This is a genomic window from Psychromarinibacter halotolerans (genome assembly GCF_029168315.1).
GTDB classification, from domain to species: domain Bacteria; phylum Pseudomonadota; class Alphaproteobacteria; order Rhodobacterales; family Rhodobacteraceae; genus Psychromarinibacter; species Psychromarinibacter halotolerans.
Genome location: NZ_JARGYD010000012.1, coordinates 57,672 through 101,521 on the forward strand (window position 1 = coordinate 57,672; position 43,850 = coordinate 101,521).

46 protein-coding genes and 1 riboswitch (1 of these 47 only partly in view) are annotated in these 43,850 nt (G+C 67.4%); of the genes, 28 read left to right on the top strand and 18 right to left on the bottom strand.

The features are described 5' to 3' along the window. The 6 genes from cobJ to P1K30_RS21385 form a co-directional block, all read right to left on the bottom strand. Positions 1-199, bottom strand: partial view of a precorrin-3B C(17)-methyltransferase gene (cobJ, locus tag P1K30_RS21360; protein WP_275634819.1) — the 5' end (the start) only. Its footprint begins 1,619 nt before the window's first position; the window shows 199 of its 1,818 coding nt (coding positions 1-199); its start codon is at positions 197-199; the stop codon falls past the left edge of the window. Beyond that, on the bottom strand, positions 190-894 hold the full coding sequence (gene cobI, locus P1K30_RS21365) for a precorrin-2 C(20)-methyltransferase (protein WP_275634820.1): 705 nt from the start codon (positions 892-894) through the stop codon (positions 190-192). The genes cobJ and cobI overlap by 10 nt, the downstream gene beginning before the upstream one ends. 136 nt (positions 895-1,030) lie before the next feature. Next, a complete protein-coding gene (gene cbiE, locus P1K30_RS21370) occupies positions 1,031-2,230 on the bottom strand; it encodes a precorrin-6y C5,15-methyltransferase (decarboxylating) subunit CbiE (protein WP_275634821.1) in 1,200 nt (399 codons plus the stop codon). Beyond that, positions 2,227-2,865 (bottom strand): precorrin-8X methylmutase, encoded by a 639-nt coding sequence (locus tag P1K30_RS21375; RefSeq protein WP_275634822.1) that lies wholly within the window; start codon positions 2,863-2,865, stop codon positions 2,227-2,229. The genes cbiE and P1K30_RS21375 overlap by 4 nt, the downstream gene beginning before the upstream one ends. Before the next feature lie 72 nt (positions 2,866-2,937). Then, the gene (locus P1K30_RS21380; protein WP_275634823.1) at positions 2,938-4,197 is read right to left on the bottom strand and encodes a sirohydrochlorin chelatase; all 1,260 of its coding nucleotides are present in this window, start codon (positions 4,195-4,197) and stop codon (positions 2,938-2,940) included. 5 nt (positions 4,198-4,202) lie between these two features. After that, a complete protein-coding gene (locus P1K30_RS21385; protein WP_275634824.1) occupies positions 4,203-4,454 on the bottom strand; it encodes a DUF6732 family protein in 252 nt (83 codons plus the stop codon). A 321-nt stretch (positions 4,455-4,775) separates the two neighbouring features. Between P1K30_RS21385 and P1K30_RS21390 the strand changes: the two genes are divergently transcribed. After that, on the top strand, positions 4,776-5,774 hold the full coding sequence (locus tag P1K30_RS21390) for a glutathione S-transferase family protein (protein ID WP_275634825.1): 999 nt from the start codon (positions 4,776-4,778) through the stop codon (positions 5,772-5,774). Positions 5,775-5,820: 46 nt separating this feature from the next. On the opposite strand, the gene P1K30_RS21395 is transcribed toward P1K30_RS21390, so the two are convergent. Continuing rightward, a complete protein-coding gene (locus tag P1K30_RS21395) occupies positions 5,821-6,210 on the bottom strand; it encodes a response regulator transcription factor (protein ID WP_275634826.1) in 390 nt (129 codons plus the stop codon). Between the two features lie 184 nt (positions 6,211-6,394). Here P1K30_RS21395 and P1K30_RS21400 point away from each other — a divergent pair, with 184 nt between their 5' ends. The 4 genes from P1K30_RS21400 (at position 6,395) to P1K30_RS21415 (ending at position 9,847) form a co-directional block, all read left to right on the top strand. Then, positions 6,395-6,763, top strand: a complete 369-nt coding sequence (locus P1K30_RS21400; protein ID WP_275634827.1) for a DUF1636 domain-containing protein — start codon at positions 6,395-6,397, stop codon at positions 6,761-6,763. Positions 6,764-6,800: 37 nt separating this feature from the next. Beyond that, complete coding sequence (cbiB, locus tag P1K30_RS21405; protein ID WP_275634828.1) at positions 6,801-7,715, top strand: adenosylcobinamide-phosphate synthase CbiB; 915 nt, start codon at positions 6,801-6,803, stop codon at positions 7,713-7,715. Positions 7,716-7,760: 45 nt separating this feature from the next. Continuing rightward, positions 7,761-8,966: a lytic murein transglycosylase gene (locus P1K30_RS21410; protein ID WP_275634829.1), complete on the top strand. Its 1,206-nt coding sequence runs from the start codon at positions 7,761-7,763 to the stop codon at positions 8,964-8,966. Positions 8,967-9,259: 293 nt separating this feature from the next. Next, a complete protein-coding gene (locus P1K30_RS21415; RefSeq protein ID WP_275634830.1) occupies positions 9,260-9,847 on the top strand; it encodes a hypothetical protein in 588 nt (195 codons plus the stop codon). A 21-nt stretch (positions 9,848-9,868) separates the two neighbouring features. Here the strand turns inward: P1K30_RS21415 and smc are convergent, their stop codons facing one another. Then, on the bottom strand, positions 9,869-13,321 hold the full coding sequence (gene smc, locus P1K30_RS21420; protein WP_275634831.1) for a chromosome segregation protein SMC: 3,453 nt from the start codon (positions 13,319-13,321) through the stop codon (positions 9,869-9,871). Positions 13,322-13,520: 199 nt separating this feature from the next. On the opposite strand from smc, the gene P1K30_RS21425 reads away from it, so the two are divergent. The 11 genes from P1K30_RS21425 (at position 13,521) to P1K30_RS21475 (ending at position 25,241) form a co-directional block, all read left to right on the top strand. After that, positions 13,521-14,504, top strand: a complete 984-nt coding sequence (locus tag P1K30_RS21425) for a Hint domain-containing protein (protein ID WP_275634832.1) — start codon at positions 13,521-13,523, stop codon at positions 14,502-14,504. A 100-nt stretch (positions 14,505-14,604) separates the two neighbouring features. Further along, positions 14,605-14,836: riboswitch (cobalamin riboswitch) on the top strand. Between the two features lie 92 nt (positions 14,837-14,928). Continuing rightward, positions 14,929-15,573 carry a HupE/UreJ family protein gene (locus P1K30_RS21430; RefSeq protein WP_275634833.1) on the top strand — a complete coding sequence of 215 codons (645 nt, stop codon included), beginning with the start codon at positions 14,929-14,931 and terminating at the stop codon, positions 15,571-15,573. A 65-nt stretch (positions 15,574-15,638) separates the two neighbouring features. After that, a complete protein-coding gene (cobW, locus tag P1K30_RS21435; protein WP_275634834.1) occupies positions 15,639-16,724 on the top strand; it encodes a cobalamin biosynthesis protein CobW in 1,086 nt (361 codons plus the stop codon). Further along, positions 16,721-17,173 carry a GNAT family N-acetyltransferase gene (locus P1K30_RS21440; protein ID WP_275634835.1) on the top strand — a complete coding sequence of 151 codons (453 nt, stop codon included), beginning with the start codon at positions 16,721-16,723 and terminating at the stop codon, positions 17,171-17,173. Before cobW ends, P1K30_RS21440 begins: the two co-directional genes overlap by 4 nt. A gap of 82 nt (positions 17,174-17,255) precedes the next feature. Further along, a complete protein-coding gene (gene cobN, locus P1K30_RS21445; protein ID WP_275634836.1) occupies positions 17,256-20,981 on the top strand; it encodes a cobaltochelatase subunit CobN in 3,726 nt (1,241 codons plus the stop codon). Next, the gene (locus P1K30_RS21450) at positions 20,978-21,397 is read left to right on the top strand and encodes a GNAT family N-acetyltransferase (protein ID WP_275634837.1); all 420 of its coding nucleotides are present in this window, start codon (positions 20,978-20,980) and stop codon (positions 21,395-21,397) included. The genes cobN and P1K30_RS21450 overlap by 4 nt, the downstream gene beginning before the upstream one ends. Positions 21,398-21,504: 107 nt before the next feature. Next, complete coding sequence (locus P1K30_RS21455) at positions 21,505-22,719, top strand: TsoY family (seleno)protein (protein ID WP_275634838.1); 1,215 nt, start codon at positions 21,505-21,507, stop codon at positions 22,717-22,719. Between the two features lie 54 nt (positions 22,720-22,773). Next, positions 22,774-23,256 carry a GNAT family N-acetyltransferase gene (locus tag P1K30_RS21460; RefSeq protein WP_275634839.1) on the top strand — a complete coding sequence of 161 codons (483 nt, stop codon included), beginning with the start codon at positions 22,774-22,776 and terminating at the stop codon, positions 23,254-23,256. Further along, complete coding sequence (gene cobO / locus P1K30_RS21465) at positions 23,253-23,888, top strand: cob(I)yrinic acid a,c-diamide adenosyltransferase (RefSeq protein WP_275634840.1); 636 nt, start codon at positions 23,253-23,255, stop codon at positions 23,886-23,888. Before P1K30_RS21460 ends, cobO begins: the two co-directional genes overlap by 4 nt. A 139-nt stretch (positions 23,889-24,027) precedes the next feature. Continuing rightward, on the top strand, positions 24,028-24,633 hold the full coding sequence (locus tag P1K30_RS21470; RefSeq protein WP_275634841.1) for a HupE/UreJ family protein: 606 nt from the start codon (positions 24,028-24,030) through the stop codon (positions 24,631-24,633). Further along, a complete protein-coding gene (locus P1K30_RS21475) occupies positions 24,630-25,241 on the top strand; it encodes a hypothetical protein (RefSeq protein WP_275634842.1) in 612 nt (203 codons plus the stop codon). The genes P1K30_RS21470 and P1K30_RS21475 overlap by 4 nt, the downstream gene beginning before the upstream one ends. A 3-nt stretch (positions 25,242-25,244) precedes the next feature. Here the strand turns inward: P1K30_RS21475 and P1K30_RS21480 are convergent, their stop codons facing one another. Further along, a complete protein-coding gene (locus tag P1K30_RS21480; protein ID WP_275634843.1) occupies positions 25,245-26,903 on the bottom strand; it encodes a thiamine pyrophosphate-binding protein in 1,659 nt (552 codons plus the stop codon). A 123-nt stretch (positions 26,904-27,026) separates the two neighbouring features. Between P1K30_RS21480 and P1K30_RS21485 the strand changes: the two genes are divergently transcribed. After that, positions 27,027-27,590 (top strand): NADPH-dependent FMN reductase, encoded by a 564-nt coding sequence (locus P1K30_RS21485; protein WP_275634844.1) that lies wholly within the window; start codon positions 27,027-27,029, stop codon positions 27,588-27,590. Between the two features lie 67 nt (positions 27,591-27,657). Further along, positions 27,658-27,921: a hypothetical protein gene (locus tag P1K30_RS21490; protein ID WP_275634845.1), complete on the top strand. Its 264-nt coding sequence runs from the start codon at positions 27,658-27,660 to the stop codon at positions 27,919-27,921. Positions 27,922-27,958: 37 nt separating this feature from the next. On the opposite strand, the gene P1K30_RS21495 is transcribed toward P1K30_RS21490, so the two are convergent. Next, entirely contained in the window at positions 27,959-28,336 is a 378-nt protein-coding gene (locus P1K30_RS21495) for a VOC family protein (protein WP_275634846.1), read from the bottom strand. Between the two features lie 54 nt (positions 28,337-28,390). Between P1K30_RS21495 and P1K30_RS21500 the strand changes: the two genes are divergently transcribed. Continuing rightward, on the top strand, positions 28,391-29,239 hold the full coding sequence (locus P1K30_RS21500) for an HTD2 family dehydratase (protein WP_275634847.1): 849 nt from the start codon (positions 28,391-28,393) through the stop codon (positions 29,237-29,239). On the opposite strand, the gene P1K30_RS21505 is transcribed toward P1K30_RS21500, so the two are convergent. Then, positions 29,236-30,282 carry an NAD(P)/FAD-dependent oxidoreductase gene (locus tag P1K30_RS21505; RefSeq protein WP_275634848.1) on the bottom strand — a complete coding sequence of 349 codons (1,047 nt, stop codon included), beginning with the start codon at positions 30,280-30,282 and terminating at the stop codon, positions 29,236-29,238. The two genes, P1K30_RS21500 and P1K30_RS21505, sit on opposite strands and share 4 nt — an antisense overlap. Positions 30,283-30,330: 48 nt before the next feature. Between P1K30_RS21505 and mnmC2 the strand changes: the two genes are divergently transcribed. Both mnmC2 and P1K30_RS21515 read left to right on the top strand, forming a co-directional pair. Then, the gene (mnmC2, locus tag P1K30_RS21510; protein WP_275634849.1) at positions 30,331-31,005 is read left to right on the top strand and encodes a tRNA (5-methylaminomethyl-2-thiouridine)(34)-methyltransferase MnmC2; all 675 of its coding nucleotides are present in this window, start codon (positions 30,331-30,333) and stop codon (positions 31,003-31,005) included. After that, positions 31,002-31,886 (top strand): DMT family transporter, encoded by an 885-nt coding sequence (locus tag P1K30_RS21515; RefSeq protein WP_275634850.1) that lies wholly within the window; start codon positions 31,002-31,004, stop codon positions 31,884-31,886. Before mnmC2 ends, P1K30_RS21515 begins: the two co-directional genes overlap by 4 nt. Positions 31,887-31,993: 107 nt before the next feature. Here P1K30_RS21515 and tyrS read toward each other — a convergent pair whose 3' ends face one another. Next, complete coding sequence (gene tyrS, locus P1K30_RS21520; protein WP_275634851.1) at positions 31,994-33,247, bottom strand: tyrosine--tRNA ligase; 1,254 nt, start codon at positions 33,245-33,247, stop codon at positions 31,994-31,996. Positions 33,248-33,312: 65 nt separating this feature from the next. On the opposite strand from tyrS, the gene P1K30_RS21525 reads away from it, so the two are divergent. Beyond that, positions 33,313-34,413, top strand: coding sequence for an anhydro-N-acetylmuramic acid kinase (locus tag P1K30_RS21525; RefSeq protein WP_275634852.1), 1,101 nt, complete (start codon positions 33,313-33,315; stop codon positions 34,411-34,413). Positions 34,414-34,416: 3 nt separating this feature from the next. Here the strand turns inward: P1K30_RS21525 and P1K30_RS21530 are convergent, their stop codons facing one another. From P1K30_RS21530 to P1K30_RS21540, 3 genes are read right to left on the bottom strand one after another with little or no spacing between them, the layout of a single operon-like run. Next, positions 34,417-35,556 carry a CaiB/BaiF CoA transferase family protein gene (locus P1K30_RS21530; RefSeq protein WP_275634853.1) on the bottom strand — a complete coding sequence of 380 codons (1,140 nt, stop codon included), beginning with the start codon at positions 35,554-35,556 and terminating at the stop codon, positions 34,417-34,419. A 7-nt stretch (positions 35,557-35,563) separates the two neighbouring features. Beyond that, on the bottom strand, positions 35,564-36,271 hold the full coding sequence (locus tag P1K30_RS21535) for a DsbA family protein (RefSeq protein ID WP_275634854.1): 708 nt from the start codon (positions 36,269-36,271) through the stop codon (positions 35,564-35,566). Between the two features lie 12 nt (positions 36,272-36,283). Continuing rightward, positions 36,284-36,805, bottom strand: a complete 522-nt coding sequence (locus P1K30_RS21540; RefSeq protein ID WP_275634855.1) for a DUF721 domain-containing protein — start codon at positions 36,803-36,805, stop codon at positions 36,284-36,286. An 85-nt stretch (positions 36,806-36,890) separates the two neighbouring features. Between P1K30_RS21540 and mutY the strand changes: the two genes are divergently transcribed. After that, positions 36,891-37,943 (top strand): A/G-specific adenine glycosylase, encoded by a 1,053-nt coding sequence (mutY, locus tag P1K30_RS21545; RefSeq protein ID WP_275634856.1) that lies wholly within the window; start codon positions 36,891-36,893, stop codon positions 37,941-37,943. A 153-nt stretch (positions 37,944-38,096) separates the two neighbouring features. Further along, positions 38,097-39,230, top strand: coding sequence for an alkane 1-monooxygenase (locus tag P1K30_RS21550; RefSeq protein ID WP_275634857.1), 1,134 nt, complete (start codon positions 38,097-38,099; stop codon positions 39,228-39,230). A gap of 248 nt (positions 39,231-39,478) precedes the next feature. Here the strand turns inward: P1K30_RS21550 and P1K30_RS21555 are convergent, their stop codons facing one another. The 3 genes from P1K30_RS21555 to P1K30_RS21565 form a co-directional block, all read right to left on the bottom strand. Continuing rightward, positions 39,479-40,576, bottom strand: coding sequence for a site-specific DNA-methyltransferase (locus tag P1K30_RS21555; protein WP_275634858.1), 1,098 nt, complete (start codon positions 40,574-40,576; stop codon positions 39,479-39,481). Positions 40,577-40,670: 94 nt separating this feature from the next. Beyond that, positions 40,671-41,309 (bottom strand): ribonuclease HII, encoded by a 639-nt coding sequence (locus P1K30_RS21560; RefSeq protein WP_275634859.1) that lies wholly within the window; start codon positions 41,307-41,309, stop codon positions 40,671-40,673. A gap of 159 nt (positions 41,310-41,468) precedes the next feature. After that, complete coding sequence (locus P1K30_RS21565; protein ID WP_275634860.1) at positions 41,469-41,837, bottom strand: hypothetical protein; 369 nt, start codon at positions 41,835-41,837, stop codon at positions 41,469-41,471. 208 nt (positions 41,838-42,045) lie between these two features. Here P1K30_RS21565 and P1K30_RS21570 point away from each other — a divergent pair, with 208 nt between their 5' ends. The 4 genes from P1K30_RS21570 to P1K30_RS21585 form a co-directional block, all read left to right on the top strand. After that, positions 42,046-42,279, top strand: a complete 234-nt coding sequence (locus tag P1K30_RS21570; RefSeq protein WP_275634861.1) for a hypothetical protein — start codon at positions 42,046-42,048, stop codon at positions 42,277-42,279. A gap of 9 nt (positions 42,280-42,288) precedes the next feature. Beyond that, a complete protein-coding gene (locus P1K30_RS21575) occupies positions 42,289-43,008 on the top strand; it encodes a hypothetical protein (RefSeq protein ID WP_275634862.1) in 720 nt (239 codons plus the stop codon). A gap of 101 nt (positions 43,009-43,109) precedes the next feature. Further along, the gene (locus tag P1K30_RS21580; protein ID WP_275634863.1) at positions 43,110-43,637 is read left to right on the top strand and encodes a hypothetical protein; all 528 of its coding nucleotides are present in this window, start codon (positions 43,110-43,112) and stop codon (positions 43,635-43,637) included. 118 nt (positions 43,638-43,755) lie between these two features. Continuing rightward, positions 43,756-43,850 (top strand): GTP-binding protein (locus P1K30_RS21585; protein WP_034866829.1); only part of this gene is annotated, 95 nt, incomplete at its 3' end.

Sequence of the window (43,850 nt, forward strand, 5' to 3'; positions counted from 1 at the left end):
CCGAGGCGCAGACGCCGATCACCGGCGTCCCTGCGGCGAACAGGTCGCGGGCGTGGTCCAGCGCGTTGGGGAAAAAGGCGTCGGCGGTCTCGACCCGGCCTTCACGGCCGTGCACGGGCGCGCCCAGCGCCTTTGCCACGCGGTGCGCCGTGGGCTCGCCAGACCGGGACAGGGCAAGAACGACGGGAGTTACAGCCACGGGTCGGCCCCTTTCGTGAGGAGGATCATGGAAAAGTACGGCGCCGCTTCGGGGGCGTCGGCCAGCGGCAGGACGCTTTCGTCTGGCGTCGTCGCACGCTCGACATATACCGCTTGCGCAGTCAGCCCCAGCCTGTCCAGCACCGCACGGATGCGCGGCAGATGGCGGCCGACTTTCAGGATGGCAAGGCTTTCGGCGCCTTCGATCCGCGCGGTCAGTTCGTCGTCGGGTAGTGGTCCCGGAAGGATGGTCACCCGTTCGTTCCGGGCGGCCAGCGGCATCTCTGCCCGCGCAGCGCAGGCCGTAAGCGAGGTGACGCCGGGCACCACCTCGGTCCGGAAGTCCGCCTTCAGCCGGGCGTGGACATACATGAACGAGCCGTAAAAGAACGGATCGCCTTCGCACAGGCAGACCACGTCGCGGCCCGCTTCCAGTTCGGCCCGGATCGCCAAAGCCCCGAGGTCATAGGCGGTCTGCGCCGGGGCGCGGTCGCGGCTCATCGGGACGGACATGACGATCTCGCGCGCGGTGGACGGGATCAGGTCGGCGGCGATGGACCGCGCCAGACTGTCGCCACCGGCAAGCGCCGGGTAGGCGACGACCTTTGCCGTCTCGATCAGGCGGGCGGCCTTGCGGGTGATCAGGTCCGGGTCGCCGGGGCCAAGACCGACACCGTATAGGGTGCCTTTTGTCATTGCTGGCCGCCCTCGGTGACCACTCCCCCCTGCCTGTCCATTCCCCCCTCCCTGACCCTCCCCCCAAGGGGGGAGGGAAGCGTGACGTGCGGGGAGGGAAGCGTGGCGTGTGTAGAGGGGATGGCGTGACGTGACCTCATCGCTTGACGAGGCTCCACTGCGTGACCGGCATCAGCGGGCGCCATCCCGTCAGGCTGCCGACCGGCTCGGCGCGATTGATCTGCAGCTTCACCAACTGGCCGCCGTGAACGCGGTGCAGCGCGATCAGCTCTGCCTCGGACTCCAGCGTGACCGCGTTGGCCACCATGCGGCCCAGCGGCTTCAGCGCGGACCATGCGGCTTCGAACACGTCGGGCGACAGGCCACCGCCGATAAAGATGGCGTCCGGCGCTTCCAGCCCGGCCAAGGCATCGGGTGCTTCACCCGCGATCAGTTCCAGCCGAGGGGCGCCCAGCGCCAGCGCGTTCGCCGCGGCCATTTCGCGCCGGTCGGCGCGCGGTTCGATCCCGATCGCGCGGGCATAGCGCGCCGCCCGCATCCATTCGACCGCGACCGACCCGCAGCCGGTCCCGATGTCCCACAGCAGCGCGCCGCGCATCGGCATCAGCTTGGCCAGCGTCGCCGCGCGGACCTCTTGCTTGGTCATCGTGCCGTCGTGGCGGAACAGGTCGTCGGCCAGTCCCGGCACGCGCGGCAGCAGCGCGGCATCGGGCGCGGCGATGCAGTCGACCGCCAGCGTGTTGAACGCCGGAACCTCGTGCGACCAACTGTCTGCCGTGCCGTCGAACCGCTGTTCGCGGTCGCCGCCCATCGCCGCCAGCACCGTCATCTTCGAGGCTCCGAAGCCCCGTTCGGTCAGGAAGGCCGCGATGCGCGCCGGTGTCTCTGCCCCCGTGGTCAGGATCAGCAGCCGCGCGTCGGGCTGGATGAAGGCGATCATCTGCTCGACCGGGCGGCCATGCACCGTCAGCGTCTCGACATCCGCCAGTGACCAGCCCATCCGGGCGGCGGCCAGCTGGAAAGCCGAAAGCTGCGGGTGATAGGTGATCTCGGACGGATCGATGGCGCGGCCGATGCGCGCGCCGACCGAGAACCACAGCGGATCCCCGGTCACAAGGATCACCGCGCGGCGGCCCTTCAGCTTGCGGATCGTGTCGATCATCGCGTCGAAGGGGCTGGGCCACGCGATGCGCTCGGCCGACACGGCGCCGGACAGGTCGTGGTGGCGGTCGCCGCCGACGATAACCTCGGCAGCCTCGACCACGGCACGGGTGGCGGGGGTCAGGCCCGCCAGCCCGTCTTCTCCGATCCCGACGATATGAAGCCAGGGTGTCATTGGGTTTCCTCCGGCAATCCTGCGGCCAGCGCGTTCACCGCCGCCGAGGCCATCGCGGACCCGCCGCGCCGGCCACGCAGCGCAACAAAGTCGCAGCCGCGCGGGTTGGCGGCAAGCTCCGCCTTCGATTCCGCCGCACCGACAAAGCCAACGGGAAACCCAAGGATCACCGCCGGTTTCGGCCAGCCGTCGTCCAGCCGTTCAAGCAGGTGGAACAGCGCGGTCGGCGCGTTGCCGATCGCCACCACGGCGCCGTCCAGCCGGTCGCGCCACAGCTCGACGGCGGCGGCAGAGCGGGTCGTCCCCAACTCGCGCGCCAGCCCGTGGGTGCGCGGATCGTTCAGCGTGACGACCACCTCGTTGCCCACCGGAAGGGTGCGCCGGATCACGCCCGCGGCGACCATCTCGCAGTCGCACAGCACCGGCGCCCCGGCGCGCAGCGCGGTTTCCCCGGCCTCGAACGCACCGTCGGAAAACGCCAGCCGGTCGGCGACCTCGATCATGCCGCAGGAATGGATCACCCGCGTCGCCAGCCGCGCCATGCCCGGCGGGAACCGGTCGAGCCGCGCCTCGCGCCGGACGGTGGCGAAGCTTTCCGCGTAGATCGCGGCGGGGTCCTTCAGGTAGGGGCGCATCTGGTCCGGTGTCTTTCGTGGCTGCGTCGGATGCCTCCGGCGGGGATATTTAAGGACAGAAGAAGGGCCGGATCAGGTCCGCCGGGTCCGCGCGCTTTCGGGGCCAAGCGGGTGGTCCGCGTGGGGATAGGCCGCGTGGTGGTGGTGCCCGTGGTCATGGTCGTGCCCGTGGTGATGATGATGCCCGTGGCCATGGCCGTGCCCGTGATCGTGCCCGTGATCTTGGTGGTGTCCATGATCGTGGTGATGGTGGTGGCCCGCCATCTCCAGCCGGCACTCGCCCGTGCAGAAGGTGTCGCACAGGGCGCAGTCCGCCACGTTCGAGCCGGGCGCCGACGCCCCCTGCCCTTCGACATGGTGGTGGTGGCTTTCCTGCACCGCGCCGACCTCTGCCTCGAAGCCCAGCACCTGAACCCGGTACTTGCACAGCACGCAAGTGGGCGGCGGCAGGTCGGCGAAGGCGGGGTGCTTGCGGTCCTCGGCCCGGATGTGGCGGTGTTCGCCGTTCTCCAGCGCAAGCACCTGCTCGCGATAGGCACAGACTCCGCAGTTCGGCACCGGCGCACCGCTGGCGATCTCGCGCACGCGTTCGGCGAAGGTCTCCAGTACCTTGGGGTGATCGTTCAGGTAGCCCGCCTTGACGAAACGGATATCGGGATGCGCGGCGGCGACCTTGTCGGTGAACCCATAGATCCGGTCGATCAGGATGCCGGTGAACAGGAAATAGGGGAACACGATGACCCGCTTGTAGCCAAGCCGCGCGACGTGTTCGAGGCAGGGCTCGACCAGCGGGAAGGTCACGCCGGAATAGCCGACCTCGCACCAGCCGAAGCCCATGCCTTCCCACAGCATCCGCGCGATCTTGGCGACGTTGGCGTTCGCGTCCGGGTCCGAGGCACCCCGGCCAATCACCACAAGGCAGGTGTCATGCAGCGGCACGTCGCCGTGGCGGACATTCGCGCGGTCGACCGCTTCCTGCACGCGGGCACCGGCGGCGGCGATCATCTTCGGGTCGACCCCAAGTTCGCGCCCATAGGACACGTCGACGCCGTGCTTTTCCGCGTAGGTGTTCAGAACCGTGGGAATGTCGTTCTTCGCGTGCATCGCCGCGAACAGCATCCCCGGCACCGCAAGGATGCGGTCGCACCCGGCCTCGCGCAGGCGGTCCAGCCCGTCACGGATCACCGGGTTGGCGAACTCAAGATATCCGTAGTCGGTCAGCCAGTCCTCGGGCAGGTAGTCCGGCAGCTTTTGCGCCAGCACCGCGAATTCGTCGACAGCGGCCTGGCTGCGCGAGCCGTGGCCGCAGATCATCACACCGGTCCTCCCCATGCGGATCAGGCCTCCTTCGGAGCGTCGTCTGCGGACACCTCGTCCTCGGCGGCGTCATCCTCGGGCGAGGCGCCCTCGGCGTCCGCGTCCTTGCGCCCCTTCAGGATCGCCCAGCCCGCGACAGCGACGGCGGCGCCCAGCGCGGCAAGCCCAATCCAGTGGTTGTGCCCCGCTGCCTCGACCAGATGGCCGGGATGCGCGACGGCGGCATGGGCGGACAAGGTTAACGTGACTGAGGCGAGGGTGAACTTCATCATGTGTCGCTTTCCCGTTGGTGGCCTGGGTCTGGGCCGGAAAGGGACAGTCCGAGCGTGGAACGCTCCGAGCGACGACGCGAGCCCCGGTCCCCTGCTTGGGTCGACCTCATCCCACACTCCAATCCGACCCGGTGGTCCGGGTTCGTCTGCACCCGGTATAGGCGGCGCCCCCGAACCCTGCAAACGGATTCGCGGCGGCACCAAGCGCGCGGCGGCGCGACCTGTGCGCCCACGCACCGGCGCTGCGCCAGCACGGGCGTTTTCCCAGACGGCAATCGCCTTACGTTGTGCAGCGAACAGGAATGGTAAGGAGACGACCCGATGGGCGAGCTGGTGAACGGCGTCTGGAAGGACAACTGGTACGATACGGAAAAGACGGGCGGCAAGTTCGTCCGGACCACGACCAAGTTCCGCAACTGGATCACCGCGGACGGCAGCGCCGGTCCGTCGGGCGACGACGGCTTCAAGGCCGAGGCGGGGCGGTATCACCTGTACGTCTCTTACGCTTGCCCGTGGGCGCACCGTGCGCTGATCTTCCGCAAGCTGAAGGGGCTTGAGGACATGATCGACGTGTCCGTCGTGCACCCCGACATGCTGGGTGACGGCTGGACCTTCTCGACCGACTTCGACGGCGCCACCGGCGACCAGCAGTTCGGCCTGCCCTTCATGCGCGACGTCTACATCCGCGCCGATCCGCAGGTTTCGGGACGGGTGACCGTGCCCGTGCTGTGGGACAAGCAGCGCGACACGATCGTCAGCAACGAATCCGCCGAGATCATCCGCATGCTGAATTCGGCCTTCAACGACCTGACGGGCAACACCGACGACTATTGGCCCGAAGAATTGCGCGACGACATCGAAGAGGTGAACGCGCGGATCTACGACACCGTGAACAACGGCGTCTACAAGTCGGGCTTCGCCACCTCGCAAGAGGCATATGACGAAGCGGTCCACGCGCTGTTCGATTCGCTCGACTGGCTGGAGGACCGGCTGTCGCGGAACCGCTATCTGATTGGCGACCGCGTGACCGAAGCCGACTGGCGGCTGGTGACCACGCTGTTCCGGTTCGATCCCGTGTATCACACCCACTTCAAGTGCAACCGTAACTTCCTGCGCGATTACCCCAACCTCTGGGGCTTCACGCGCGAGCTGTACCAGTGGGAAACGCCCAATGGCCGCGTCGCCGACACGGTGCATTTCGACCATATCGTGCGGCACTATCACTATAGCCACGACACGGTGAACCCGCACCGGATCCTGCCGATCAACCCGATCCTCGATTGGGAAGCCCCGCACGGCCGCGAGAACGTGGGCGCCTGAACCGGCGGCCCGTCTCAACTGAGGTCCGCCTCAAACAAGGCCGGTCTTAACTGCGGTCGGTCTGGGCAAGCGGCGGCGGGGTGTCGCCGTAATGCCCGACGACCGCGGCAAGATCGGCTGGCGGCGTCGCGCTGGGCAGGAAGGCACAGGCGTTGGGGATGTGGCGAAAGATCGACCCGTCCGAGAAAAACGAGGTGTTGGTGACGAAAACCACCCGCGCTTCGGGTCGGCGATAGCTTGCGAAATCCGCGACTGCGATGGCGCTGCCGCCCTCAAGCACCAGATCCAGAACGATCACGTCCACGTCTTCGTTCTGAAGCACCTGAACCGCGGCATCTTGCGACAGCGCCGTGGTGACGGCGGCCCCTTGCCGCCTGAGATGAGAAGCCCAGACTTCTGCCAGTCCCGGCTCGCTTTCGACGATGAGAACCTGCATTCGCGCCTCCGGATTCCCCGGCACGGCGATGCCTGTCGCATGCGGTCGCCTCTGCCATTGGTAACGAGATTCCTACCAAAAACCTAACAGGTGGTTAACGCCATCAGGCTCTGATCGGCGTCGGCGGCAACTTGCGCAGCCGCGCCGGATCGGTTTCAACTCCGGCGACAACTTCGGAGGACCGATGGCGACTTGGGTGACGATCTGCGAGACCTGCAAGCGCGAGGACTGGGATGAAACCTCGGGGCAGACCGATGGCGACAGGCTGGCGGCGCTGGTCGAGAATTTGCCGGTTCCCGATGGCGTGCGGGTGCGGCGCCATTCCTGCCTGATGGGCTGCGGCAAGGGCTGCAACGTGACGGTGCAGGCGGCAGGCAAGCTTTGCTATACCCTCGGAAATTTCGTTCCGGACGCCGAAAGCGCCGATGCGATCCTGACCTACGCAGGGTTGCATGCCGAAAGCGAGACGGGGCAGGTTCCCTATCGCCAGTGGCCGCAGGGGGTGAAGGGGCATTTCGTGACCCGCCACCCGCCGCTGCCGGACGACGGATGACAGCCGCGGCCGGGATCGGCGCGGGGCGGCGGCCGCGATGACCCACGCTGCCCTTCTGCTTGCCGCGATGGTGCTGGACGCGCTTTTTGGCGAACCTCGGTGGCTGTGGTCGCGCCTGCCGCACCCGGCGGTCCTGATGGGGCGCGCGGTGGGTTGGATCGACCGGCGCTTCAACGTGGGCGACAGCCGCCGCCTTAAGGGCGCCGTGGCCTTTGCCGCGCTTTGCCTTGCCGCTGGCCTGTTGGGCGGCGCGATTGCCGCCCTGCCCCTTGGCCCCCTGTGGGAGGTTCTGGCGGCGGCGATCCTGCTGGCCCAGCGCAGCCTGTGCGACCACGTCGCGGATGTGGCCCGCGACCTGCGCCAGTCGGTCGCCGCCGGACGCCGCGCCGTCGCCCGGATCGTTGGCCGCGACACGGCGACGATGAACGGGCCCGCCATCGCGCGCGGCGCGATCGAAAGCGCGGCCGAGAACCTGTCGGACGGTGTCATCGCGCCCGCTTTCTGGTTCCTAATCGGCGGGCTGCCCGGCCTGATGATCTACAAGATGACCAACACCGCCGACAGCATGATCGGCTACCGCACCCCGCGCCACGAGGCGTTCGGATGGGCCGCCGCCCGGTTCGACGACCTACTGAACCTCGTGCCCGCGCGCCTGACCGCGCTGTTGATCTGGCTGGCGCACGGATGCCCTGCGACATGGCGCGACATGGCGCGCGACGCGCAGCTGCACCGGTCGCCCAACGCGGGCTGGCCCGAAGCCGCGATGGCCTCGGCTCTTGGAACCGCGCTGTCGGGGCCCCGGTCCTATAACGGCGAGACCCGCGATTTTCCCTTCGTGAACCCCGATGGACGCCGCGACCCCGGCCCCGCCGAGATCGAGGCCGCCACCCGCGCCCTGTGGCGCACGTGGGCGTCGGCGCTGATCCTTGTTTTCCTGTTCGCCGTTGCCTGAGGCCCGACGCCTGTTACATTGCCCACAAACAGGTGAGAGGACCCAATGCGTTTCGCAAAAATCGTTTCGATAGCCGCAGCACTTGCGCTGTCGACAGGCACTCTGAAAGCCGAGGAAACCCGCCAGATCTACGTCGAATGCGGCGGCAGCTTCGGCGACTTCGTCAACCGCATGAAGGCCAAGGCGGAAGAGATGTCTTATCCGCCCGAAGTGACAGAGCCGTTCTTCCGGTCGGCAAACTACCTGCAGCGCACGATCAACGCCGACCGCGCGCAGGGGATCTTCAATTCTGACTTCATCGAGTTCTCGCGCCGTTTGATCGCGCAGTACCGGCTCGACAAGGGACGGCAGGAATCCCAGAAGAACGACGCCATCTTCTCGCGCATCGAATCCGAACTGGGCGTGCCGCGCGGCATCCTGTTGTCGTTCTGGGCGTTCGAGACCGATTTCGGCGCGTTCACCGGCGACTTCAACACCATCGACACGCTGATGACGCTGTCGCACGACTGCCGGCGCCCGGAACTGTTCCAGCCGCAGGTGTTCGGCGCGCTGGAACTGTACGCGCGCGGCGACTTCCCGCTGGACACCCAAGGCGCGTGGGCGGGCGAGGTCGGGCAGGTGCAGATGCTGCCGCTCGACATCATGCACCGGGGCTTCGACGGGGACGGCGACGGTCACGTCGACCTTGACCATTCGGTCGCCGACGCGCTGTTTTCCGGCGCGAACATGCTGCGCAGCTTCGGCTGGCGTCCGAACGAACCGTGGATGCAGGAAGTCGTCCTGCCCGCCGACCTGCCGTGGGAAGAGACCGGCGTGCAGCCGCATCACTATCGCCCGGTCAGCGAGTGGGAAGCGTGGGGCGTGACGCCCCGGTCCGGCGCGTGGGAAGGGCCGTCGCTGGACGGCACGCTGATGCTGCCGATGGGCCGCAAGGGCCCGGCCTTCATGATCTACCCGAACTATCAGGCGCTGTTCGAGTGGAACCAAAGCTATGTCTATGTCGCCACCGCCGCCTATTTCGCCACCCGCCTGATGGGGGCCCCGGTCTACGATCCGGGCAATGCCGATCCGCGCCTGTCGGACGGCGAGATGAGGGTGCTGCAGCAGAAGCTGGCTGCGCTGGGGCATGACGTCGGCAAGATCGACGGCATCCTTGGCGCCGGAACGCGCGCCGCCGTTCAGGCCGAACAGCAGCGTCTGGGCCTGCCAGCCGACGCATGGCCCACGCGCGAGCTGCTGAACCGGCTGTAGAGAGACGGGAGGGGTCTTAACCACGAAAGCAGTTAGAATTTTACACGAACTGCGACGATCGGTAGAACGCCCTCAACACACAGACGTTTTCGCTCTCTCCCTCCGAGAACGTACAGAACCCGCGGCGCCAGAAGGTCCCGCGGGTTTTCTTTTTTCGGCCCTACCGCGCGCATCGCGAATGCTCGAACCGCGCCAAAGCCTGAACTACCCCAACGTCATCCAGCGTGCGCACCTTGCCCCTGCGACCGGGTCCGGCAATCATCCCGCCCATTGCAAAGAATGGAGATTTCCCGATGACCAATCCCCGGTTCCGCCGCCTGTCCCGCCTGCTGGTCGCCGCGCTTGCGCTGGCCGGTCCCGCCGCGTCCCACGCTCAAAGCATCGACGCCGACGTCACGCGCGCGTTAGAGACGTTCTATCCGGGGGGCGCCACGGAGCCTGCGGCCTTCATGGCGCTGGACACCGCGCCGATCGATCAGTTCGTCGGGCGTTGGGTGCCGACCAATCTGGTCTTCCGGGACGCGCCCTACGATGCCGACACCGCCGCGGACGTCTGCGGGCAGGTTCCTCTTGTGATCGCGCGCGATGGGGCGTTCGGCTTTACCGTGACACGGACCCGCGGCGGCGCCGCGACGGGGGCCGTCGTCACCTATACGCCCGTGGGCGGCACGACCTTCGCGCGCACGGCGGATCTTGACGGGTTTGCCGCGTTCCTGTTCCCGAACCGCCCGCTTAGCGAGATGCCGCCGCAGGTCATCGCCGGCATCCTGACCGGGCCGGACATGCATGGCTATGCGCTGGTGAACCTGTTCGCGCCGGATGTGCTGGTGATCCAGGGGATCGGTTCGCCGCCGCTGGTGTTGGCGCGATGCACCGGCTGACGCGGCCCTAAACGGGGCGGGTCAGGCCACCATCTGTTCGGCCTTCTTCAGGTCGACGGACACAAGCTGAGACACGCCCTGTTCCTGCATCGTCACACCGAACAGACGGTCCATGCGGGCCATCGTCACCGCGTGGTGGGTGATGCACAGGAACCGGGTCGAGGTGCGGCGCGTCATCTCGTCCAGCATGTCGCAGAACCGGGTCACGTTGGCGTCGTCAAGCGGCGCGTCGACCTCGTCCAGCACGCAGATCGGGGCCGGGTTGGCAAGGAACACGCCGAAGATCAGCGCCAGCGCGGTCAGCGTCTGTTCGCCGCCCGACAGCAGCGACAGGGTCGACAGCTTCTTGCCCGGCGGCTGGCACATGATCTCTAGCCCCGCTTCCAGCGGGTCGTCGGATTCGACCAGCACAAGCTTCGCCTCGCCGCCGCCGAACAGGTGGGTGAACAGCATCGAGAAGTTCGAGTTCACCTGCTCGAACGCGGTCAGAAGCCGTTCGCGGCCTTCCTTGTTCAGGCTTGCGATACCGGTGCGCAGCTTCGAGATCGCGGCCTCGAGGTCGGCCTTTTCGGACACCAGCGTGTCGTGCTCTTCCTGCACTTCCTTGGCGTCTTCTTCGGCCCGCAGGTTCACCGCGCCCAGCGCATCGCGCTGGCGTTTCAGGCGGTTCACTTCCTGCTCGATGCTCTCGGACGGAGGCATCTGGTCCGGGTCGGTCTCTAGCTGCGCCAGCAGGGTTTTCGGCGTCAGCTCCAGCGCCTCTTCGATCCGGTCGGCGGCGGTCTGCACCGCCTCGCGCGCGGCTTCGGCGCGGGCTTCGGCGGCGGCGCGGGCTTCGCGGGCCTGACCGGCTTCGCGCTCGGCATCGCGTTCGGCGGCGATGGTCTCGCGCTGGGTCGTCTCGGCCACGGCCAGCGCATCGGCCGCCGCGCCACGGCGTTCCTCGGCCTCGGCGATCCCGTCTGTCAGCGTCTCGCGTTCGATCGACAGCTGCGCGGGGACCTCCTGCGCCTCTTCCAACTCGGCCTCGGACTCCGACTTGCGCGCGGCCAGTTCGGAAATCCGGGTGTCCGCCGTTTCCAAACGCTTCTGCCAGCCCGCGATGTCCTTTTCGACACTACGAAGACGCCCGGCGCGGGCCTCGCCCTCGCGTTTCAATTCGTCATGTGCGGCGCGGCGGGACATCATCGTCATCCGCGCGGCCTCGACCGTCATCTTGACGTCCTCGACCTGCGCACGGGCCGCATCCAGATCGCCAAGCTCGGCCATGCCGCGTTCCGCCTCGGACAGCGCCAACCGGGCGCGGTTCGCCTCGTCCTCGTGGCGGGTCACCGCAAGCTGCGCGGTCTCAAGCTTGCCCGCCGCGATGTTGCGGTCGGCCTCGGCGCGGGACAGCGCGCGGTTCGCGTCAGCCACGCGACCGTCCGCGGTACGGCGCGCCTCGCGGGCGCGGCGGTCGGCTTCGGTCAGATCGCGCAGCTGGGTCTTCAGCATCTCGTGCGCGCGCGCCGCGCCGTCGGCCCGCGCCGTTGCTTGTTCCAGCGACTGCTTCAGCTCTTCCAGCCGGTTCAGCTGCTGAAGGCGCAGCGCAGCGGCGGACGGCGCGTCCTCGGCACCGGCGCGGAAACCGTCCCAGCGCCACAGGTCGCCCTCGGTCGAAACCAGCCGCTGACCGGGTTTGAGATCGGCCTGTAGACGCGCGCCGTCCTCGGGTGCGACGACGCCCACCTGCCCGACCCGGCGGGCCAGAACGGCGGGGACGGTGACATAGTTCGACAGTGCCGAAACACCGGACGGGAGGTCCTGCGGCGAAGGGTAGCCCGGAAGGTGGGCCCAGCCCGACACGCCTTCGGCACCAATCTCGGGCGCGCGCAGGTCGTCCGCCAGCGCGGCGCCCAGCGCCTTTTCATAGCCCGGCTGCACCCGCAGCGCGTCGATCACGCCGCCTTCCGACGTGTCGCGCTGCACCAGCTTGGACAGGGCGTTCGCCTCGGCCCGCAGGGCGCTGGCCTCGCCATCGGCTTCGGACCGCTCCGCGCGGGCGTCGGCCTCGCGCGATTGCGCCTCGGCGCGGGATTCGTCGGCCTCGGTCAACAGCGCTTCGGCCTCTTCGGCCATCGCCGTCGCTTCCTCCAGCGCCTCTTGCGCCGCGGTGAAGGCGCCGTCGGATCCCTCCAGCGCGGACTGCGCCGACTGCACCGCCTCGCGGGCGCGCTCGGCCTCGGACTCGTTGCGGTCCAGCGTCTTGCGGGTGTCGTCCAGCAGGCGCTGCGCGGACTGGTGGCGCGCCGACAGGCGGGCGGCCTCTTCGGTCAGGGCCGACAGGGTGTCCTCGCGTTCCTGCAACACCCGCGCGGCATCCTTGGCGGCTTCGGCGGCCTCTTCCACCGCGTCTTCGTGCCCGTCGCCCGCAGCGTTCAGTTCCTCGTGCTCTTCCCGCAGCAAAGAGATCGAGTCGCCCGCATCGCGGTTCAGCGCCTCTTCCCGCTCTAGGTCACGGCCCAGTTGGGTGATCCGCGCGGTCAGCGTCTCAATGGCGGATTTCGCCCGCGCCTCTTGGTCGGCAAGCGCGTCGCGCTGGACCAGAAGCCGTTGCAGGATCGCGGCGGCGATCGCCTCTTCCTCGCGCAGGGGCGGCAGCGCCTCGTCCGCCTTCTCGCGGGCCTGCGCCGCGGTCACGGCGGCACGCTCGGCGGCGGCGGCGGCGGTGATGCGCTCGCGCAGCCCGGAATCGGCGGACAGGCGGGCCTCGTCCGCCTCGCGCCAGCGGCGGTACAGCAACATGCCCTCGGACTGGCGCAGCGCCGTGCCGATCTCGCGGTAGCGGGCCGCCTGCCGGGCCTGCCGCGCCAGTTGCGACAGTTGCCCCGCAAGCTGTTCGATCACATCGTCGACCCGCAGCAGGTTTTGCTCGGCGCCGTTCAGCTTCAGTTCGGCTTCGTGCCGACGCTGGTACAGACCGCCGATGCCCGCCGCATCCTCCAGCACGCGGCGCCGGTTCTTCGGCTTGGCGTTGATCAGTTCAGAGATTTGGCCCTGCCGCACCAACGCGGGCGAATGCGCGCCTGTCGAGGCATCCGCGAACATCATCTGCACGTCGCGGGCGCGGGTGTCCTTCGAATTCACCTTATAGGCCGAACCCGCATCCCGCGTGATCCGCCGGGTGATCTCAAGCAGGTCACTGTCGTTGAACCCGGCGGGCGCAAGCCGGTCCGAGTTGTCGAGGTGCAGCGAAACCTCGGCGAAGTTCCGGGCCGGACGCGTCGCGGCGCCAGCGAAGATCACGTCTTCCATCCCGCCGCCCCGCATCGCGGTCGGACGGTTTTCGCCCATCACCCAGCGCAAAGCCTCCAGCAGGTTGGACTTGCCGCAGCCGTTCGGCCCGACCACGCCTGTCAGACCGTCCTGGATCATCAGGTCGGTGGGATCGACAAAGCTTTTGAAGCCGTTCAGACGGATTCGGTTGAAACGCAATGGATCTGCTGCCCGGTTGATTCTCGTTCCCGCCATTCTCCGGCCCATGCCGGATGAGTCAACGCCAGCGCGCTGCATGTGGCGGGAATGGGCCCGTTATCCCCAAGATATTGAGCACCGAAGGGCAAACCGGCCAAGGCTAACGGTATCTTAGTGCGGGTGGGCCAGAACGGCGCGGTGCAGTCTCGCGTGGGCCCTGATGACCCAGTATTCCATCAACATCTTCGATATCTCGGAGATTTCGACGACCAACGGCGCTGGCTTCAACGACAACGGCGGCTACCAGTTTCTGCTCGGCACCGACACCGTGACGCTGACCAATGGCGCCGTGTATCAACAGGTGCTGGTCGAGGATACCGCGAACGCGTATTTCGACGACGACGCCGGACTGGAACAGACGCTTGTGTCGGACATCACGCTGGACGGCGCGACGTACACGGCAGGCACGATCATCGAATCCGAATACGTCCTGAACGTTCAGGCGCCCGGCGGCGAAACCTACATCCTGCAATTCGTCTCGCTGGCCAACGACGCGTTCACGATCCACGGCTTCGTGCCGCAGGGGGTGAAGCCGCCGGACGGCGTCGCGCTGACCGTGATCGGCCGCTACGACGGGTCGTATGGGATCAACGCCTATGCCAGCATGTGGCCGCCGTGTTTCGGGCCGCGCACACGCATCCACCTTGCCGACGGACGGTTGCAAGAGGCCGCCAGCCTGCGCGGCGGAGAGAGCTTGCGCCTTGCCGATGGCGGCGCGATCCGCCTGGACCTTGTGCTGCGCAGCGCCGCCCAGGCGGCCGCGTTGCCGGTCCGGCTTCGGGCGGGCGCGCTTGGGCCCAAACGGCCGCTTCGGGGCATGGTGCTGTCCGCGCAGCACCGCGTTTGGGTCGCGGCGCTTGGCGCGCTTGTCCCGGCCCGCGCGCTGACCGTTTTGCCCCGCGTGGGCCTTGCCTCGCCCGCCTCCGCGTCGCCGCTGATCCACCTTGTCTGCCAGCGTCACAGCATCATCCTGGCCGAGGGGGTGGCCTGCGAAACCTTCTGGCCCGGACCGCAGGCGATGGCCGGGCTGTCAGCCGGGCAACGTCGGCGAATCCGGCGCCTGATGGGACCAAGCCCGACACCCGCACAGCCCTTTCTTCGGGTTCAAGACGCGCGAACACGCCTGCGCGCGCTTCCCGCATGAAACCCTGCCGACTGACGCAGCCACGCCGCAGCGTCCGCCATCCGGTCGCCGAACCCGGCACCGCGCCCGCAATCCACCTTGACGCAACGGTCCCGTCATGCGCAGATCGGCCCCGTACGGTGCCCGCAGTCGTGCCAAGCACGCAGGGCCTAACTGGGAATTCGGAGCGTGGTGACCCACATCGGGGCCCGAGACCGAAGCCGCCCCCGCGACTGTAAGCGGCGAGCGTCCCGCCAAGATGCCACTGGGCGTCCGATCCGTTCGGGCCCGGGAAGGCGGCGAGACGTGATGACCCGCGAAGCCAGGAGACCAGCCGTGCACGGGCGTTTACGCGTCCGGCTACTCAACGGACGGGGTGTTCCGTGAAGGCAAGCGCGCAAGACGCACCTTCCGCACCCCCTTTTGGAACCGAAAGGGGACACTGATGAAGAAACTGCTTACCGCCGCCCTCGCGCTCGCCGCGACGCCGGCCCTCGCCCACCACCCGCTGGCAGGCGCACCGATGGAAACCTTCGGCCACGGGCTGCTGTCCGGCGTCGGCCACCCGATCCTGGGCTTCGACCACCTGTTCTTCGTGGCGCTCGTCGGCATCGCCGCGCTGTTTACCACGCGCCGCCTTGCCGCCCCCGCCGCCTATGTGGCCGCGATGCTGGTCGGCTGCGGCCTGATGTACGCGGGCGTTGCGATGCCCATCAAGGAAACCGTGATCGCGATTTCGCTGCTGGTCCTCGGCGGCGCGCTGCTGTCCGGGCGCGCCCTTGGCACCGTGCCGACGCTGGTGCTGTTCGCGGGCTTCGGCCTGTTCCACGGCTCTGCCTTCGGCGATGCGATGGCCGCGCAAGAAGGCGGCGTCGGCGGCGCCGTTCTGCTGGGCTACCTGCTGGGCCTTGGCGTGGTGCAATACGCCATCGCGCTGGCCGCCGGCTGGCTGGCCGAAAAGGCGATGGGCGTGACCGAAGCCGCGTCGATCAACGCGCGCCTCGCCGGCGCCGCCGTTGCTGGCGTCGGGGTCTTCCTGATCCTCGAAACGGCCGAAGGCGCTGCACTCGCCGCCCTGCTCGGCGCCTGATCCAGACCACGACCTGACGGGGCCGCCTGACCGGGCGGTCCCTTTTCCTTTCCGGAGCCTTCCCCATGCCCGCCAAGATCCCCGCCACCGTCGTCACCGGCTTCCTCGGGTCCGGCAAGACCACGCTGATCCGCCACATGCTGCAGAACGCGAACGGCCGTCGCATCGCTTTGATCATCAACGAATTCGGCGACCTTGGCGTCGACGGCGACATCCTGAAAGGCTGCGGCGACGAGACCTGCACCGACGACGACGTGATGGAACTGTCGAACGGCTGCATCTGCTGCACCGTGGCCGAGGATTTCGTGCCGACCCTGCAAAAGCTGCTGGACCGCGACACGCCCCCCGACCACATCGTGATCGAGACCTCGGGCCTTGCCCTGCCGCAGCCGCTGGTCCGCGCCTTCAACTGGCCCGAGATTTCCACCCGCGTCACCGTCGACGGCGTCGTCACCGTGGTGGATGGCAAAGCCGTGACCGAGGGGCGCTTTGCCCACGACGTCGCCGCCGTCGATGCCCAGCGCGCGATGGACGACAACCTCGACCACGAGACACCGCTGTCGGAACTGTTCGAAGACCAGATCGCCTGCGCCGACATGATCGTGGTGAACAAGACCGACCTTCTGGACAGCACCGCCGCCGATGCGCTGGCCGCCCGGCTGGGCACCGACTCGCGCGCCGGCGTGCAGGTCGTGAAAACCTCTATGGGCGCATTGCCGGTCGACGTTCTGCTGGGCCGTGGCCAAGCGGCGGAAGACGACATCGCCGCGCGGCACGAGGTGCACCACCATCACCACCACCACGACGATGATGAGGACGACGATCACCACGATCACGCGCACGAACACGGCCATGACGAGTTCGACAGCTTCGTCGTCACCCGCCCCGAGATCACCGATCCCAAGGCCTTCGCGCAACAGGTGGCCGACGTGATCCGCGCCCACGACATCCTGCGGCTCAAGGGCTTCGCCGCGGTCGCGGGCAAGCCGATGCGCCTGACGCTGCAAGCCGTCGGCCCCCGCGTCGACACCTACTTCGACCGTCCGCTTACCGCCGGCGAACCGCGCGAGACGCGGCTGGTCGTCATCGGGCAGGCCGGTCTGGACCGCGCTGCGATCGAAGCCGCGCTGATGGATACGGCCCCGGCATGATCGCGGTCGAACCGGGCGACCCGCGCCATCCGCAGGCGATGGCGCTGCTGCAGGCCAGCCACGCCCTGATGCAAGAGCTGTTCGAGCCAGAGGAAAACCACTTCCTTTCGGTCGACCAGCTGTGCGGACCCGACATCCGGTTCTTCACCGCCCGTAACGGCGATACGATCACCGGCTGCGCCGCGCTGGCGCTGCGCGACGGCTACGGCGAGATCAAGTCGATGTTCGTCTCGCCCGACGCGCGCGGCACCGGCACCGCAGACGCCCTGATGCGCATGCTCGAGGACGAGGCCCGCGCCGCCGGGCTGCCGTGGCTGCGGCTTGAAACCGGCGACCTGCTGCACGCCGCGCACAAGCTGTATGCCCGGCACGGCTTTGAAACCTGCGGGCCGTTCGGCGCCTATCAGGCCAACAGTTCCAGCGTCTTCATGGAAAAGCCGCTGGCCTGATCCGCCGCGCCGCCGCACCCATTCCGAAGGTTCCGGGGCCCTCTCGCGCCCCGGCCCCGTCACCGCAAGCAAGGCCCGCCCGATGCATCTTCTCGCCGCCACGCCCGGCACCGTCGACGACGGCGAACCCGTCGACCTGAACCAGACCCCCGCCGACGTCGTGTTTCTGTCGGCGGCCGACACCGAACTTGCGGCGCTGTCCGAGGCGCGCGCGTCGACGCCCGATGCCCCCACCCTGCGGCTGGCCAGCATCCTGCACCTGCGCCACCCGATGTCCGTCGACCTGCACATCGAAGCCTGCGCCACGAAGTCCCGCCTTGTGATCGCCCGCGTCCTTGGCGGCACGGGCTACTGGCGCTATGGCGCGGAACAATACGCCGCCCACTGCCACGACGCGGGTGTGCCGCTGGCGCTGCTGCCCGGCGACGACAAGCCCGACGCCGACCTGCGCCGCCTGTCCACCGTCTCGGACGCGGACTATGACGCGCTCTGGTCCTACATGGTCGAGGGCGGGCCCGAGAACGCCGCCAGCTTCCTGGCCCACACGCGGCACATGCTGGACGGGACCGAGGCGCCGCCGCCCGCGAAACCCCTGCTGCGCGCCGGTCTGTACTGGCCCGGCGCCGGCCTTACCGATATCGCCACACTGCGCGAGGCGTGGACGCCCGGCGCCCCGGTCGTACCGCTGGTCTTCTACCGCGCGCTGGTACAGGGGGCGGGGCTGAACCCGATCAACCGGATGACCCGGGCTTTGCTGCGCGCTGGCCTGAACCCGATGCCGGTCTTCGTCGCCTCGCTGAAAGACCCGGTGTCCGTCGCCACGCTGGACCACCTGTTCACCGAGGCTCCGCCAGACGTCATCCTGAACTGCACCGCCTTCGCCACCGGCACCCCCGACGGCGGCGGCGCGGGCAACCCGCTGGCCGCCGCTTCCGCCAACGCGGCCCCGGTGTTTCAGGTCGTGCTGTCGTCGATGACCGAAGAGGCGTGGGAAGAGGGCCTGACCGGCCTCACCGCCCGCGACATCGCGATGAACGTGGCCCTGCCCGAGGTCGATGGCCGCATCCTGTCCCGCGCGGTGTCCTTCAAGGGCGAGGCGTTCTTCGACGACGCCACCGAATGCCCGATCGCCACCTACCGCGCGCGCGGCGACCGCATCGATTTCGTCGCCCGCCTCGCCGCGAACTGGGCCGCGCTGCGCCACACCCCGGCGCCGGACCGCAAGGTCGCACTGGTGCTCGCGAACTATCCCAACAAGGATGGTCGCCTTGCCAACGGTGTCGGGCTCGACACCCCGGCGGGCACGGTCCACGCGCTCAATTTGCTGGCGGACGATGGCTACACCCTCGACGGTATCCCCGCCGACGCCGACGCCCTGATGCGCCGCCTGATGGACGGCCCAACCAACTGGCTCACCGACCGCGCCGACCGCGACGGCGGCGAGAGTCTTCCGCTGTCGACTTACCTCGACCACTACAAACAGCTTCCGTGGGACGTCCGCAGCCGGATCGAAACCCGGTGGGGCAAACCGGAAGACGACCCCTTCTTCTCTTCCGAAATACCTGCCGCGCAGCAAGCCGCCGAAGGCGGCTTCCATCTGTCGATCCACCGCTTCGGCAACGCGGTGGTCGGCCTTCAACCCGCGCGCGGCTACAACGTCGACCCGACCGAGACCTACCACGCGCCGGATCTCGTGCCGCCGCACAATTATCTCGCCTTCTACATCTGGCTACGCGACCACTGGGGGGCGCAGGCGATCGTTCACATGGGCAAGCATGGCAACCTCGAATGGCTGCCCGGCAAGGCGCTGGCGCTGTCTGACGAGTGCCTGCCAGAGGCGGTGCTGGGCCCGGTGCCGCATGTCTATCCGTTCATCGTCAACGACCCCGGCGAGGGCACGCAGGCCAAGCGCCGCGCGCAGGCGGTGATCGTCGATCACCTGACCCCGCCGCTGACCCGCGCCGAGACCTACGGACCGCTCAAGGATCTCGAAGCCCTCGTCGACGAATATTTCGAGGCGGCGGGCGTCGATCCGCGCCGCATCGCGCACCTGCGGCGCGAGATCCTGACGCTGACCACGGCCACCGGGCTTGATGCCGACGCCGGCATGACGGGCGAGGACGAAGAGACCGACCTTGCAAAACTGGACGCTTACCTGTGCGACCTGAAAGAGGCGCAGATCCGCGACGGGCTGCACATCTTTGGCCAGTCGCCGACCGGGCAGCAGGAACGCGATCTTGCCATCGCACTGGCCCGCACGCCAAGGGGTGACGGAAAAGGCACAGACGCGTCTTTGCTGCGCGCGTTGTCGTCGGATCTCGGCTTGACCCTCGACCCGCTCGATTGCGACATGGCCGCCCCGGTCGCCGAAACGGCAGACGCGCTGGTTCGGCTGTCACCGGACCCTTGGCGCACGAACGGCGATACCGTGGAGCGTCTGGAACTGCTCGCCCAGACGCTCCTGCGGGAGGGGGGTGCGGACGCCGGACCACAGGCCCCGGGACCGGCCTCTGCCCTTGTTCTGCAAGACATCGAAACGCGCCTGCGCCCCGCGCTTGCGGGTTGCGGACCGGCGGAAGGCAAGGCATTGCTCGCGGCCCTGTCCGGCCAGTTCGTCGCGCCCGGACCCTCCGGCGCGCCCACACGCGGACGGCCCGACGTCCTGCCCACCGGGCGCAATTTCTTCTCTGTCGACAGCCGCGCCGTCCCCACGCAGGCCGCGTGGGCGCTGGGGTGGAAATCCGCAAACCTGCTGATCGACCGCCACCTGCAGGACCACGGCGACTGGCCGCGCGCGATGCTGCTGACCGCGTGGGGCACCGCGAACATGCGCACCGGCGGCGACGACATCGCGCAGGGCCTCGCGCTGATGGGGGTGAAGCCCGTCTGGGACGCCGCCAGCCGCCGCGTGACCGGGTTCGAAATCATCCCCCACACCGCGCTGGGCCGGCCCCGCGTCGACGTCACGCTGCGTGTGTCGGGGTTCTTCCGCGACGCCTTTCCGCACCAGATCGCCCTGTTCGACAAGGCCGCCCGCGCGGTCATGGCGCTGGATGAGCCCGACGACGCCAACCCCGCCGCCGCCCGCGCCCGGACCGAGGGCGACGCGGGCCGCCACCGGGTGTTCGGCTCGAAGCCCGGCGCCTACGGCGCAGGGTTGCAGGCGCTGATCGACGAACGCATCTGGAACGACACCGCCGATCTGGCGGACGCCTACCTGACGTGGGGCAGTTACGCCTATGGCGAAGACACCCACGGCACCCCCGCCCGCGACGCGCTGGAACGCCGTCTGGGACAGGCCGAGGCCATCGTCCAGAATCAGGACAACCGCGAACACGACCTGCTGGACAGCGACGACTATTACCAGTTCGAGGGCGGCGCGGCAGCGGCGGTGCAGCACCTGCAGGGGCAGGCGCGGCCCGTCTATCACAACGACCATTCCCGCCCCGAACGCCCGGTGATCCGCACGCTGGACGAAGAGATCGGCCGCGTGGTGCGGTCCCGTGTCGTGAACCCCAAGTGGATCGAGGGCGTCAAGCGGCACGGCTACAAGGGCGCGTTCGAGATCGCGGCCACGGTCGATTATCTGTTCGCCTTCGCCGCCACCACCGGCGCGGTGCGCGACCACCATTTCGACCTGGTGCACGCCGCCTTCCTTGAAGACGAGGACACCCGCGACTTCATCGCCGACCACAACGCCCCCGCCCTGCGCGAGATTGCCGAGCGGTTGCAGGAAGCCGTGGATCGTGGTCTGTGGACGCCCCGGTCGAACTCGGCCCGGGGTCTTCTGGAAAGGTTGCGCCAATGAGCATCGAGATTCGCGATACCGCCGCTTCCCGTTCGGACACCGTCGACAGGGTCGACGGCATCCTGAACGCCGATTCTCTGGCCAAGGGCTTTCCCTTCGAGGTCCGCGACATGGCGTTCGAGGCATGGGACGAAGACACGTTCCTCGGCGGCATCACCGCGCGGATGACCCAAGGCTGGGCCTATGTCACGCTGCTGGCGGTGTCGGACGCCGCGCGCGGGCGCGGGATCGGGCAGGACTTGCTTGCCCGCGTCGAGGCAGAGGTGCGCGCCACCGACGGCACCGGGATCTGGCTGGACACCTACTCGTTCCAGGCGCCCGGCTTTTATCGCAAGATGGGCTTCGAAGAGTTCGGCTCGCTTGACGACACGCCGGACGGGCAAAGCCGCCACTTCTTCCGCAAGCGTCTGGCCTAACCGGCGCGGCGCCAGAGCGCCGTGAACGAGGCGGTTTGACGCAGATCAATGAAACTGCGGTGCGACTCCCCATATTCAAATTCACGAATGTGAATATGGAGGCTCAGATGCCCAACACCACACCCCGCGCCGCCGACACCTATTCGCCGCTGTATTTCCTTGCCGCCCTTGGCGCAGGCGGGCTTGCCGTCACCTTCTTCATGTACCTGATGTTCTGGGTACCCCATCCCGGCCGCCCCGTCCCGATCTTCGAGGATATCGTCGCCGCCTTCCGGACCGGCACGCCGGTGGTGCAGGGCATGATCGTGGTGGCGATGGCGGGCATCGCCGTTTTCGCGGTGCTTCACTTCAAATCGCTGTTCTGGAACCTGCGCCAGTATGGCGCCCTTCGAAAGACCGACGCGTTCCGGAAAATCAAAACCTCGAACGCCGAGACGCAACTGCTGGCCATGCCGCTGGCGCTGGCGATGGGGGTCAACACGGGGTTCATCCTTGGGCTCGTCTTCGTGCCGGGGCTGTGGACCGTGGTCGAGTACCTGTTCCCCTTCGCGATGATCGCCTTTCTTGCGATCGGCGTGCTGGCGCTGCGGATGATCGGCGATTTCCTTGGCCGTGTGCTGGCCAAGGGCGGCCTGTTCGACATGACCGCGCACAACAGCTTCGCCCAGCTTCTGCCGGCCTTCGCGCTGACGATGGTCGCCGTCGGCTTCGCCGCCCCCGCCGCGATGAGCACAGCGCCGCTAGTCCAGGGCATCAGCCTTGTCGGGTCGACCTTCTTTGGCATGGCGGGCATCGTCTATGCCGTCGTCGCCGCGATCACCGGTTTCAACGCGATGCTGCACTATGGCACCGCCCGCGAATCCGGCCCGACGCTGATGATCATCGTGCCGCTGCTGACCGTTCTGGGCATCATGGCCCTGCGGCAGGACCACGGCCTGCACGTCTCGTTCGACGCCCATGCGCAGGCCGCCGACACGTTGGTCTTCCTGACCCGTATGCTGTCGGTTCAGGTCGTCTTCCTGCTGCTGGGCCTCGCGGTGATGAACAAGCAGGGTTACCTGTCGTCCTTCGTGTTCGGAACCGAGACCTCTCCGGGCAGCTACGCGCTGGTCTGCCCCGGCGTCGCGATGAGCGTCATGCTGCAGTTCTGGATCAACAAGGGTTTGGTCGCCAACGATCTCGTGGCCAAGTTCTCGACCGGATACTGGGCGCTGACGGCCATCGCGCTGGCCTTCCAGGTCGCGATGATCTGGCTGGTGTTCCGGCTGAACCGGCGCCACTTCGGCCAGCCGCGCGGCGGCATGGCGGTGCCCGCGGAATAGGCCAAACCCCTCTTTAGGCTTGAAGAACGTTAAAATCGGGTGTCCTCTGTTTATATGACAGAGGGCACTCCATTCCGCGCCACGGATCCCTATGACTGGCACGCGATCCTGACGCTGATCCAGTATGAATTCGCTTACATGCAGGGGCGGATCGACCCACCCTCGTCGATGCACGGCCTGACCGAGGCGCTGATCGCCGAACAGGCCCGGCTGGGCGAGGTCTGGGTGATCGAAGACAACGGACGTGCGGTGGCCTGCGTTTTCCTGTCGCCCAAACCGAACGCGATGTACATCGGCAAGCTGGCGGTCGCCGCCACCCACCGAGGGCGCGGTTTGGCCCGCGTGCTGGTCGCCGTGGCCGAAACCCGCGCGCGGGATCTGGCGCTGCCGGTGCTCATGCTGCAGACACGGGTCGAGCTTACCGAGAACCACGCCACTTTCAACGCGCTGGGATTTGCCATAACCGGCACGACATCCCACGAGGGCTTCGACCGCCCCACAAGCATCACGATGGAACGAGAAGTACCGGCCAGATGACCGACGACACCCCGACCGATCAGCCCCCCGCCGACGACGGACGCCATGCCGCCAAGATGGCGAAGAAGAAGGCCGCCCGCGACAAGATCATGTCGACCAAGACCGAGGAAAAGGGATTGGTCGTCGTCCACACCGGCAAAGGCAAGGGCAAGTCGACCGCCGCCTTCGGCATGATCTTCCGCTGCATCGCCCACGGCATGCAATGCGCCGTTGTGCAGTTCATCAAGGGCGGCATGTCGACGGGCGAGCGTGACCTGATCGAAAGCCGGTTCTCGGACATCTGCCAGTTCCACACGATGGGCGAGGGCTTTACCTGGGAAACGCAGGACCGGTCGCGCGACATCGAGATGGCGCAAGCGGCGTGGGCGAAGGCGAAAGAGCTGATCCGCGACCCGGCGAACCGGATGGTCCTGCTGGACGAGATCAACATCGCGCTGCGCTATGATTACATCGACATCGCCGAGGTGGTGCAGTTCCTTCAGGACGAGAAGCCCGAAATGACCCACGTCGTCCTGACGGGCCGCAACGCGAAGGACGAATTGATCGAAATCGCGGACCTTGTGACAGAGATGGAACTGGTGAAGCACCCGTTCCGGTCCGGTATCAAGGCGCAGATCGGCGTAGAGTTCTAGCACCCGGGTCATTGCTCTGCTAACGGTTGCCGGACCCAGCGCCGGCCTGCTCCGGAGGCAAGGCAGATTTTAGCACCCTTGGCCGCGCGCACCGGAACGGGCGCAGATGCGGTTTGCCAGACCGGATACGGAGACTTCCATGCCGCGCACCCTGCCCACCCTTTCCCTGTTCGCCCCCGGTCTTCTGCTGGCGTTGGTCCTGACGGCCGGCACAGCGGCAGCCCATACCGGCGAGGGCGTGGCTGGCGGGTTCCAGTCCGGCTTTGCCCACCCGCTGTTGGGCTGGGACCACGTGATCGCGATGGTCGCGGTTGGACTTTGGGGCGCCTTCCTTGGTGCGCAGGCAATCTGGCTGCTGCCGGTTGTCTTCCCGCTGGTCATGGCGATCGGGGGCGCGATGGGGGTGCTGGGCATCCCACTTCCAGCGGTCGAAACGGGCATCGCCCTGTCCGGCGTCGTGCTGGGGCTGCTGATCACCTTCGCCGTCAGGGCCGAGCTTTGGATCGCGGCGGTCATCGTCGCCGCCTTCGCGATCTTCCACGGCCACGCCCACGGCACAGAGCTTCCCGAAGCCGCGAACCCCTATTCTTACGCCATAGGCTTCGTGATCGGCACCGGACTGCTGCACCTGTGCGGTATCGGCCTTGGAACGCTGACGGCGACGCGCTGGGGCAGCTATGCTGTGCGCGGCACTGGCGCCCTGATCGCGGCCATTGGCGGAGCGTTCCTTATCGGCGTCGCATGAGGCGCACCGCGGCGCCGCTTCTGGTGCTATTCGCGCTGTCTCCTGACCAAGGCGACGCTCACACGTTCGAGAGCACGTCGGGGCTGTACAACCAGTTCAACGACGGCGTCATCGTCGCGCTGACGACACCCTCGATCGTGCTTTGCCTGCTGCCGCTGGGCATCCTTGCCGGGACCGCGCGCCGGGTCGGATTGCGCGGTGCGTGGCCTTGGCTGCTTGGCGGTCAGGCCATCGGCGTGCTTATAGCCCCAATCGCCCCGCCACAGATCGCCGCCGTCGCGCTGGCGCTGGGGCTTGTCACGGCTGTCCTTGCCGCACTGAGACCCGGGGTCCGGTCGCCTGTGCCGCAGGCCGCGGCGGCGCTGACTGGGGGTGTCTCGGCGCTGGCCGCGTTCGAGGGGCACGCCCTGTTCGAACTGCCCTTGGGCGTTCACGCGGGCCTGCTTCTTGGCGCAAATGTCGCCTTTACGGGGGTCGCCGCTGTGGCGTCCGCCTCGCTCGACCGCTGGCCCCGCGACTGGCTGCGCGTCGGATGGCGTATCGCGGCAAGCTGGCTTGCCGCGATTTCTGCCTTGGTGCTGGCCTTCCTGCTGCGGCCGCTGCCCTGACCGTCAGGCCATCGCGGCGGCGCGCACCTCGCTGACGGTCTGGCCGGTGGTCAGCATCTCGGGATCAAGCTTCAGCTCGATCACCGCCAGCGTGCCGGACGCCCGCGCCGCTTCCATCGCGGCGGGGAAATCGGCACCCCGCTCCACCGTCGCGCCGAACCCGCCATAGGCCCGCGCCAGCGCCGCGAAGTCCGGGCTGTGGCATTCCGTCCCCGACACGCGCCCGGGATAGGTCTTTTCCTGATGCATCCGGATCGTGCCGTACTTGCCGTTGTTCGCGACCACCACGATGGGCTTCGCGCCGTACTGCATCGCGGTCGACATCTCGTTCAGGGTCATCTGGAAACAGCCGTCGCCCGCCATGCAGATCACCACCCGGTCGGGGTACTGCAACGACGCCGCCACCGCCGCCGGAAAGCCGTACCCCATCGAACCCGAAGTCGGTGCGACCTGCGTGGGATAGCTGCGGAAACGATAATAGCGGTGCAGGAACGCGGCATAGTTGCCGGCCCCGTTCGTCACCATCGCGTCGTCCGGCAGGTTCGTCGACATCCAGTGCAGCGCCTGTTCCAGCTTGACGTCGCCCGGCGTTTCCTTCGGGGTTTGCCATGCCTCGTAGTCGGCGCGCGCGGCGGCGGTCCAATCGGCCCAGTCCCCGGCTTTCGGCGCCTGCGCCAGCTTGGCCAGAACGTCCCGGGTCTGCGCCGTCACCGCAAGGTCGCAGCGGTACACGGCCCCCGGCGTGTCGGGATCGGGGTGCACATGCGCAATCGGCGGCACCGGGCCGGCGGGATCCCACAGTTCGTAGCCCTGCGTGACGCAGTCGCCGATCCGGCTGCCCAGCACCAGAAGCGCATCCGCCTCTTTCGCGCGGGCCAGCAGCTTGGGGTTGGCGCCGACGCCAAGATCGCCCGCGTAAACCGGCGAGCGGTTGTCGATGAAATCCTGACGCCGGAAAGCGACCGTCACCGGCACGCCCTGCGCCTCGCCGAAGGTGCGCAGGTCGCGGGCCGCCTGCTCGGACCAGCCCGGGCCACCGGCGATCACCAGCGGCTTCTTCGCCTTGCCAAGGAAGTCCAGCAGCGCCTGCACCTGCGCGTCGGACACGCCAGCCGCGGGCGTCGCGGTCGGCGCAAGATCGGGCACGTCCGCGTGCGAGGACAGCATGTCTTCGGGCAACGCCAGCACCACGGGACCGGGACGCCCGGACATCGCGACATGGAAGGCGCGGTTCACGTACTCGGGGATACGCTCGACCTGATCGATCTCGGTCACCCACTTGGCGACGGTGCCGAACATCGCGCGATAGTCGACCTCTTGGAAGGCGCCACGATCACGGTGATTGCGGGCGATCTGGCCGACGAACAGGATCATCGGGGTCGAGTCCTGCTGCGCGATATGCACCCCCGCCGAGGCGTTCGTCGCCCCGGGTCCGCGCGTCACGAAGGCGATGCCCGGTTTGCCGGTCATCTTGCCCATCGCGTCCGCCATCATCGCGGCGCCGCCCTCGTGCCGACAGACGATATTCTGGATGCCGCTGTCGACCATTCCGTCCAGCGCCGCGAGAAAGCTTTCGCCCGGCACCGAGAACACGCGGCTGACGCCGTGCGCCACCAGTGCGTCCGTCAGAATCCGCCCGCCATGCCGTGTCGTCTGCCCCATAGGTTCCTCCTGTCCTGTAGCGCGGCCACCATTTCACCGCCCCTCGGGAACGGCAAGCAGTTGCCCTGCCTTATGCGCGGCTTATCATCGGTTGCAGACGGATGGACTTCGCGAGGGCCCTTCATGGCGGACTATAAGCTTCTCAGCATTTCCGGCGCATTGCGTGCCGGTTCCACCAACCGCAAGCTGCTGGCAGAGGCGATGCGCCTGTTCGGTCCGGCAGAGGTCACCATCGCGGACCTGCGCCTGCCGCTGTACGACGGCGACCTTGAAGACGCCGACGGCATTCCTGACGCGGTGCAAACCCTGTCCGACCAGATCGCCGCGGCGGATGGCGTCGTGATTTCCAGCCCGGAATACAACCGCGCGGTCACCGGCGTGATCAAGAACGCGCTGGACTGGGTCAGCCGCACCAAGGGCGGGCCGTGGTCGAACAAGCCGGTCGCGGTGATGTCCGCCAACGACGGCCGCGCCGGGGGCGAGGTCGGCCAGTACATGCTGCGCCACGCGCTGACCCCGTTCCGCCCGCGCTTCGTGCCCGGGCCGTTCATCGCCGTGGCGGATTCCTCGAATGCCTTCGACGCCGACGGTCGCCTTGTGTCCGACCGCTATGCGAAGTCGGTCGAAACCCTGATGCAGGCGCTGAAATCGGAAATCGACATGCTGCGAAGGAACCCGGCGGGCTGATCGCGCGTTCGTGAGGTGGGCGTGCTCCGGCGCGCCCGTACCCACGGGCTTGAAAGGCACCGAAGGCATGACGACCAAGGCCGGTTCCGGTCCCTTATCCCTTGTCCGCGAGATCATCGCCATCGCAGCGTTTGGCGCGCTTGTCATAAGCGGCAATCACAGCGGCGGTCCGCAGGTCTCGAGTAGTTTCTCGCCGCTTGTCCTGACGTGGCCCGGCCCGCTGGGCGGTGCCGCCTATGCCGCCCCGTCCGCGAACGACACCGCCGCCGCCCGCATGGCCGGACAACCGATGTCGCGTCACGCCGTCGGCACCGACGCGCTTCAGCAATAGCCCCCTCCCACGCAAGCCGACGCCGCGCGGCGCGCGGTCAGCTGCGCACTGAAACCTCGATCAGGTTGCCGTCCGGGTCGCGGATATAGACCGAGGTCAGCGGCCCCGTCGCCCCGGACCGCGCCACCGGACCATCGACCAGCGACAAACCGTGGCGATCGAAATGCTCGACCCACGTTTCAAGCGGCACTTCGGTCAGGAAACACAGGTCCGCCGTGCCCGGAGCCGCCTTGATGGCGCGCGGTTCATATTCGGCCCCGGCCTGATGCAGATTGATCTTCTGCTCGCCGAACGTCAGCGCCATACGCTCTCCGCCCTCGGCATCGTTGAACGGGGCTGGCATCATCCCCAGCACGTCCCGATAGAAGTCGACGGTCCTGTCGATATCCTCGACCGTCAGGACGAGATGATCCAAAGCGATAACTGACAATTGTCAATTTCCTTCCCTGCCATGTAGGTTTTCACCGACATGGATGACAGCGTCGGCAGAACCCAGACCTTCATATGCGGGCTAGATCCGGCCCGCGCGACCGCGCTGCATCTTGCGCTCGGTCGTCCCGGCGCGCCGCCGGGGCTGGGGGATCCGATGCCCGCCTTCTGGCATCACATCTATTTCTGGGACCCGCAAAGTCCAGCCGCGCTGGGGCGGGACGGGCATCCGGCGCCGGGACCGGGCCTGATCCCGGACCTTGGTCTGCCGATGCGGATGTGGGCCGGAGGACAGCTGGAATTCCACACCGCGCCGGTGCTGGGACACCCGGCGGAAAAGACCAGCACCATCGAACGCGCCGAGGTGAAAGAGGGCCGCACTGGGCGGCTGGGATTCGTCACGCTCAGGCACGACATCATGCAGGATGGCAGACTGTGCGTCACCGAACGGCAGGATCTTGTCTACCGTGACCCGCCGGACCAGCGCAAAACCGTTCCGCCGCCCCAAGCCAACGCCCGCGAGTTCCTTGCGCTGGAACAGCGGTTCGATCCCGTGATGCTGTTCCGCTATTCCGCGCTGACGCTGAACGGCCACCGCATCCATTACGACGCCGACTATGCCCGCGATGTCGAAGGCTATCCCGGCCTTGTCGTACACGGGCCGCTGCTGGCGCAATGCGGGCTGCTGGCGGCCGAAGATCTGCTTGGCCCTCTCAGCGCCTTCAGCTTCCGCGCCCGGTCGCCGGTGACCGTAGACGAACCCGTGTTCTTCTGCCTGACCGGCGAACGGAAGATGCTGGCGCGCACGGGGGACGGGCGGCTTTTGATGGATCTCGAGTTCACGCGCGTGAACTGGCACATCCCGCTGGACCTTGGGGCCGAAGCCTAAAGGCTATCCTCGACCCTGAAGCCGTCGGGAATCCCGTCGCGGCCTTCCAGCACGAGGTCGGCCATGACCTCGCCGACCTTCGGGGCCATGCCGAAGCCGATCTTGAAACCGCCATTGGCGACGAAGTGCCCGTCGCGGTCCGGCCACGCGCCCAGCATCGGCGCGCGCGACCGGGCGCGGGGACGTACACCGGCCCAGCGGCGCGTCTCGGGCGCATCGCGCAGCGGCGGAAACACGGCGCGGGCCTTCTCGATCAGCGCGTCGCACTGGTCGTCGGTCGTCTCGGGATCGTCGAAGTCGCGCTCGCTGGTCGAGCCTATGGCGACGGTCCCGTCGTAATGCGGCACGATGTGCAACCCGTCGGCAAAGACCTGCGGTCGATCGGCGGCGTCCAGCCGGAATTCGACCGCCTGCCCTTTCACGCCCGTGCCGACGTTGCGGCCCAGCGCCAATCCCAACTCGGCCAGCCCCTCATAGCCGGTGGCCCACACGACCTTGCCCCGCTGCGGCATCGGGTCATAGCTTAGCTGTGCCTTGTACGCCTTGTTCGCGGCCCACCACAGGCTGGCGCAGGCGGCGCGGGGCGCGGCGCGGGCGGTCAGCGTGTCCCACACGTACAGGCCGGTGGGGCTGTCGGGGCGCCAGTCGCCAGCCTCGACCGCGTCGATCACCCGCCACTCGGCGGCGTCGCCCCACAGCTCGGCCGCCGTTCCTTCGCGTTGGCGGGCCAATGCGACCGCGCGGTCGTCGGCCAGCGGCTGAAGCCGGCCCAGCCGCGCATAGCCCGTGGCGACGTTCGATTCCTCTTTGACCCGGGCCCAGAACGCGGGCTGCATCAGCAGGCTTTCCAGTTGGAACTGCTTTTTGGGGTTCCAGTTCTCGGGGACATGCGGCGCCAGCGCGCCGACGATCCCGCCCGACGCTCCGGCGGCGAGGCCGCGCGTCTCGATCACCTGCACCTTCGCGCCACGCCGGGCACAGGCATAGGCCACGGACACGCCGAAAATGCCCGCCCCCATCACCGTCACGTCCGCCATTGCCATTGTGCCGTCCCTTCCCCATTCTCGCGCCGAATCCGCAAGGCCCTCCAAATGCAGACCCCCGACACATCCGCAACCCTGTGGCGCGACGGCGCGGTGCCCGTGTCCGCCCGCTTCGACGACCCGTATTATTCACTGGATAACGGTCTGGCCGAGACGCGCCATGTCTTTCTGGACGGCAACGACCTTCCGTCGCGGTTCCGCGAGGGGTTTCACATCGCCGAACTGGGCTTCGGCACCGGGCTGAACATGCTGACCGCGCTTCAGGCGTGGCGTGCGGCCGGAACCCCGGGCCAGATGTGGTTCACCAGCTTCGAGGCGTTCCCGCTGCCTGCCGCCGACCTGTCGCGCGCGCTGGCCTCGTTCCCGGAACTCTCGGACCTCGCGGCGCCGCTGATCGCCGCGTGGGACCGGGGCGAGACGATGATCGAGACCGCCGACCTGCAGGCCGAGGTGATCCTCGGCGACGCACGCCAGACGCTGGCCGCGTGGGATGGCGCGGCGGACGCGTGGTTCCTTGACGGGTTTTCGCCCGCGAAGAACCCGGAACTGTGGGAAGCGCCGCTGATGCAGCAGGTCGCCCGGCATACTGCGCCCGGCGGCACCGCCGCGACCTATACCGCCGCGGGCTTCGTGCGCCGCAACCTTGCCGACGCCGGGTTCGAGGTGGAACGTCGCCCCGGCTTTGGCCGCAAGCGGCACATGACCGTGGCGCGGCTGGCATGAGCGCGCAGAACACCCGGCTTGGCATCTGGCTGATGGTGCTGACGACCTTCATCTTCGCGGTGCAGGACGGAATCTCGCGCCACCTTGCCGACAATTACAACGTCCTCATGGTGGTGATGATCCGCTACTGGTTCTTCGCCGCCTTCGTCATCGCCATCGGCGTGCGCGGCGCTGGCGGCGTCCGCAAGGCCGCCGCCACCTCGCAGCCGGTCGTGCAGATGTTCCGGGGCGTGCTGCTGGCCGGGGAAGTTTGCGTCATGGTGCTGGCCTTCACCCTTCTGGGCCTGGTCGAAAGCCACGCGATCTTCGCCTGCTATCCTCTTCTGGTCGCCGCTCTGTCGGGACCGGTGCTGGGCGAGAAGGTCGGCTGGCGCCGCTGGGCGGCGATCGGGGCGGGCTTCGTCGGGATGCTGATCGTCCTTCAGCCCGGCCTGCGCGTCTTCGAACCTCAGGCGCTTGTCGCGCTGTGTTCCGCTTCGATGTTTGCGCTGTACGGCCTGCTGACGCGCTATGTCGCCCGCAAGGACAGCGCGGCGACCTCGTTCTTCTGGACCGGCGTGTCCGGCGCGGTTGTCATGAGCTTCATCGGCATCTGGTTCTGGGAACCGATGACCGGCGGCGATTGGGTGTGGATGGCGATCCTGTGCGTCACGGGCGCCGGCGGGCACTGGACGCTGATCCGCGTCTACGAGGTCGCCGAGGCATCCGCCGTGCAGCCCTTTGCCTATTTCCAGCTGGTCTTCGCCTCGACGCTGGGTGTGCTGGTCTTCGGCGAGGCGATCGAGTTGTCGACCGCCCTCGGCGCGGCCGTCATCGTCGGCGCCGGGCTGTTCGCCCTGTGGCGCGAGTACAAGGCGAAACGGCGTTTGGCGGGGGGATAGGGGGCGCTCGCACCGGAGGTGCGCCTTGTCGGAAGGGGAGAGGGGGCTCTGCCCCCGCCGCCTGGCGGCGACTCCCCCGAGGTATTTTCAAAGAGAAGAAGCGGGCGTCAGTCGCCCAGCTTCACCAGCGCATGGCGCTTCTTGCCAGCCGACAGCTTGACGGGCGAGGCCAGCGCCGCCGCGTCCAGCATCAGGCCCGCGTCGGTCAGCGGCGCGTCGTCGATGCGGGCGCCGTTGTCGGCGATCAGGCGCTTGGCCTCCTTGCCGGATTTCGCCAGCCCCGACTTGACGATGAGCTGCACGATCGAGATGCCGTCGCCCACCTCTGCCGAGGTCAGCGCCAGCGTCGGAAGGTCATCGCCAACGCCGCCTTTTTCAAACACCTCGCGCGCGGTCGCCTCGGCGGCGGCGGCGGCCTCGGCCCCGTGGCACAGGGTGGTCACCGCGTTGGCCAGCACGATCTTGGCGTCGTTGATCTCGGACCCGCCCAGCGCGGCAAGGCGGTCGCATTCGTCGACCGGGATCTCGGTGTACAGCTTCATGAACCGGCCCACGTCGGCGTCGGTGGTGTTGCGCCAGAACTGCCAGAACTCGTAGGGTGACAGCATGTCGGCGTTCAGCCAGATCGCGCCGCCCTGGCTTTTGCCCATCTTGCGCCCGTCCGAGGTGGTCAGCAGCGGCGTGGTCAGGCCGTAGATCTCGTGATCCAGCACGCGGCGGGTCAGGTCGATGCCGTTGACGATGTTGCCCCACTGGTCCGAGCCGCCCATCTGCAGCAGGCAGCCATAGCGGCGGTTCAGTTCGAGGAAGTCGTAGGCCTGAAGGATCATGTAGTTGAATTCGAGGAACGACAGCGACTGTTCGCGGTCGAGCCGCGATTTCACGCTTTCGAACGACAGCATCCGGTTGACCGAGAAGTGGCGACCGATGTCGCGCAGGAACTCGAGATAGTTCAGGCCGTCCAGCCATTCCGCGTTGTTCAGCATCAGCGCGTCGCTGTCGCCCGCGCCGTAGTCCAGGTACTTGGCGAAGACCTGCTGCATACCGTTGATGTTCGCGTCGATCTGTTCCGGGCCCAGCAGCGGACGCTCGTCCGACCGGAACGACGGGTCGCCGACCTTGGTGGTGCCGCCGCCCATCAGGGTGATCGGCTTGTGGCCGCATTTCTGGAACCAGCGCAGCAGCATGATGTTCAGCAGGTGGCCAACGTGAAGCGACTGCGCCGTGGCGTCATAGCCGATATACGCGGGGACCGTACCCGAGATCAGGGCCTCGTCGAGGCTTTGAAGATCGGTGCAATCGGCGAGGAAGCCCCGCTCGATGATCACACCCAGGAAATCGGATTTCGGGTGGTAGGTCATTGCGTTTCGGTCCAGTGTTTCATGTGCGGCGCACTTGTACGCGCCAAGGGGGCAAAGGGGAAGGCATGAAGATCACCGCTCCGGTCCGCGTGCTTGGCACGATGTCGGGCACCTCGCTGGATGGTGTGGACGCGGCGATCGTGCTGACCGACGGCCAGCGGATCGAAGGGTTCGGAGAGACCGGATACCGTCCCTATTCCGACGCCGAACGCGCCGTGCTGCGCGCCGCGCTGGGCCACTGGCCCGGCACGCCTGAGGTCGAGGCCGCAGCCGAGGTGGTCGAGACCGCCCATGCCGAGCTGATGTCGCAGTTCCCGCAGGCGGACTTGATCGCCTTTCACGGCCAGACGCTGGCGCACGACCCGCGCGGGCGCGGCACGCACCAAGCCGGGAACGGGGCGCTGCTGGCCGAGGTGCTGGGCAAGACCGTCATCTGGGATTTCCGGTCCACCGATGTCGAGATGGGCGGCGAGGGTGCGCCGCTGGCGCCGTTCTACCATTTCGCCTGTGCCCGCCACATCGGCGCGCGCGACCCGTTGGCGTTCCTGAACCTTGGCGGCGTCGGCAACGTGACGTGGGTCGACCCGTCACAGCCCGGCCCCGATGTGCCGGGCGCCTGTCTTGCCTTCGACACCGGCCCGGCCAACGCCCCGCTGAACGACCTGATGCAGTCCCGTCTGGGGCTGGACCGGGACGAGGACGGCGCGCTGTCCGCCTCGGGACGGATCGACGAAGGCGTCGTCGCGCGCTTTCTCGAAAAAGGGTATTTCCTGCGCATGCCGCCGAAATCCTTGGACCGGAACGACTTTCCCGACCTTGCCGGGGCGGTGGCCGATCTGTCCGACGCCGACGCCGCCGCGACGCTGGCCGCTTGCGCCGTCGCCGCCGTGGCGCGCGGAATGGAACATTGCCCCGCGCCGCCCTCGCAGCTGCTGGTCACAGGCGGCGGGCGTTTCAACGGGGCGATGATGGCCGGGCTGGCACGCGCCCTGCCCTGCCCGGTCGAGCCGGTCGAGGCGGCAGGGCTGGATGGCGACATGCTGGAGGCGCAGGCCTTCGCCTATCTTGCCGCCCGCGTGGCGCGCGGCCTGCCGACCAGCGCACCGGGCACCACCGGCGTGCCGGCCCCGGTCGGCGGCGGCAAGATCAGCCGGGGCGGCACCTAAACCTCAGCCCTTTTTCAGAGAGGCCCGGATCGCCTCGCCATGCTCGTCCAGCTTGGGCGAGGGCGCATCCAGCCGAGGTTCTGCGTCCGAGAACCGGAACGGCGGCCGCACCGAGGGCACGCCGTCCAGCGACAGTTGCAGCCCCCGCGCCTTGACCTGCGGGTCTTCGAACACTTCGGCCATGTCGTTGATCGGCCCGGCGGGGATGCCCTTTGTTTCGCAGCCCGCCAGCAGATCGGCCTTGGTCCATTTCACCGTTTCGGCCGTCAGAAGCGGCACCAAGGCTTCGCGGTTCCCGACGCGCCCCGCGTTGGTGGCATAGGCTTCAAGGGCCAGCGCCGGAACGCCAAGCAAGTCGCACAGCCGCGCGTATTGCGCGTCGTTGCCGACGGCGATGATGATATACCCGTCGGCGCAGTCGAACACCTGATAGGGCACGAGGTTCGGATGCGCGTTGCCCAGCCGGTTTGGCGCGACACCGGTGGTCAGGTAATTCATCGCCTGGTTCGCGGTGACGGCGGCGGCGACGTCCATCAGCGCCATGTCGATCCACTGGCCCCGGCCCGTCGCGTGCCGCTGGTGCACAGCCGCGAGGATCGCAGTCGCCGCGTACATGCCGGTGAACACGTCGGTTATCGCCACGCCGGCCTTCTGCGGCTGGCCGTCGGGCTCGCCGGTGATCGACATCAGCCCGGACATGCCCTGGATGATATAGTCATAGCCGGCCCGGTGCGCATACGGGCCGTCCTGCCCGAAGCCGGTGATCGAGCAATAGATCAGGCCGGGGTTCAGCGCCGACAGGCTGGCATAGTCCAGCCCGTATTTCACCAGCCCGCCGACCTTGAAGTTTTCGATCACGATGTCCGCGTCGGCGACCAGCGCGCGCACGGTGTCCTGCCCCTCGGGGGTGCGGAAATCGACGGCGATCGATTGTTTGCCCCGGTTGCAGCCGTGGAAATAGCTGGCTGTCCGGTCGCCTTCCCGCTCGACGAACGGCGGGCCCCAGCGGCGGGTGTCGTCGCCTTCGGGGCTTTCGACCTTGATCACCTCGGCGCCAAGGTCCGACAGGCACTGGCCGGCCCAGGGGCCGGCCAGGATACGGGCAAGTTCGACGACCCGAAGGCCGTCCAGCGGTGCCGTCATCTTGCGATCATTCCTCGGGCAGACGTTCGTCCAGCGCCGCGGAGAAGTCCGCGTAGTTCATGTTCGAGTACTTCTGCCCGTCGATGATGAAGGACGGGGTCGAGGTAATGTCGTCGGCCGCCTGATTTTCTTCCCACAGCGTGACCATCGCCTGCGCCATGTCGGCATCCTGCAGGCATTCGTCGACCATCTCGGCGGACAGCCCGGCGGTGCGGCCGATCTGCGACAGGTTATCCGCGATGCCAGCGGGGGTGTCGGCGTTCAGCCAGTCGGACTGCTGTTCGAACACCATGTCCATGATTGCGAAGTAACGACGCTGCGACGCCTCGATCTGCGCCGGATCGGCATCCGCACCGCGCGGCGCGCCGCAGCGGGCCAGCATCCCGGCCCACAGGCCGAAGCGGTCGAAATAGACCTCGCGATAGACGAACCGGATCTTGCCGGTGTCAACGTAGTTCTCTTTCAGCTCATCGAAGACGGTCAGGTGAAAGTTCTTGCAGTGCGGGCAGGTTGCCGACGCGTATTCGATCACCGTCACCGGCGCGTCAGGATCGCCAAGCGCCATCTCGGTCACGATCGAGGTGTCGACCTCGCCTTCCTGCGCCTGCGCTGCGCCCAGCGCGGTCAGGCTAGAGCCGGAATTGCCGTTCGGCCAGAACACGGTTGCGCCTGCGGCCAGCACCAGCGCGGTGGCAAAGGGAAGGATCTTGTTCATAAGGGTCCTCGGTCAGTCTTTCTGTCGGGAGAGTACGTTGGCGCCAAGTGCTTCAAGCGCACGGCGCAGTGAATCGTCGGCCACGGCGGCGCTTGCCTCTGCGGCACGCTCGCGGACTTCTGGGGCGGGTTGCGGCTTGGGCGTCGCGGGGGCCGGGGCGAAGGCCGCCTGCCCCTCGGCAAAGCCCGTCGGCGCGGTCTGGGTGATCCTGAGCCGCGCGATCGCGGTGTAGCCATAGCAGGCGTTCACCCGCTCGCGGATCTGGTCCTTCTGCATCTCAAGCATCGGCGCCTGCGCGCCGGTGGTCAGCACCGTCAGCGTCGCGCCGAATCCGCCCCGCCCATAACTGACGTTGACCGGACGGCAGATCGCGGCGACATCGGCGCCCACGATCTCGGCCCAGTGGGTCAGGACGCGCGACACGGCAAAACCGCGTTTCTCCCCGACCTCGCGGATGCGCGTCGACAACAGGCCCGAGGCGCGCTCGAACCCGCGCTTGCGGCGGGGCGCCTTTCCGGACGGTCCTGTGGTCATCGCTGGAACTCCTCGGTCACGACGTTATCCTAACGGGCGCAGAGCGCGCAGCGCCAGCCGAAAGCCTGTCAGGGAGCCATAAACATTGCGTGACGAACAGCTCAGCCACGACCTTCTGGCGTGGTACGACCGGCATGCCCGCGTGATGCCGTGGCGGGTCGGCCCCGCGGACCGGCGTGCGGGGGTGCGGCCCGACCCCTATGCCGTGTGGATGTCCGAGGTGATGCTGCAGCAGACCACCGTGGCCGCCGTGCGGGACTATTTCCACCGTTTCATGGCGCGCTGGCCCACCGTCGGCGACCTTGCCGCCGCCGAGGACGGCGACGTGATGGCGGAATGGGCGGGGCTTGGCTATTACGCCCGGGCGCGCAACCTGCTGAAATGCGCCCGCGCCGTCGTCGCGGACCACGGCGGGCAATTTCCGGACAGCCGCGAAGGGTTGCTCGCCTTGCCGGGCGTCGGTCCCTACACCGCGTCGGCGGTCGCCGCGATAGCCTTCGACGAACCGGCGACGGTGGTGGACGGCAACGTCGAACGGGTGATGTCGCGGGTGTTCCTTGTCGAAACCCCGCTGCCCGCCGCGAAACCCGAGCTGACGGATCTGGCCGCGCGCCTGACGCCGCAGGACCGTCCCGGGGACCACGCGCAGGCGGTGATGGACCTGGGCGCGACGGTCTGCACGCCCAAATCCCCCGCCTGCGGCATCTGCCCGTGGATGGAACCCTGCACCGCCCGCGCCGAAGGGGTGCAGGCCACCCTGCCCCGCAAGACGCCGAAGAAGGCCAAGCCGACGCGGCTGGGCTATGCCTATCTCGCAAGGCGCGCGGATGGCGCGTGGTTGCTGGAACGGAGGCCGGACCGGGGGCTGCTGGGCGGCATGCTGGGCTGGCCCGGCAGCGAATGGAACGACGCCCCCGCCGAGGCGCCGCCGCTGGACGCCCGCTGGCGGGACGTGGGGGCAGAGGTGCGGCACACCTTCACCCATTTCCACCTGCGCCTTGCCCTGCGCGTGGCCGATGTGCCCGCAGGCACCCGCCCCGACCGTGGCACCTTCGTCCCCCGCGCCGAGTTCCGCCCCGCCGCCCTGCCCACGGTAATGCGCAAGGCATACGATCTGGCCGTCACCGCGCTGGACTGATCCCGCTACGCCCGGCTCGGGGTAGGCCCGCCAAGCTTTCCCTCCCCCCGCAAACGGGGAGAGGACACGAGGGGAACACCCACCGCCACCCCGATTGCCCCGCATTTCCGCCCCGGATATGCTGCGCCGGAACCCGAACCGGAGCCGTCCAGCATGTCCTCCGCCCGCCCCATCGGCGACCTGCGCAGCGCCCTGCCCTTCTGGCTGTCGCTCGCGCTTGTACCGCTGATCGCCATCGCGGCGGCGCAGGGCGGCTGGGCGCTGATCCTTCCGCCGCTGTGCACGTGGTGGCTGTACGGCATCCTTGACGCGGTCATCGGCCTGAACGAGGACAACCCCGACACCGAAACCGAGGATGGCCAGCTGTTCTGGTACCGCCTGATCACCATGATCTGGTTCCCGGTGCAGGCGATCGTGATCTATGGCGCGATCTTCTACGCGACCCGGACGGGTCACTTGGATACTTGGGAAAAGCTGGTGCTTTTCTTCGACGTCGGCATCATCTCCGGCACCGTCGGCATCGTCTATGCCCACGAACTGCTGCACCAGAGGAACCGGCTTGAACGCTGGCTGGGCGACCTGCTGCTGGCCACGGTGCTATACAGCCACTTCCGCACCGAACACCTTCTGGTCCACCACCGCCACGTCGGCACACCCGCCGACGCCGTCACCGCGAAATACAACGAAGGCTTCCATCGCTTCTTCGTCCGGGTGCTGGCCGAATGCCCCGGCTCGGCATGGCGCGCTGAAACCCGGATGCTGGCGCGCCGGGGCCTTGGCCCCTTTCACCGCACGAATCCCTTCTGGCGCTACGCGATCCTGCAACTCGCCTCCCTCGGCCTCGCGCTGGCGATCGGCGGCTGGGCCGGGCTCGGCCTGTTCGTGGTACAGGCGATCTCGGCGATCTGGCAGCTGGAGCTGACCAACTACGTCGAACACTACGGCCTGACGCGCAAACACCTTGGCGACGGGCGCTACGAACACGTCCTGCCGCGCCATTCTTGGAACGCCTCGCACCGCGCGTCGAACTGGCTGCTGATCAACCTTCAGCGCCACTCGGACCACCACTACAAACCGTCGCGCCGGTTTCCGCTGCTTCAGACCTATTCCGAGCAAGAGGCCCCGCAGCTTCCGTTCGGCTATCCCGTGATGGCGATGGTCGCGATGGTGCCGCCCCTGTGGCGCCGGGTCATGAACCCGAAGGTCCGCGCGTGGCGGAAACGCTTCTACCCGGACATCGACGACTGGACCCCCTACAAACAGGGCTCCAACCCGTCCCCGATCTGACACCACAATCCGGCTTCTTCTCTTTCAAAATACCTCGGGGGAGTCGCGCACAGCGCGACGGGGGCAGAGCCCCCTTACGCCTTGCCCTCAAGCACGGCTTCGGTGCGACGGCGCCAGAGCCCCATCCTGCGTCCAAAAACAAAAAATCCCCGCTGACCATAGGGTCAGCGGGGTCAGTCGTGCCGTGGCGGTGGGCCACAGGCACCGGCGGTAGTTCCTGTATTCTGTTGTTCGGAAAGCTCTCGGGCTTAGCGCATCTCGGACCGGATCTGCTGGCGCAGCACGTCGATGGGCACGACCTGCCCTTCGCGATGGAAGTTCCAGTAGGTCCAGCCGTTGCAGGACGGCGCGCCTTCCAGCGCGGCTCCGACCTGATGGATGCTTCCCGACGCCTCGGCAGAGATCAGCGTGCCGTCGGCGCGCACCTTGGCGGTCTTGCCGTTCTGGCTGACCAGAACCTCGCCCGGGCGCAGCATGCCGCGTTCGACCAGTTGGCCGAAGGGAACGCGCGGCTCAGCGCGCTTGGCGCGGCTGACTTCCAGCGCGGTCGAGTCGTACTTGCGCACCTTGGCAAGCCGCTTCTCGGCGACCGCACGATAGGACGCCTCGCGCTCGATCCCGATGAACTCGCGGCCCAGCATCTTGGCCACGGCGCCGGTGGTGCCGGTGCCGAAGAACGGGTCAAGCACCACGTCGCCCGGATTGGTCGTGCCGACCAGCACCCGGTGCAGCAGGCTTTCCGGCTTCTGCGTCGGATGCGCCTTGTCGCCGTTCTCGTCCTTCAGACGCTCGTGCCCGGTGCAGATCGGCAGGACCCAGTCCGACCGCATCTGGATGCCTTCGTTCAGCGCCTTCAGGGCTTCGTAGTTGAAGGTGTACTTGCTGGCCTCTTCCTTCGACGCCCAGATCAGCGTCTCGTGCGCGTTGGTCAGGCGCTTTCCGCGGAAGTTGGGCATCGGGTTCGATTTGCGCCACACCACGTCGTTCAAGATCCAGAAGCCCTGGTTCTGAAGCTCGGCACCCAGACGGAACACGTTGTGGTAGGACCCGATCACCCAGATCGCGCCATGCGGCTTCAGCAGGCGCTTGGCGGCGGCCAGCCATTCGCGGGTGAAGGTGTCGTAGGCGGCGAAGCTGGAAAACTGGTCCCACTCGTCATCCACCGCATCCACACGAGAGTTGTCCGGGCGGTGCAGGTCGGCCTTGAGCTGCAGGTTATAAGGGGGATCGGCGAAGATCAGGTCCACCGAAGCCTCGGGCAACGACCGCATCACTTCGATGCTGTCACCCGCAATTATCTGGTTAAGCGGCAACTCCATCGCTGCCCCCTTCATCGTTTTGACCATTGCTGCCTCTGTCCCCGCACCTTGTCCACGGCGCTGAATGTTGTTGTGGACAAGTCTGAGTCAAAGGCGATTCGCGGTCAAATTCTTTATTGAATCAGGGGGTTATAGAATTTTCTTGATACAAGATATTGTGCACGGGTCGGAAACTACGCCTATGGTGTGGGGTCACACCCAGATTTCGGAGCGCAGTCAGATGTTCTTTCGTCGGGTAGCCTGCGTTTCGGTCCCAGCCGTATCCGGGATGCTGTTGCGCCAAATCCCACATGACACGATCTCGACAAACTTTTGCCACAATCGAAGCCGCTGAAATCGAAAGAGATTTGCAGTCTCCTTTCACGATAGCCTCGGCAGGGCATGTCAGGCCCTTGGGCACGAATTTCCCGTCCACCAGCGCCAAGTCGGTCTTGCGCCCCAGCCCCTCGGCCGCGCGAACCATCGCCAGTTGCGAGGCGTGGAAGATGTTCAGCGCGTCGATCTCTTCCACCGTGGCATGGGCGATGCTGACGTCGGCGCAGTCCTCCAACTCGGCCGCGAGGCGCGTGCGCACCTTCTCGGACAGCTGCTTGGAATCGGTCAGGCCTTCGGGGATGCGGTCCGGGTCCAGCCGCACGGCGGCGGCGGTGACGGGACCGGCAAGCGGGCCACGGCCCACCTCGTCGATGCCGCAGATCCAAAGGGCACCACGGGCAAGCGCGGCGGTTTCGCGGGTGAAATCTGGGATGGCACGGGGCATGCGCCCATCAAACCGATCGTTCCGGGGCGGACAAGGGGCAATGCCCCCGGACGCGCCTGCCCCCCTGAACGGAAAGAGCGGACGCCCCGCAAAGGCGCCCGCTCTCCCTTCATGGTCCGAAAGGGGCTCCGGACCACTGCTCGAAGGTTTCGGTGTTTATCAGTAGCCGGCGCGACGGGCGCACTGCCAATCGACCCAGCGGTTGCCGCCGCGGCCGTGGATGCAGTGGGCAGGCACGCGAACCACGTTGTTGCGCTGGTGCGGCGGGTTGTGCCGATGCGGCGGGTTATAGCGCTGCGGCGGGTTGTGATAGCGCGGCGGCTCGTACCGCTGCGGCGGGGTGTTGCGGGTCACGTTGGTGCGGCCCTTGTTGTGCTGGTTCAGCGCGTGGCCCAGTGCGAACAGGGTGCCCACGCCCAGGATCAGGCGGGTCGTCTCGCCACGATCCAGCGCGCTGGCCGGCGACACGGTGGCGGCGGTCAGGGCAAGGCTGGCGGCAAGCGCGGCGGCGAAAATCTTCTTGGTCATCGGACAGTCCTTTCTGGTGTGTGCGGCGCCGGGTGCGTTCGGCGATCCCGCTGACAACACAACGACGCCACACTCCGATCCGGTCAGGCAATATCGGCCCCCGGTTATGCGATGACAGCGCCATTCCGCCGCCGTGTTATCCGATGACAACGCCGCGAAGCCCCTGTGGATATTGAATAACAGCGCCACACTGGGCAAAGTCCCGCCCATGAGACAGCACACCCTCCTCCTTGCCTTCGCGCTGGCCTTGATCGGCAGCGCCGCCTCTGCGGCCTGCACTGTCGAGTACAAGGCGAAGAAGGGCAGCCAGTACGTTCACACCCGTATGTCGGTGCCCGACAGCGCGTGCAGCGTCGGGGCCGCCACGCCGATCGTCGAAAGCGCCCTGGCCAGCCAGGGGATGCAGCTCTTGGCTATAGTCAAGGTTACACCCGGCGGGTAGATTCGCGTCATGAGCCTTTCAGACAACGGGCGGGACATCTCGACCACCCGGCGCTCCGGCGGCCGGGTGGTTGCCTTCGGGCTTGCCGCCATCGTGGGCATCCTGGCGATTGCCGCGGTGCTTCTCTTCATGAACCTGCCGACCGCGACCGCTTTCGTGGACCGCGTCGACCGCATCTTTCTTGAATACGACCTGACCTCGCCCGATTCGAGCGCCGAGACCACGCTGCTGGGTATCCTCGCCGAAAGCGGCGCCGCCTTTTCCGAGGTGCTGGCCAGCTATCGGGTGATCATCTTCGTGCTGCTGATCTTTGCCACCGCCCTGCTGATCGCCGCGCTGGTGTTTCTTGTCACAATCGCCACGCTGAACCGCCGCATCGCACAGTTCGAACGGTCCGGCCTGCAGGTGTCGTCGCTGGTGATCAGCCGGGACGAGAACAAGGTCTACCTGAACGACAACCTCGAATTCACCCTCACCGGCGCCGTGATCGAGACGCTCGCCGTGCTGGCCGAGGCGCGGATGGATCAGGACATGCTGACCGGCGCCGAGATCGAGGCGATGATCTCGGGGCGCGATGCCGCCGACTGCGACGAGGCGTCCGGCGCGACCCGGATCAAGCGGCTGCGGGATTCGCTCGGCAACCAGATGGTCAGCGAGATGCTGGTGAAGAATATCTCGCGCAAGGGCTACATGCTGGCGATCGACCGCAAGGTCATCCGCATGATTTGACCGCCCGCGCGCCGGTACCGATTGCCCCAGCGTTGCGCCGGGTCGCGCGCTGGGATAATCCGGTCGGAACGCAGGCGGAAGGGGTCCACATGAACCTGGCTTTGAAATCACTCGCATTCCTTGCGGCGGCGCTGTTTCTCGCCGGGTGCGATCCGCGCAGCGACCTTGATGAAAAGCCGGTCGACCTTGGCGCGTTCAAGCTGGGCCACAACCTTGTCGTTGCGCGCAAACCGTCGGTCGGGCCGGGCTCGATGAAAGTGACCGAGGCCGAATGGCAGGCCGCCATCGAAGGCGCCGTCGACGACCGCTTCGGCCGCTACGAAGGCGACCGCCTGTATCACCTTGGCATGAGCGTCGACGGCTACTTCCTGACCTCGCTCGACGCCGGCGTGCCACTCGTGCCGTCGCTGAAATCGATCCTGCTGATGACCGTGACCCTGTGGGATGACCAGCTTGGCCGCAAGCTAAACGAAGAAGCCCACGAAATCAGTGTGATATCCGCATTCAACGGCGCCGGCGCCTTCCCGACGAAGGAACGTCTGCTCGAGATCCTGTCCGCTCAGGCGGCCAAGCAGATCGAAACATGGCTGGAAGAGAACCCCGACTGGTTCCAGCCTCCCTACGAATAAGGCGGCCCGTCCGCCTTTCCACCGAAGATGCGCTTGATTTTCCGGTGTCCAGCCCATAAATCAGCGCGCGTATCGGACCGGGGCTATGGTGCCCCCATTGACTACGAGGCGCCCTAGGATGGCTAAGGAAAAGTTTGAACGTAACAAACCGCACGTCAACATCGGCACGATTGGCCACGTTGACCACGGCAAAACGACGCTGACGGCGGCCAT

Excerpts from the sequence above, each read along its gene's own strand:
- P1K30_RS21550 (WP_275634857.1), top strand. The coding sequence starts at position 38,097 with ATGTCCTCCGCCCGCCCCATCGGCGACCTGCGCAGCGCCCTGCCCTTC.
- P1K30_RS21515 (WP_275634850.1), top strand. The coding sequence starts at position 31,002 with ATGAGCGCGCAGAACACCCGGCTTGGCATCTGGCTGATGGTGCTGACG.
- P1K30_RS21500 (WP_275634847.1), top strand. The coding sequence starts at position 28,391 with ATGGATGACAGCGTCGGCAGAACCCAGACCTTCATATGCGGGCTAGAT.
- P1K30_RS21440 (WP_275634835.1), top strand. The coding sequence starts at position 16,721 with ATGATCGCGGTCGAACCGGGCGACCCGCGCCATCCGCAGGCGATGGCG.
- cobO (WP_275634840.1), top strand. The coding sequence starts at position 23,253 with ATGACCGACGACACCCCGACCGATCAGCCCCCCGCCGACGACGGACGC.
- cbiE (WP_275634821.1), bottom strand. The coding sequence starts at position 2,230 with ATGACACCCTGGCTTCATATCGTCGGGATCGGAGAAGACGGGCTGGCG.
- P1K30_RS21470 (WP_275634841.1), top strand. The coding sequence starts at position 24,028 with ATGCCGCGCACCCTGCCCACCCTTTCCCTGTTCGCCCCCGGTCTTCTG.
- cobW (WP_275634834.1), top strand. The coding sequence starts at position 15,639 with ATGCCCGCCAAGATCCCCGCCACCGTCGTCACCGGCTTCCTCGGGTCC.
- P1K30_RS21525 (WP_275634852.1), top strand. The coding sequence starts at position 33,313 with ATGAAGATCACCGCTCCGGTCCGCGTGCTTGGCACGATGTCGGGCACC.
- P1K30_RS21530 (WP_275634853.1), bottom strand. The coding sequence starts at position 35,556 with ATGACGGCACCGCTGGACGGCCTTCGGGTCGTCGAACTTGCCCGTATC.
- P1K30_RS21410 (WP_275634829.1), top strand. The coding sequence starts at position 7,761 with ATGCGTTTCGCAAAAATCGTTTCGATAGCCGCAGCACTTGCGCTGTCG.
- P1K30_RS21375 (WP_275634822.1), bottom strand. The coding sequence starts at position 2,865 with ATGCGCCCCTACCTGAAGGACCCCGCCGCGATCTACGCGGAAAGCTTC.
- P1K30_RS21380 (WP_275634823.1), bottom strand. The coding sequence starts at position 4,197 with ATGGGGAGGACCGGTGTGATGATCTGCGGCCACGGCTCGCGCAGCCAG.
- P1K30_RS21460 (WP_275634839.1), top strand. The coding sequence starts at position 22,774 with ATGACAGAGGGCACTCCATTCCGCGCCACGGATCCCTATGACTGGCAC.
- P1K30_RS21490 (WP_275634845.1), top strand. The coding sequence starts at position 27,658 with ATGACGACCAAGGCCGGTTCCGGTCCCTTATCCCTTGTCCGCGAGATC.
- P1K30_RS21395 (WP_275634826.1), bottom strand. The coding sequence starts at position 6,210 with ATGCAGGTTCTCATCGTCGAAAGCGAGCCGGGACTGGCAGAAGTCTGG.
- P1K30_RS21400 (WP_275634827.1), top strand. The coding sequence starts at position 6,395 with ATGGCGACTTGGGTGACGATCTGCGAGACCTGCAAGCGCGAGGACTGG.
- P1K30_RS21475 (WP_275634842.1), top strand. The coding sequence starts at position 24,630 with ATGAGGCGCACCGCGGCGCCGCTTCTGGTGCTATTCGCGCTGTCTCCT.
- P1K30_RS21565 (WP_275634860.1), bottom strand. The coding sequence starts at position 41,837 with ATGACCAAGAAGATTTTCGCCGCCGCGCTTGCCGCCAGCCTTGCCCTG.
- P1K30_RS21415 (WP_275634830.1), top strand. The coding sequence starts at position 9,260 with ATGACCAATCCCCGGTTCCGCCGCCTGTCCCGCCTGCTGGTCGCCGCG.
- cobN (WP_275634836.1), top strand. The coding sequence starts at position 17,256 with ATGCATCTTCTCGCCGCCACGCCCGGCACCGTCGACGACGGCGAACCC.
- P1K30_RS21425 (WP_275634832.1), top strand. The coding sequence starts at position 13,521 with ATGACCCAGTATTCCATCAACATCTTCGATATCTCGGAGATTTCGACG.
- P1K30_RS21485 (WP_275634844.1), top strand. The coding sequence starts at position 27,027 with ATGGCGGACTATAAGCTTCTCAGCATTTCCGGCGCATTGCGTGCCGGT.
- P1K30_RS21385 (WP_275634824.1), bottom strand. The coding sequence starts at position 4,454 with ATGATGAAGTTCACCCTCGCCTCAGTCACGTTAACCTTGTCCGCCCAT.
- P1K30_RS21555 (WP_275634858.1), bottom strand. The coding sequence starts at position 40,576 with ATGGTCAAAACGATGAAGGGGGCAGCGATGGAGTTGCCGCTTAACCAG.
- P1K30_RS21430 (WP_275634833.1), top strand. The coding sequence starts at position 14,929 with ATGAAGAAACTGCTTACCGCCGCCCTCGCGCTCGCCGCGACGCCGGCC.
- mnmC2 (WP_275634849.1), top strand. The coding sequence starts at position 30,331 with ATGCAGACCCCCGACACATCCGCAACCCTGTGGCGCGACGGCGCGGTG.
- P1K30_RS21535 (WP_275634854.1), bottom strand. The coding sequence starts at position 36,271 with ATGAACAAGATCCTTCCCTTTGCCACCGCGCTGGTGCTGGCCGCAGGC.
- P1K30_RS21390 (WP_275634825.1), top strand. The coding sequence starts at position 4,776 with ATGGGCGAGCTGGTGAACGGCGTCTGGAAGGACAACTGGTACGATACG.
- P1K30_RS21505 (WP_275634848.1), bottom strand. The coding sequence starts at position 30,282 with ATGGCAATGGCGGACGTGACGGTGATGGGGGCGGGCATTTTCGGCGTG.
- tyrS (WP_275634851.1), bottom strand. The coding sequence starts at position 33,247 with ATGACCTACCACCCGAAATCCGATTTCCTGGGTGTGATCATCGAGCGG.
- P1K30_RS21570 (WP_275634861.1), top strand. The coding sequence starts at position 42,046 with ATGAGACAGCACACCCTCCTCCTTGCCTTCGCGCTGGCCTTGATCGGC.
- P1K30_RS21540 (WP_275634855.1), bottom strand. The coding sequence starts at position 36,805 with ATGACCACAGGACCGTCCGGAAAGGCGCCCCGCCGCAAGCGCGGGTTC.
- cbiB (WP_275634828.1), top strand. The coding sequence starts at position 6,801 with ATGACCCACGCTGCCCTTCTGCTTGCCGCGATGGTGCTGGACGCGCTT.
- P1K30_RS21480 (WP_275634843.1), bottom strand. The coding sequence starts at position 26,903 with ATGGGGCAGACGACACGGCATGGCGGGCGGATTCTGACGGACGCACTG.
- cobI (WP_275634820.1), bottom strand. The coding sequence starts at position 894 with ATGACAAAAGGCACCCTATACGGTGTCGGTCTTGGCCCCGGCGACCCG.
- P1K30_RS21575 (WP_275634862.1), top strand. The coding sequence starts at position 42,289 with ATGAGCCTTTCAGACAACGGGCGGGACATCTCGACCACCCGGCGCTCC.
- P1K30_RS21450 (WP_275634837.1), top strand. The coding sequence starts at position 20,978 with ATGAGCATCGAGATTCGCGATACCGCCGCTTCCCGTTCGGACACCGTC.
- P1K30_RS21455 (WP_275634838.1), top strand. The coding sequence starts at position 21,505 with ATGCCCAACACCACACCCCGCGCCGCCGACACCTATTCGCCGCTGTAT.
- P1K30_RS21560 (WP_275634859.1), bottom strand. The coding sequence starts at position 41,309 with ATGCCCCGTGCCATCCCAGATTTCACCCGCGAAACCGCCGCGCTTGCC.